49 protein-coding genes (2 of these 49 only partly in view) are annotated in these 57,034 nt (G+C 70.6%); 28 read left to right on the top strand and 21 right to left on the bottom strand.

Going from position 1 to position 57,034, the window contains the following annotated elements; genetic code table 11:
* The 5 genes in view from ACWZJV_RS07015 to ACWZJV_RS06995 are tightly spaced (at most 25 nt apart) and all read left to right on the top strand, a layout consistent with a single transcriptional unit that may run on beyond the window.
* Positions 1-1,313, top strand: the 3' portion of a protein-coding gene (locus tag ACWZJV_RS07015; protein WP_457180718.1) for an L-serine ammonia-lyase. It extends 61 nt beyond the left edge of the window; the window shows 1,313 of its 1,374 coding nt (coding positions 62-1,374); its start codon lies beyond the left edge, outside the window; it ends in the stop codon at positions 1,311-1,313.
* Positions 1,314-1,338: 25 nt separating this feature from the next.
* On the top strand, positions 1,339-2,223 hold the full coding sequence (locus ACWZJV_RS07010; RefSeq protein ID WP_457180717.1) for a bifunctional methylenetetrahydrofolate dehydrogenase/methenyltetrahydrofolate cyclohydrolase: 885 nt from the start codon (positions 1,339-1,341) through the stop codon (positions 2,221-2,223).
* Positions 2,220-3,104 carry a dihydropteroate synthase gene (gene folP, locus ACWZJV_RS07005; protein ID WP_457180716.1) on the top strand — a complete coding sequence of 295 codons (885 nt, stop codon included), beginning with the start codon at positions 2,220-2,222 and terminating at the stop codon, positions 3,102-3,104. The genes ACWZJV_RS07010 and folP overlap by 4 nt, the downstream gene beginning before the upstream one ends.
* Complete coding sequence (locus ACWZJV_RS07000; RefSeq protein WP_196873221.1) at positions 3,101-3,955, top strand: methylenetetrahydrofolate reductase; 855 nt, start codon at positions 3,101-3,103, stop codon at positions 3,953-3,955. Before folP ends, ACWZJV_RS07000 begins: the two co-directional genes overlap by 4 nt.
* Positions 3,952-5,274 carry a bifunctional folylpolyglutamate synthase/dihydrofolate synthase gene (locus tag ACWZJV_RS06995; protein ID WP_196873222.1) on the top strand — a complete coding sequence of 441 codons (1,323 nt, stop codon included), beginning with the start codon at positions 3,952-3,954 and terminating at the stop codon, positions 5,272-5,274. Before ACWZJV_RS07000 ends, ACWZJV_RS06995 begins: the two co-directional genes overlap by 4 nt.
* 77 nt (positions 5,275-5,351) lie before the next feature.
* On the opposite strand, the gene fdhA is transcribed toward ACWZJV_RS06995, so the two are convergent.
* Complete coding sequence (gene fdhA / locus ACWZJV_RS06990; RefSeq protein ID WP_008362252.1) at positions 5,352-6,563, bottom strand: formaldehyde dehydrogenase, glutathione-independent; 1,212 nt, start codon at positions 6,561-6,563, stop codon at positions 5,352-5,354.
* A 282-nt stretch (positions 6,564-6,845) separates the two neighbouring features.
* Between fdhA and ACWZJV_RS06985 the strand changes: the two genes are divergently transcribed.
* From ACWZJV_RS06985 to ACWZJV_RS06975, 3 genes are all read left to right on the top strand, one after another.
* Complete coding sequence (locus ACWZJV_RS06985; RefSeq protein WP_008362253.1) at positions 6,846-7,586, top strand: IclR family transcriptional regulator; 741 nt, start codon at positions 6,846-6,848, stop codon at positions 7,584-7,586.
* Positions 7,587-7,851: 265 nt separating this feature from the next.
* Entirely contained in the window at positions 7,852-9,102 is a 1,251-nt protein-coding gene (locus tag ACWZJV_RS06980; RefSeq protein ID WP_196873223.1) for an aromatic ring-hydroxylating oxygenase subunit alpha, read from the top strand.
* Between the two features lie 19 nt (positions 9,103-9,121).
* Positions 9,122-10,288, top strand: a complete 1,167-nt coding sequence (locus tag ACWZJV_RS06975; RefSeq protein WP_457180715.1) for an FAD-binding oxidoreductase — start codon at positions 9,122-9,124, stop codon at positions 10,286-10,288.
* A 77-nt stretch (positions 10,289-10,365) separates the two neighbouring features.
* Here ACWZJV_RS06975 and ACWZJV_RS06970 read toward each other — a convergent pair whose 3' ends face one another.
* The gene (locus tag ACWZJV_RS06970) at positions 10,366-11,040 is read right to left on the bottom strand and encodes a GntR family transcriptional regulator (protein WP_008362256.1); all 675 of its coding nucleotides are present in this window, start codon (positions 11,038-11,040) and stop codon (positions 10,366-10,368) included.
* A 58-nt stretch (positions 11,041-11,098) separates the two neighbouring features.
* On the bottom strand, positions 11,099-12,367 hold the full coding sequence (locus tag ACWZJV_RS06965) for an anthranilate synthase component I family protein (RefSeq protein WP_457180714.1): 1,269 nt from the start codon (positions 12,365-12,367) through the stop codon (positions 11,099-11,101).
* 121 nt (positions 12,368-12,488) lie between these two features.
* Between ACWZJV_RS06965 and ACWZJV_RS06960 the strand changes: the two genes are divergently transcribed.
* The 4 genes from ACWZJV_RS06960 (at position 12,489) to ACWZJV_RS06945 (ending at position 18,641) form a co-directional block, all read left to right on the top strand.
* Positions 12,489-12,947 carry a RidA family protein gene (locus ACWZJV_RS06960; protein WP_457181938.1) on the top strand — a complete coding sequence of 153 codons (459 nt, stop codon included), beginning with the start codon at positions 12,489-12,491 and terminating at the stop codon, positions 12,945-12,947.
* Between the two features lie 182 nt (positions 12,948-13,129).
* On the top strand, positions 13,130-14,923 hold the full coding sequence (locus tag ACWZJV_RS06955) for a BCCT family transporter (protein ID WP_457180713.1): 1,794 nt from the start codon (positions 13,130-13,132) through the stop codon (positions 14,921-14,923).
* A 25-nt stretch (positions 14,924-14,948) separates the two neighbouring features.
* Complete coding sequence (locus ACWZJV_RS06950; protein ID WP_457180712.1) at positions 14,949-17,258, top strand: FdhF/YdeP family oxidoreductase; 2,310 nt, start codon at positions 14,949-14,951, stop codon at positions 17,256-17,258.
* A 90-nt stretch (positions 17,259-17,348) separates the two neighbouring features.
* Entirely contained in the window at positions 17,349-18,641 is a 1,293-nt protein-coding gene (locus ACWZJV_RS06945; RefSeq protein ID WP_008362261.1) for a hemolysin family protein, read from the top strand.
* Here the strand turns inward: ACWZJV_RS06945 and ACWZJV_RS06940 are convergent.
* The 3 genes from ACWZJV_RS06940 to ACWZJV_RS06930 form a co-directional block, all read right to left on the bottom strand.
* On the bottom strand, positions 18,592-19,566 hold the full coding sequence (locus ACWZJV_RS06940; RefSeq protein WP_196873228.1) for a 2-hydroxyacid dehydrogenase: 975 nt from the start codon (positions 19,564-19,566) through the stop codon (positions 18,592-18,594). The two genes, ACWZJV_RS06945 and ACWZJV_RS06940, sit on opposite strands and share 50 nt — an antisense overlap.
* Before the next feature lie 120 nt (positions 19,567-19,686).
* On the bottom strand, positions 19,687-20,631 hold the full coding sequence (locus ACWZJV_RS06935; protein ID WP_008362264.1) for an alpha/beta fold hydrolase: 945 nt from the start codon (positions 20,629-20,631) through the stop codon (positions 19,687-19,689).
* Between the two features lie 113 nt (positions 20,632-20,744).
* Positions 20,745-22,436, bottom strand: a complete 1,692-nt coding sequence (locus ACWZJV_RS06930; protein WP_040756618.1) for an MSCRAMM family protein — start codon at positions 22,434-22,436, stop codon at positions 20,745-20,747.
* A 333-nt stretch (positions 22,437-22,769) separates the two neighbouring features.
* Between ACWZJV_RS06930 and ACWZJV_RS06925 the strand changes: the two genes are divergently transcribed.
* Positions 22,770-23,918 (top strand): acyl-CoA dehydrogenase family protein, encoded by a 1,149-nt coding sequence (locus ACWZJV_RS06925; RefSeq protein WP_008362267.1) that lies wholly within the window; start codon positions 22,770-22,772, stop codon positions 23,916-23,918.
* Between the two features lie 105 nt (positions 23,919-24,023).
* The gene (locus tag ACWZJV_RS06920) at positions 24,024-25,343 is read left to right on the top strand and encodes a TIGR01777 family oxidoreductase (protein ID WP_196873229.1); all 1,320 of its coding nucleotides are present in this window, start codon (positions 24,024-24,026) and stop codon (positions 25,341-25,343) included.
* A 63-nt stretch (positions 25,344-25,406) separates the two neighbouring features.
* On the opposite strand, the gene ACWZJV_RS06915 is transcribed toward ACWZJV_RS06920, so the two are convergent.
* Positions 25,407-26,351: an SDR family oxidoreductase gene (locus ACWZJV_RS06915; RefSeq protein ID WP_196873230.1), complete on the bottom strand. Its 945-nt coding sequence runs from the start codon at positions 26,349-26,351 to the stop codon at positions 25,407-25,409.
* Between the two features lie 132 nt (positions 26,352-26,483).
* On the opposite strand from ACWZJV_RS06915, the gene ACWZJV_RS06910 reads away from it, so the two are divergent.
* From ACWZJV_RS06910 to araA, 5 genes are all read left to right on the top strand, one after another.
* The gene (locus tag ACWZJV_RS06910; RefSeq protein WP_231380194.1) at positions 26,484-27,119 is read left to right on the top strand and encodes an endonuclease; all 636 of its coding nucleotides are present in this window, start codon (positions 26,484-26,486) and stop codon (positions 27,117-27,119) included.
* A 43-nt stretch (positions 27,120-27,162) separates the two neighbouring features.
* Entirely contained in the window at positions 27,163-28,179 is a 1,017-nt protein-coding gene (locus ACWZJV_RS06905) for a LacI family DNA-binding transcriptional regulator (RefSeq protein ID WP_008362271.1), read from the top strand.
* Positions 28,180-28,461: 282 nt separating this feature from the next.
* Complete coding sequence (locus ACWZJV_RS06900; RefSeq protein WP_457180711.1) at positions 28,462-30,096, top strand: xylulokinase; 1,635 nt, start codon at positions 28,462-28,464, stop codon at positions 30,094-30,096.
* Positions 30,096-30,785, top strand: coding sequence for an L-ribulose-5-phosphate 4-epimerase (locus tag ACWZJV_RS06895; RefSeq protein ID WP_457180710.1), 690 nt, complete (start codon positions 30,096-30,098; stop codon positions 30,783-30,785). The genes ACWZJV_RS06900 and ACWZJV_RS06895 overlap by 1 nt, the downstream gene beginning before the upstream one ends.
* Positions 30,786-30,830: 45 nt before the next feature.
* Complete coding sequence (gene araA, locus ACWZJV_RS06890) at positions 30,831-32,357, top strand: L-arabinose isomerase (RefSeq protein ID WP_457180709.1); 1,527 nt, start codon at positions 30,831-30,833, stop codon at positions 32,355-32,357.
* Here araA and ACWZJV_RS06885 read toward each other — a convergent pair.
* The 3 genes from ACWZJV_RS06885 to ACWZJV_RS06875 all read right to left on the bottom strand — a co-directional run bounded on the left by ACWZJV_RS06885 (position 32,333) and on the right by ACWZJV_RS06875 (position 36,105).
* Positions 32,333-33,325 carry an NAD-dependent epimerase/dehydratase family protein gene (locus ACWZJV_RS06885; RefSeq protein ID WP_457180708.1) on the bottom strand — a complete coding sequence of 331 codons (993 nt, stop codon included), beginning with the start codon at positions 33,323-33,325 and terminating at the stop codon, positions 32,333-32,335. The genes araA and ACWZJV_RS06885 overlap by 25 nt on opposite strands.
* 102 nt (positions 33,326-33,427) lie before the next feature.
* Positions 33,428-34,825: an FAD-binding oxidoreductase gene (locus ACWZJV_RS06880; protein ID WP_457180707.1), complete on the bottom strand. Its 1,398-nt coding sequence runs from the start codon at positions 34,823-34,825 to the stop codon at positions 33,428-33,430.
* Between the two features lie 32 nt (positions 34,826-34,857).
* The gene (locus ACWZJV_RS06875) at positions 34,858-36,105 is read right to left on the bottom strand and encodes an alpha-hydroxy acid oxidase (protein WP_457180706.1); all 1,248 of its coding nucleotides are present in this window, start codon (positions 36,103-36,105) and stop codon (positions 34,858-34,860) included.
* 76 nt (positions 36,106-36,181) lie between these two features.
* Between ACWZJV_RS06875 and ACWZJV_RS06870 the strand changes: the two genes are divergently transcribed.
* Together ACWZJV_RS06870 and ACWZJV_RS06865 are read left to right on the top strand one after the other, a co-directional pair.
* The gene (locus tag ACWZJV_RS06870) at positions 36,182-37,303 is read left to right on the top strand and encodes an L-talarate/galactarate dehydratase (RefSeq protein WP_196873236.1); all 1,122 of its coding nucleotides are present in this window, start codon (positions 36,182-36,184) and stop codon (positions 37,301-37,303) included.
* Positions 37,300-37,986, top strand: coding sequence for a FadR/GntR family transcriptional regulator (locus ACWZJV_RS06865; RefSeq protein ID WP_196873237.1), 687 nt, complete (start codon positions 37,300-37,302; stop codon positions 37,984-37,986). The genes ACWZJV_RS06870 and ACWZJV_RS06865 overlap by 4 nt, the downstream gene beginning before the upstream one ends.
* Positions 37,987-37,990: 4 nt before the next feature.
* Here ACWZJV_RS06865 and ACWZJV_RS06860 read toward each other — a convergent pair whose 3' ends face one another.
* From ACWZJV_RS06860 to ACWZJV_RS06815, 10 genes are all read right to left on the bottom strand, one after another.
* The gene (locus ACWZJV_RS06860; RefSeq protein ID WP_457180705.1) at positions 37,991-38,809 is read right to left on the bottom strand and encodes an NAD-dependent epimerase/dehydratase family protein; all 819 of its coding nucleotides are present in this window, start codon (positions 38,807-38,809) and stop codon (positions 37,991-37,993) included.
* Positions 38,806-39,855 (bottom strand): TRAP transporter substrate-binding protein, encoded by a 1,050-nt coding sequence (locus ACWZJV_RS06855; RefSeq protein WP_457180704.1) that lies wholly within the window; start codon positions 39,853-39,855, stop codon positions 38,806-38,808. Before ACWZJV_RS06855 ends, ACWZJV_RS06860 begins: the two co-directional genes overlap by 4 nt.
* A gap of 48 nt (positions 39,856-39,903) precedes the next feature.
* Positions 39,904-41,199, bottom strand: coding sequence for a TRAP transporter large permease (locus ACWZJV_RS06850; protein WP_457180703.1), 1,296 nt, complete (start codon positions 41,197-41,199; stop codon positions 39,904-39,906).
* A 26-nt stretch (positions 41,200-41,225) separates the two neighbouring features.
* Positions 41,226-41,750, bottom strand: coding sequence for a TRAP transporter small permease (locus tag ACWZJV_RS06845; protein ID WP_457180702.1), 525 nt, complete (start codon positions 41,748-41,750; stop codon positions 41,226-41,228).
* Positions 41,747-42,943, bottom strand: a complete 1,197-nt coding sequence (locus tag ACWZJV_RS06840) for a hypothetical protein (protein ID WP_457180701.1) — start codon at positions 42,941-42,943, stop codon at positions 41,747-41,749. The genes ACWZJV_RS06845 and ACWZJV_RS06840 overlap by 4 nt, the downstream gene beginning before the upstream one ends.
* A gap of 138 nt (positions 42,944-43,081) precedes the next feature.
* On the bottom strand, positions 43,082-44,359 hold the full coding sequence (locus ACWZJV_RS06835; RefSeq protein WP_457180700.1) for a glucarate dehydratase family protein: 1,278 nt from the start codon (positions 44,357-44,359) through the stop codon (positions 43,082-43,084).
* Positions 44,356-44,751: a universal stress protein gene (locus tag ACWZJV_RS06830; protein WP_457180699.1), complete on the bottom strand. Its 396-nt coding sequence runs from the start codon at positions 44,749-44,751 to the stop codon at positions 44,356-44,358. The genes ACWZJV_RS06835 and ACWZJV_RS06830 overlap by 4 nt, the downstream gene beginning before the upstream one ends.
* Before the next feature lie 30 nt (positions 44,752-44,781).
* Positions 44,782-46,317, bottom strand: coding sequence for a tripartite tricarboxylate transporter permease (locus ACWZJV_RS06825; RefSeq protein ID WP_008362288.1), 1,536 nt, complete (start codon positions 46,315-46,317; stop codon positions 44,782-44,784).
* Between the two features lie 12 nt (positions 46,318-46,329).
* Positions 46,330-46,860 carry a tripartite tricarboxylate transporter TctB family protein gene (locus ACWZJV_RS06820; RefSeq protein WP_457180698.1) on the bottom strand — a complete coding sequence of 177 codons (531 nt, stop codon included), beginning with the start codon at positions 46,858-46,860 and terminating at the stop codon, positions 46,330-46,332.
* A 28-nt stretch (positions 46,861-46,888) separates the two neighbouring features.
* Positions 46,889-47,884, bottom strand: coding sequence for a tripartite tricarboxylate transporter substrate binding protein (locus ACWZJV_RS06815; protein ID WP_008362290.1), 996 nt, complete (start codon positions 47,882-47,884; stop codon positions 46,889-46,891).
* A gap of 115 nt (positions 47,885-47,999) precedes the next feature.
* Between ACWZJV_RS06815 and ACWZJV_RS06810 the strand changes: the two genes are divergently transcribed.
* On the top strand, positions 48,000-48,911 hold the full coding sequence (locus ACWZJV_RS06810; RefSeq protein ID WP_457180697.1) for a LysR substrate-binding domain-containing protein: 912 nt from the start codon (positions 48,000-48,002) through the stop codon (positions 48,909-48,911).
* A 331-nt stretch (positions 48,912-49,242) separates the two neighbouring features.
* Here the strand turns inward: ACWZJV_RS06810 and ACWZJV_RS06805 are convergent, their stop codons facing one another.
* Positions 49,243-50,505, bottom strand: a complete 1,263-nt coding sequence (locus ACWZJV_RS06805) for a DUF222 domain-containing protein (protein ID WP_457180696.1) — start codon at positions 50,503-50,505, stop codon at positions 49,243-49,245.
* 683 nt (positions 50,506-51,188) lie between these two features.
* On the opposite strand from ACWZJV_RS06805, the gene kdgD reads away from it, so the two are divergent.
* The 6 genes from kdgD to ACWZJV_RS06775 form a co-directional block, all read left to right on the top strand.
* Positions 51,189-52,103, top strand: coding sequence for a 5-dehydro-4-deoxyglucarate dehydratase (gene kdgD, locus ACWZJV_RS06800; protein ID WP_196873248.1), 915 nt, complete (start codon positions 51,189-51,191; stop codon positions 52,101-52,103).
* A gap of 49 nt (positions 52,104-52,152) precedes the next feature.
* Positions 52,153-53,646: an aldehyde dehydrogenase (NADP(+)) gene (locus tag ACWZJV_RS06795; protein WP_457180695.1), complete on the top strand. Its 1,494-nt coding sequence runs from the start codon at positions 52,153-52,155 to the stop codon at positions 53,644-53,646.
* Entirely contained in the window at positions 53,643-54,971 is a 1,329-nt protein-coding gene (locus ACWZJV_RS06790; RefSeq protein WP_457180694.1) for an enolase C-terminal domain-like protein, read from the top strand. Before ACWZJV_RS06795 ends, ACWZJV_RS06790 begins: the two co-directional genes overlap by 4 nt.
* The gene (locus ACWZJV_RS06785) at positions 54,961-55,752 is read left to right on the top strand and encodes a sulfite exporter TauE/SafE family protein (protein ID WP_457180693.1); all 792 of its coding nucleotides are present in this window, start codon (positions 54,961-54,963) and stop codon (positions 55,750-55,752) included. Before ACWZJV_RS06790 ends, ACWZJV_RS06785 begins: the two co-directional genes overlap by 11 nt.
* 51 nt (positions 55,753-55,803) lie before the next feature.
* The gene (locus ACWZJV_RS06780; RefSeq protein WP_457180692.1) at positions 55,804-56,628 is read left to right on the top strand and encodes an ion transporter; all 825 of its coding nucleotides are present in this window, start codon (positions 55,804-55,806) and stop codon (positions 56,626-56,628) included.
* Positions 56,629-56,766: 138 nt separating this feature from the next.
* A protein-coding gene (locus tag ACWZJV_RS06775; RefSeq protein ID WP_196873253.1) for a Bug family tripartite tricarboxylate transporter substrate binding protein crosses the window boundary here: on the top strand, positions 56,767-57,034 show its 5' portion. It continues 740 nt past the right edge of the window; the window shows 268 of its 1,008 coding nt (coding positions 1-268); its start codon is at positions 56,767-56,769; its stop codon lies beyond the right edge, outside the window.

Raw genomic sequence — 57,034 nt, 5'->3', positions numbered from 1 at the left:
TCGGCCCGATGCGCGCGGCGGTGCAGTTCACCGACGCCCTGAAGGCGGGGTCGCTGCTCGACGCCGTCACCCGGGTGCAGGTGGAGCTGTTCGGCTCCCTCGGCGCCACCGGCCACGGGCACGGCTCCGACAAGGCGGTCGTCCTCGGTCTCGAGGGCAACCGTCCCGAGACCGTCGACACCGACAACGCCGACGCCCGGGTCGCCGAGGTCCGCGCCACCCGGCGGCTGAGGCTCGCCGGTGCCCGGGAGATCGAGTTCGACGCCGACGACGTCGTGATGCACCGCACCCGCACCCTGCCCGCACACCCCAACGGGATGACCTTTCGCGGGTTCGGTGACACCGGGGAGGTGCTCCAGGAGAGCACCTACTACTCGGTCGGCGGCGGGTTCGTCGTCGACGAGGACGCGGCCGGCGCCGACCGGATCGTCGAGGACGCGACCCCGATCCCGTACCCGTTCACCACCGGGGCCGAGCTGCTCGCGGTCTGCGCCGAGTCGGGCAAGCGGATCAGCGACGTCATGCTGGCCAACGAGCTGGCGTGGCGTACGGAGGAGGAGGTGCGGGGCGAGCTGCTGCACATCTGGTCGGTGATGCAGGAGTGCGTGCACAACGGCTGCACCCGGGTCGAGCCCACCCTGCCCGGCGGGCTGAAGGTCCCGCGGCGCGCCCCCGGCCTGTACGCCCACCTGCACGCCTCCACCGACGAGACCGACCCGCTCCGGGCGATGGACTGGGTCAACCTCTTCGCCCTGGCCGTCAACGAGGAGAACGCCTCGGGCGGCCGGATCGTGACCGCCCCGACCAACGGCGCCGCGGGCATCGTCCCGGCCGTGCTCCACTACTACGAGAAGTTCGTGCCCACCGCCGACGAGGACGGGATCGTGAGGTTCCTGCTCGCCGCCGCGGCGATCGGGATCCTGTTCAAGATCAACGCGTCGATCTCCGGCGCCGAGGTCGGCTGCCAGGGCGAGGTCGGGTCCGCCTGCGCGATGGCCGCCGGCGCGCTGTGCGAGGTGCTCGGCGGCACCCCGGAGCAGGTGGAGAACGCCGCCGAGATCGGCATCGAGCACAACCTCGGTCTCACCTGCGACCCGGTCGGCGGCCTCGTACAGATCCCGTGCATCGAGCGCAACGCCATCGCCAGCAACAAGGCCATCAACGCCGCCCGGATCGCCGCGCGGGGTGACGGCAGCCACCGGGTCTCCCTCGACGCCGCGATCAAGACCATGCGCGAGACCGGGGCCGACATGAAGATCAAGTACAAGGAGACCTCCCGCGGAGGCCTCGCCGTCAACGTCATCGAGTGCTGACGGGCCTCGCGAGAAGGAGAAGCGCATGACGACCGCAGCAAAGATCGACGGCAAGCGCGTCGCTGCCGAGCTGAAGGCCGGGCTCGCCGAGCGGGTGAAGGCCCTGCACGAGGCCGGGATCGAGCCGGGTCTCGGCACCATCCTCGTCGGGGACGACCCCGGCTCCCGCTCCTACATCGCGGGCAAGCACCGCGACTGCGCCGAGGTGGGCATCGCCTCGCTCCGGATCGAGCTGCCCGCCAGCGCGACGCAGGCCGAGATCGAGGCCGCGGTGCGGCAGCTCAACGACGACCCGAGCTGCACCGGCTTCATCGTCCAGCTGCCGCTGCCTCCGCACGTCGACACCCACCGGGTCCTGGAGCTCATCGACCCGGACAAGGACGCCGACGGGCTCCACCCCACCAACCTCGGCAAGCTGGTGCTCGGCACCCCGGCCCCGTTGCCGTGCACGCCGCGCGGGATCATCGAGCTGCTGCGGCAGCACGACGTGCCGATCACCGGCCAGCGCTTCTGCGTCATCGGCTGCGGTCTGACCGTCGGCAGGCCCCTCGGGCTCATGCTCACCCGCCCCACCGAGCACGCCACCGTCACCTTGTGCAACATCGAGACACGTGACGTCGCCGCCCACGCCCGCGCCTCGGACGTCATCGTCGCGGCGGCGGGCGTGGCTCACCTGGTCAAGCCCGACTGGGTCAGTCCCGGCGCCACGGTCCTGTCCGTCGGGATCACCCGCACCATCGAGGGCATCCTCGGCGACGTGGACCCGAACGTCGACGTCGTCGCCGGCAAGATGACCGGCGCCACCGGCGGAGTCGGGCCCATGACCCGCGCCATGCTGCTGACCAACATCGTCGAGATCGCCGAGCAGCAGCTGGCTGCCAGGGAGGCGACCGTCGGGGCGCTGACATGATCGCCACCCAGCTGCCCACCGACGCCGCGCGACGTTGTCAGGTGATGGGCATCATCAACGTCACCCCCGACTCCTTCTCCGACGGCGGCCGGTTCCTCGACATCGACGCGGCCGTACGCCGGGGCCTCGAGCTCATCCGTGACGGCGCTGACATCCTCGACGTCGGTGGTGAGTCCACCCGGCCGGGCGCCCAGCGCGTCAGCGAGGCCGAGGAGCTCGCCCGGGTGATCCCGGTGATCGAGGGCCTGGCCCGGAGCGGGTTCCCGGTCTCGGTCGACACCATGCGCGCCTCGGTCGCCCGGCAGGCGGTCGCGGCCGGAGCGGTCATCGTCAACGACGTCTCCGGCGGGCTCGCCGACCCCGAGATGCTGCCCTTCCTCGCGGAGGCGGACGTCACCTGCGTACTCATGCACTGGCGGGCGCACTCCACCCGGATGGACGACTACAGCTTCTACGACTCGGTCGTCGACGACGTCTGCGCGGAGCTCCGCGGCCGGGTCGAGTCGGCGCTCGCCGCCGGCGTACGCGCCGAGCGGATCGTCCTCGACCCCGGTCTGGGGTTCGCGAAGAACGCCACCCAGTCCTGGGAGCTGCTCGCGTCCCTCGGGAGACTGCGCGACCTCGGCTTCCCCGTCCTCGTCGGGGCCTCCCGCAAGCGGTTCCTCGCCGAGGTCACGACGTACGGACGTCGCGAGCCGGACGTCCCGGCCGACCGTGACGAGGCCTCGGACGCCGTCGCCACGATCGCGGCCGCCGGAGGGGCCTGGGGCGTACGCGTGCACTCGGTCTCCGGCGCGGCGGCCGCCTCCCGGGTGGCCGCGCGCCTCCGTGGTGCCCCGGTCGACGCCGGCCCGGCCGGCGCGTGGGCGGGCCGGCGGTGAGTCGCCGCTCGGCCGCCGCCGTCGTACGTCGCCTCCTGCTCGACGCGCGCTACGAGGTCCTGCCCACCGCCGCGATCGAGGAGGTCGTCACCACCGCTCTCCCCGTCGGCCGGACGGTCACCGTGACCGCCTCCCCGGCCAAGGGTCTGGAGCGGACCGTGGACCTCTCGATCCGCCTCGCCGGACACGGCTACGACGTCGTGCCCCACCTCGCCGCGCGCATGGTCTCGAGCCGGGCCGAGCTCGCCGACATCACCGGTCGCCTGAAGGCGGCCGGCATCGAGAAGGTCTTCGTGCCCGCCGGTGACGCGGAGCAGCCCGGGCCGTTCCCCGGCGCGCTGGAGCTGCTCGAGGCCCTCGTCGATCTGGGCGACCCGTTCCGCCATGTCGGCGTCGCCGGCTACCCCGAGGATCACCCGACGATCATCCACGACCGCCTGGTGCAGGCGATGTGGGACAAGCGCCACCACGCCACCGAGATCGTCAGCAACCTCACCTTCGACCCCGATGCCCTCACCGACTGGGTACGCCGCGTCCGCGCCCGAGGCGTCACGACACCGATCGTCGTGGGGCTGCCCGGCCCGGTCGAGCGTGCCAAGCTCCTCGCGATGGCCACCAAGATCGGGGTGGGGGAGTCGACGAGGTTCCTCGCCAAGAACAAGGGGATGTTCGCGCGCATCGCCGCGCCCGGCGGCTACTCGCCGGAGCGGTTCCTCAGGCGCGCCGCTCCGGGCTTGGACGGCCCTGAGGCCGCGGTCTCGGGCCTGCACCTGTTCACGTTCAACCAGGTCGCCGAGACCGAGGCCTGGCGCCGCGACCTGCTGGCACGCCTGGGTGGTGACCACCGATGACCGACACCGCCCTCGAGCACCTCGCCGAGGTGGAGCGCCGGCTCCTCGCCCGCTGGCCGGAGACCAGGATCGCCCCGTCCCTGGAGCGCATCCGGGCGGTGACCGACCGGCTCGGCCGTCCGCAGCGCGGCTACCGGTCGATCCACATCACCGGCACCAACGGCAAGACGAGCACCGCGCGGATGGTGGAGGCGATCCTGCTCGAGCTGGGCTCGACGGTCGGCAGGTTCACCAGTCCTCATCTCGCCGACATCCGGGAGCGGATCAGCATCGACGGCCGGCCGATCTCCCGCGAGGGCTTCGTCCGGGCCTATCAGGACGTCCTGCCCGCGGCCGACGCCGTGGACCGCGAGAGCCCCACGCCGCTGTCGTTCTTCGAGATGACGGTCGCCATGGCCTACCAGGCGTTCTCGACCGCCGGCATCGACGTCGCCGCGGTCGAGGTCGGCATGGGTGGCATGTGGGATGCCACCAACGTCATCGACGCCGAGGTCGCGGCGATCCTCCCGATCGGCCTCGACCACGTCGACCACCTCGGGCCGACCAGGCTCGACATCGCGGCCGAGAAGGCCGGGATCATCAAACCCGGTGCCCTGGCCGTGACGGCCCGGCAGACGCCCGAGGTCGAGCAGCTCCTGCGCGCTCACGCCGACGCGTATCTCGCGCGGCTCATGGTCGAGGGGCGCGACTTCCGCCTGCGCGGCCGACGAGTGCTCGACGAGGGCCAGATCATCTCGGTCGCCGGCCTCGCGGGTGACTATCCCGAGCTCCCGCTCTCCCTCCACGGGCGCCACCAGGCGCACAACGCCGTGCTCGCGATCGCGAGCGTCGAAGCCCTTCTGGGGGACGCGATCCCGCTGGACCCGCTGCGGCGAGCGCTGGGTTTGACCAGGTCGCCCGGGCGGCTGGAGGTGCTGCCCGGGAACCCGGCCGTGATCCTCGACGCCGCCCACAATCCCGACGGCGCCCGCGCCCTCGCGGCCGGCCTCTCCGACCTGGGTCGGCGCCCGACCGTCGCGGTCGTCGCCGCGATGGGCGACAAGGACCTGGCCGGCATGCTCGCCGAGCTCGAGCCCGTCGTGACCACGATGATCTGCACCCGGAACAGCAGCCCGCGGTCGCTGTCGGCCGGAGACACCGCGGCCGAGGCTCGAGGCGTCCTGGGCCCGGACCGGGTCGTGGAGATCGGGCATCTCGGCCATGCCCTCCTCGAGGCGGTCCGGACAGCCTCGGCGCTGTCCGGGGAGGGTGGGGCTCAGGTGCTGGTCACCGGCTCCGTCGTCACCGTCGGGGAAGCACGCCGCTTGCTGGGACTGTGACCCTGGCGGACATGTGAAACGGTCCTGCCCCCGGCCGATCTGGCCGGGGGCAGGACCGTCGTGCAGTCCGGTCGGGGTCAGCTCACCATGCCGTGCGGGTCGATGACGTACTTGGTCGCGGCGCCCTGGTCGAACGCGGCGTAGCCCGCCGGGGCCTCGTCGAGGCTGATCGTCTTCGCGTTGACGGCGTCGGCGATGTGGGCCTTGTCCGCGAGGATCAGGTTCATCAGCTGGCGGTTGTACTGCTTCACCGGGCACTGGCCGGTCACGAACGTGTGCGACTTCGCCCAGCCGAGACCGAGCCGGACGCCGATCTGGCCCTGCTTGGCCGCGTCGTCGACGGCGCCCGGGTCGCCCGTGACGTACAGGCCGGGGATGCCGAGCGAGGCGCCGGCACGCGCGACGTCCATGATGTCGTTGAGGACGGTGGCCGGCTGCTCGGCGGCATCGCGGCCGTGGCCGCGCGCCTCGAAGCCGACCGCGTCGACGGCGGCGTCCACGACCGGCTCGCCGACGATGTCCGCGATGATGTCGGCCAGGGCGTCACCGGAGGAGAGGTCCGCGGTCTCGCAGCCGAAGCTGGCCGCCTGCTTGAGCCGGTCGGCGTTCATGTCGCCGACGATGACGGTGGCGGCACCGAGCAGCTGCGCCGAGTACGCCGCGGCGAGCCCGACCGGGCCCGCGCCCGCCACATAGACCGTCGACCCGGTCGTGACACCGGCGGTGTAGGCGCCGTGGTAGCCGGTCGGGAAGATGTCGGAGAGCATCGTCAGGTCGAGGATCTTCTCCAGGGCCTGGTCGCGGTCGGGGAACTTGAGCAGGTTGAAGTCGGCGAACGGGACCATCACGTACTCCGCCTGGCCACCGAGCCAGCCGCCCATGTCCACATAGCCGTACGCCGCACCGGCCCGTGCCGGGTTCACGTTGAGGCAGATGCCGGTCTTGCCCTCGTTGCACATGCGACAACGACCGCACGCGATGTTGAACGGGACCGAGCAGATGTCACCCACCTCGTGGAAGAGGACGTCGTCGCCGATCTCGACGATCTCGCCGGTGATCTCGTGGCCGAGGGTCTGACCGACCGGGGCGGTCGTCCGGCCGCGGACCATGTGCTGGTCGCTGCCGCAGATGTTGCTGGTCACGAGCTTGAGGATCACTGCATGCGGTGCCGCACGCTTGATGCCGAGGCCGCTGACGACATCCTGGGGGAGCTCCAGCTTCGGGTAGTCGATGGTCTCGACGGCCACCTCGCCCGGCCCCTTGTAGACGACGACTCTGTTGTCTGCCATGGCGTCTCTTCTTCCTGCCCCCGGATGGGGGCGTCCGGCGTTCTCAGGTTGCAGAAGATGTTTCTTATAGCGAAACAGCAGCGCTATATGAAACAAACTAGACCGTCGAACGCGTCGGCATCAAGACCCTCGTTCGACCGATTTCGCGGCTCGCGCGGCGGCGTCTGATCGCTCGCGCCGCGCCTACCCGGCAGTAGGGGGTGACCAGGGCGATCTGGCAAGGAGGCATACTGTTTCAGCATGAGCAACACGAGCGAAACACGGAGCACGACCGTTCACTCAGTGGACCGAGCCATCTCCATCCTCCAGGTGCTCGCCCGTCGGGGGGCTGTCGGAGTCACGCCGATCTCCGAGGAGCTGGGGGTGCACAAGTCCACCGTCTTCCGGTTGCTGGCCACTCTCGAGGCCCGCGGGCTGGTGGAGCAGAGCGCGAGTCGAGGCGACTATCAGCTCGGCTACGGCGTCATCCAGCTGGCCGCCGGCGCCACCCGCAAGCACGACATCTCGGTCACCAGTCGACCGATCTGCATGGCCCTGGCCGACGCGGTCGGCGAGACCGTCAACATCGTCATCAACGACGGTGAGGAGGCCATCACGATCGACCAGGTGATCGGGAGTGCGGAGATCACCTCGGTCAACTGGGTCGGGCAGCGGAGCCCCCTGCACACGACCGCGTCCGGCAAGGTCTTCCTCGCCGCGATGTCGCCGGAGGACCGCCGGCGGATCATCGAGGGTGGGCTCGAGCGCTACACGGAGCAGACGGTGGTCGACCCGGTGCTCCTGGAGGAGCAGCTCACCGAGTTCAGGAAGCTCGGCTATGCCTACTCGGCCGACGAGCACGAGATCGGTCTCACCGGGGTGGCTGCGCCGATCCGTTCCCTGGGGGGCGGCGTGATCGCCGCCGTGGTGGCCTCGGGTCCGTCGTTCCGGATCACGTCCGAGAAGGTGCCCGAGCTGGCCGAGCACGTGCTCGCCGCGGCGGCCGCGATCTCCGAGCGGAACGGCTTCCCCAAGGCCGAGTGACCTGCCCAGGCCGAGGCGAGGATCGGCCCCCGAAGTGGCCCGCATGCCTGCTGCATGCGGGCCACTTCGCGTCGGCAGTAAAGCCCGTGTAAATCCTGCTGGCGAATCCAGATCGACCCGTTGACAGCGTCTTCTCACGCGCGGCAGAATCGTTTCGCGCTACGCAGTAGTTGTGCAGAGTGAAACACCCGCCGTCTGGCGGACCGCCGTATCTGAACCCGGAAACCTGCCCGGTTTGAGCGTGGGAGACATCAACGTGACGCGAATGAGCATCGAATCGACGCCTGTGGATCTGGCGTCCTTGGCGGACGAGCGTGCAGCCGGTTTCGGGCTGGAGGCGCCTTTCTACACGAGCCCGGAGGTCTACGAGCAGGATCTCGATCTCATCTTCGGTCAGCACTGGATCTTCGCTGTCGCCGAGGCGGAGATCCCGGACCCGGGTGACTACGTGACCGTCGACCTGGGACCCCACTCCGTGATCGTCGTCCGCGACGACGACGAGAACGTCCGCGCCTTCCGCAACGTCTGCCGTCACCGCGGGTCTCGACTGCTCCAGTCGGGCTGCGGCTCGATCGGCAACATCGTGTGCCCCTATCACCAGTGGACCTACCGCGTCGACGGCAGCCTGATCTTCGCCGAGTCGCAGGCCGGCACCTTCGAGTACGACAAGTTCGGGCTCAAGCCGGTGAACGTGCGTGCGGTCGGCGGGCTGGTCTTCCTCTGCCTGGCCGACGAGCCGCCGGCCGACTTCGACGACGTCAGCAAGGTCATCGAGCCCTACCTGAAGCCCTACGACCTGGCCTCGGCGAAGATCGCCCACCAGACCGACATCGTGGAGGAGGGCAACTGGAAGCTGGTGATGGAGAACAACCGCGAGTGCCACCACTGCGACGCCTCCCACCCCGAGCTGCTCACGGCGTACTTTCCGATCAGCCGCTACGAGGCCGAGGACGTGCCGCCGCGTCTGCAGCAGGTCTTCGAGCGCTACCAGGAGGCGCAGGCCGAGCTGGAGAAGGCCCGCGAGGTAATCGGCTTCCCGAACGGGGATCTGTGCCAGCTGGAAGGCAAACCGACGGGGTTCCAGATCTCCCACCTTCCGCTGGACGGCGCCGGTGCCTCCTTCGGCCCCGACGGTCAGCAGCTCTGCGCGAAGCTGATGGGGTCCATCGAGGACCCGAGGTTCGGCGACCTGTCGCTGCACATGCAGCCCAACTCGTGGTTCCACTTCCTCGCCGACCACGCCGTCGTCTTCTCGGTGATCCCGCTCGCGGTCGACCGGACGCTGGTCCGCACGACCTGGCTGGTCAACCCGGAGGCCGTCGAGGGCGTCGACTACTCGGTCGAGTCGCTCACCTCCGTCTGGCGTGCCACCAACGACCAGGACCGGGTCCTGGTCGAGGGCACCCAGCGAGGCGTGACGGACCCGGGCTACGTACCTGGTCCGTACTCAGAGGTCGAGGGTGAGGTCGATGCATTCGTCACCTGGTACGTCCAGCGCATCCAAGCCAACGCCTAGCCGGAGACCGGGAGGAGACATGACCATCATGGAGACCGACATCCCCGAGGTGTCGGAGCCCAACTCGTTCGGTCTGCAGAACGGCCGCCCGGCGGCCGTCCGCAGCCGGCGGAACCTGGAGCCCTGCTGGGCCGAGAGCGACGTGATGGACCTGGTGTGCAGCCAGGTGCTCGCGGTCACCCATGATGTGAAGACCTTCGTCTTCACGACCCCCGACCGGCGTCCCTTCGACTTCGAGGCGGGCCAGTTCATCACCATCCGCGTCGAGATCGACGGCGAGCTGATGACCCGCTGTTACACGATCGCCTCGCCACCGACCCGGCCCGACCGGTTGGCCATCACGGTCAAGCGGGTCCCCGACGGTGTGGTGTCGAACTGGCTCCACGACAACCTCGAGCCCGGCAACTGGATCTCGATGCACGCCCCGGCGGGTGCGTTCGTCCTGCCGGAGGAGGACGCCCCGAAGTACCTCTTCCTCTCGGCGGGCAGCGGCATCACCCCGGTGCTGTCGATGACGAGGACGCTCTACGACCTCGGGTCCGAGGCGGACATCCTCTTCGTCCACAGCGCGCGCACGCCGGCGGACATCATCTACCGCGGTGAGCTCGAGGCGATGGCTCGTCTGATGCCCAACCTGCGAGTGGCCGAGATCTGTGAGGGCGACGCCCCCACGGAGCGCTGGATGGGGCTGCAGGGACGCATCTCCAAGCCGGTGCTCGAGATCCTGGCGCCCGACCTCGAGGAGCGCGAGACCTACATCTGCGGTCCGGCGGGCTACATGGCGGCCGCGAAGTCGCTGCTCGAAGAGCTCGGCTACGACATGGACAAGTACCACGAGGAGAGCTTCGACTTCGGCGCTCCCGAGGTGCCTGCCCCGACGGCCGCGCCGCCGATGGAGCAGGACGCCGAGGGGGAGGCCGCTGCCGGCTTCTCGATCGAGTTCGCGCGCAGCGGGAAGATGATCACCTGTGGTCCGGACGAGACCATCCTGGAGGCAGCGATCGCCGCCGGTATGCGTCCGATGTCCGCCTGCGGCCAGGGCATGTGCGGCACCTGCAAGGTGTCGATGCTCTCCGGCGAGGTCGACATGAAGCACAACGGCGGCATCCGGCCGAAGGAGATCGCCAACCAGAAGGTGCTGATCTGCTGCTCGAAGCCGCTGGGCGACGTCCAGCTGGACTGCTGAGACCGGCCTGCTGAGGCAGACGTACGCAGCGACGGTGGCTGTCGGGTCGGCGACCCGGCCCGGCAGCCACCGGGTGGTCAGAGGACCTGGCGGATCTCGCGCTCGAAGTCACCGATGTGCTCGAGGGTGAGCTTCTCGGCCCGGTCGGCGTCGCCGTCGGCCACGACGTTGAGGAGCTGAGCCTGCTCGATGACGTGGTGGGCCAGATCGGGAAGTCGGTCGATCACCATCCACCAGATCCTGATGGCGAGGTTGTCGTACCTGATCAGGATGTCCTCGAGGTGAGGGTTGCCGCTGGACCGGTAGATCAGGCTGTGGGCCGCCTTGTCGACCTGCATCAGCGCGGTGCGGTCGCCGTCGCCCAGCTTGCCCTTGCCGATCTGGGCCGCGAGGTCGCGCATCTGCTCCCGCTGCTGCGGCGTGGCGCGCTCTGCGGCGGCACGGGACGCGTAGGGAGCGAGCTGACGCCGGATCTCGGCGATGGCGGTGAGCTCGGTCGCGTCGATGGTCGTCGCGAAGGTGCCGCGACGGGGGAAGGAGTGGACCAGGTGGTCGGCCTCGAGGCGCTTGATCGCCTCGCGGACAGGCGTGCGGCCCATGCCGATGGCCGCCGCGATCTGGCCGTCGTTGATCGGCGCCCCCGGACGGATGTCGAGCATCACCAGGCGATCGCGGATGTAGAGATAGGCCTGCTCGGCGAGTGAGGTGGCGGGCGGGTTCGCCGTCGTTGCCAGGATCTCGTCAACCGTCATTGAGTCGTGCCCCATTTGTCCGTTCCGGCCTGCGTCTTAACCATCCTAGTCTGATACATCAGTCGCCGGGTAGCGGCGTGCCGAACACCCGGAGCAGCCGCTCGGCCTTCCAGCCGGTCTCGGCGTACTCGTCCTCGGCGGTCGAGTGGATGGTGATCCCGCCTCCGGTACCGAGCTCCCAGGAGCCGTCCCCGGTGGTGGTGAGACTCCGGATCACGACGCCGAGATCGGCCCGGCCGTCGGGCGCGATCCAGCCGAAGGCGCCGGAGTACACGCCGCGGGCGGTGGTCTCGACGCGCCCGATGATCTCCATGGTGCGCAGCTTCGGCGCACCCGTCATCGAGCCTGCCGGGAAGAGCGCGCGCAGCGCTCCGACGCCGGTGACGTCGTCGCGCAGCCGGCCGCGCACGGTCGTCACGAGCTGGTGGACCGACGCGTACGACTCGACCGCCATCAGCGAGGGGACCGTCACCGAGCCGGGTTCGCACACCATCGCCAGGTCGTTGCGCAGGAGGTCGACGATCATCAGGTTCTCGGCGCGGAACCGGGGGTTCGAGGCCAGGTCGCGGCGCAGCTCGTCGTCCTCGACGGCACTCCTCCCGCGTGGCGTGGTGCCCTTGATCGGCCGGGTCTCGATCATCCGGTCGCGGTCGATCGTGGCGTAGCGCTCGGGAGAGGAGCTGAGCAGCCGGAAGCCGTGGTGCTGGATGAAGCCCGCGTAGGGGGCGGGGTTGAGGTCGCGGAGCCGCAGGTACGCGACGACCGGGTCGACATCGTCCTGCACCTCGATCCGGTGGGTCAGGTTCACCTCGTACGTGTTGCCGGCCCGCAGCTCTCGCTGCACCTCGTCGAAGGCTCGCGCGTAGGCGTCCGGGGTCCCGCCGGCGGGCCGCGTCGGCCGGTGTCGCGCCGGACCGGCGGCGGGTGACGCCGGCGGGTCGACCGGGGTCGTGTGCCGCGTACGCATCCAGATCGCGTCGGGCATCGCGGGCTGTTCGGACCGGCGTGCCCTGGCCGGGAGATCCGGGCGGCAGGCGTAGCCGAGGTAGCCCACCCAGATCTCGTCGGGTGGCGTGCGAGCGAGCTCGGCCTCGAGGACGGTGAAGATGTCCGTGCCGACCAGACGGATCTCTCCGCCGGCATGTCGGTGCACCTCACGCCGAGCGGCGTCGTAGGTGAGCGAGACGTCGTCGTCGCGCAGGGCACCCATGATCGGCCGGCTGGTGGTCCCGTCGCCGGGGCCGGCGTCCAGCCAGAAGCAGCGTGGACGGGTGCTCGCCATCTCGGCGAACCGGTCCGCGGTGGTCGCTGCCATCGCCTGGGTCATGCGTCCGCTTCCTGAAAGTCAACGTATCGACAACTAGTATATCAGTGCTAGGGTTCCGGCCATGTCGGATCGCGGGAGCAGGGTTCTGCGGCTGTTGAGCCCCCGGAGGTCGAGTGCTGCGGTGCTCGGCCCGGACGCCGCGCTGCTCGACCTCGGTCTGACTGTCGCCGAGACCGCGCCGCCCGTCGTGACCCATGTCCCGGCGGTCCGCGCCGGGGCGCTCGTCTTCACCTCGGGGCAGCTGCCGATCCGCGACGGCGAGCTGATCGCCCGCGGCCGGGTGGGCGACACCCTCGGTCTCGCCGACGGCCAGGCGTGTGCGCAATGGTGCGCGCTCAACGCGCTGGCCGCGATCAAGTCCGAGATCGGCGATCTCGGGCAGGTGAAGCGCATCGTCAAGGTCGTGGCGTACGTCGCCTCCGGCCCGCTCTTCACCGACCAGGCTCTGGTGGCCAACGGCGCCTCGGGGCTTATCGGCAAGGTGTTCGGCGACGCCGGGCGACATGCGCGCTCCGCGGTCGGGGTCTCGGTGCTGCCCCTGGACGCGCCGGTCGAGCTCGAGCTCGTCGTCGAGATCTGACCCTTGCCCAGTGTGATGCATCACATATAAGGTGACTAGTATATCAGCGTCTGACCGCGTAGCGCCCCACTGAAGTGCCGCCACCCGGAGCCTCAATGGCACCGACAGATGCTGCTCATCCCAAGAGCTCTCGATCGGAGTGCGTCATGAGATCATCTGCAGGTAGCGGAGACCTTTCCGCGGTGGCATCCTCGCGCCACAAGGCCCTCGGCCAGAACGGGGCGACCCATCCGGCCCTCGACTGTCCTCCCGAGGAGGCGGCCAAGAACGCCGGGGGGCTCGACCGCGTCGTCTTCGGCGTGACCGCCGTCATCGCGGTCGGCTTCCTGGCCTGGGGCTTCGTCAGCACCGATTCGCTGGCCGCGGTGTCGGGGAAGTCGCTGTCCTGGGTGATGGCCAACCTCGGATGGCTCTTCGTCACCGCGGCCTCGACCTTCGTCGGGTTCGTGCTGTGGCTGGCGTTCGGCAAGTTCGGCAACATCCCGCTCGGCCGTGACGGCGAGGAGCCCGAGTTCCGTACGGTCTCGTGGGTCACGATGATGTTCAGCGCCGGTATGGGGATCGGCCTGATCTTCTACGGCGTCAGCGAGCCGATCAGCCACTACGTCTCGCCTCCGCCGGGCGCCGTCGGCGACGGTCAGTCCGAGAAGATCCAGACGGCCATGGCCACGACCCTCTTCCACTGGGGCATCCACCCCTGGGCGATCTACGCCCTGGTCGGGCTGGCGATCGCCTACAGCGTCTTCCGCAAGGGCCGCGGTCTGCTCATCAGCTCGGTGTTCGAGCCGATCCTCGGGCGTCACGCGCACGGCGCCGGCGGGAAGGTCATCGACATGCTCGCGATCTTCGCGACCCTCTTCGGGTCGGCCGCGTCGCTGGGCCTGGGCGCGCTCCAGATCCGCAGCGGGCTCGAGATCGTCGGCGGTCTCGGCAGGACCGGCAACGGCATCCTGGTCGCGATCATCGCCGTGCTCACGGTCGGGTTCGTCTTCTCGGCGGTCTCGGGTGTGGCCAAGGGGATCCAGTGGCTCTCCAACATCAACATGGTGCTCGCCGTCGGGCTCGCCCTGTTCGTCTTCGTGGCCGGTCCGACCGTGTTCATCCTCAGCCTGGTGCCGACCACGGTCGGCAGCTACTTCCAGGAGGTGGCGATGATGTCGGCGCGTACGTCGGCCGAGGGTTCCGAGACCGCCTCCTGGCTGTCGAGCTGGACGGTCTTCTACTGGGCCTGGTGGCTCTCCTGGACGCCGTTCGTCGGCATGTTCATCGCGCGGATCTCGCGGGGCCGGACCATCCGTCAGTTCGTGACCGGCGTGCTGCTGGTGCCGTCGCTGGTGAGTCTGGCCTGGTTCGCGATCTTCGGCGGTGCGGCCATCGACCTCCAGCAGGGCGGCGTGGACATCGCCGGCGCGGGCGGCGTCGAGACCCAGCTGTTCACCACCCTCGAGTCCTTCCCCCTCGCCACGGTGGCCAGCGTGGTGGTCATGATCCTGGTCGCTCTCTTCTTCGTCTCGGGCGCCGACGCGGCCTCGATCGTCATGGCGACGCTCTCCGAGCGCGGTTCCATCGAGCCGGGGAAGCCGACCGTCATCTTCTGGGGCGTCGCCACCGGTGCGGTCGCCGCGGTGATGCTCCTGGTCGGTGGCTCCGACGCGCTGAGCGGGCTGCAGACCATCACGATCGTCGCGGCCGTGCCGTTCGTGCTGGTCATGATCGCGCTGTGCGTGTCCCTGGTGAAGGACCTGCGGGAGGACCCGCTGGTCGTGCGTGCCGAGTACGCCTCCAGAGCCGTCGAGCAGGCCGTCGTCTACGGCGTCTCGGAGCACGGCGACGACTTCGTCATCAGGGTCTCCCGCGATCCCGACGCGCCCGCCGGCGAATCGGCCGACGAATCGGCCGACGGGCCGGCCGGCGGGCTCGACGACGAGCTCGACGAGCTGGTCGAGGAGGCCGAGCTGCCCAGGTCGGCCGGCTAGCACGAGTCCAGAAGGAGCGGTTGTGGTGAAGCGAGACGCGGACGGCGCGTACTCCGTGGAGGATCCGGTGGACGCGCTCAGCGTCACCGAGCCGAAGACCTGGGCCGCCGGTGTGCCGGCGGTGCGGAAGGCGATCGAGTACTCGCTGACGCAGACCTCGGTGCGGCGTACGGCGTTGACGTTGCTGAACCTCAACCAGGCCGGCGGGATCGACTGCCCGGGCTGCGCCTGGCCGGAGCCCGGGCACCGGCACCGGAACGAGTACTGCGAGAACGGTGCCAAGCACATCGCCGACGAGGCGACCTCGCGCCGGGTGACGCGGGAGTTCTTCTCGCAGCACTCGGTCGCCGAACTGGACGAGAAGTCGGACTACTGGCTCAACCAGCAGGGCCGGCTGACCGAGCCGATGGTGAAGCGGGCCGGGGCGACCCACTACGAGCCGATCACCTGGGAGGACGCGTTCCGGACCATCGGCGAGGAGCTCAACGGCCTGGACTCTCCGGACGAGGCGATGTTCTACGTCTCGGGCAGGCTCAACAACGAGGCCGCCTTCCTGCTCCAGCTCTTCGCCCGGGCGTACGGCACCAACAACCTGCCGGACTGCTCGAACATGTGCCACGAGTCGAGCGGCTCGGCGCTGAACGAGACGCTCGGGATCGGCAAGGGCAGCGTGCAGCTCGAGGACATCTACAACGCTGACCTGGTGTTCGTGGTCGGGCAGAACCCGGGCACGAACCACCCGCGGATGCTCTCGGCGCTGGAGGAGACCAAGCAGCGCGGTGGCAGGGTGATCGCGGTGAACACGCTGCCCGAGGCGGGCCTGATGCGGTTCAAGAACCCGCAGAAGGCCCGCGGCGTGGTGGGCCGGGGCACCGAGATCGCCGACCAGTTCCTGCAGATCCGCCCCGGCGGTGACCTCGCGCTGTTCCAGATGCTCAACCGCCGTCTGCTCGAGGCCGACCAGGAGGCCGGCGGCGGCGTGCTCGACTGGGAGTACATCGCCGAGTACACGACCGGGTTCTACGCTTTCGCCGAGCACGCCCGCACCATCACCTGGAAGGAAGCGCTCGAGGCCACCGGGCTGACCCGGGAGGAGATCGAGGCGGTCCACGAGCAGGTGCTGGCCAGCCGCTCGGTCATCGTCTGCTGGGCGATGGGGCTGACCCAGCACAAGCACGGGGTGCCGACGATCCGCGAGGTGGTCAACTTCCTGATGCTGCGCGGCAACATCGGCAAGCCCGGCGCGGGGGTCTGCCCGGTCCGCGGCCACTCCAACGTGCAGGGCGACCGGACGATGGGCATCTGGGAGAAGATGCCCGACTCCTTCCTCGACGCGCTCGGCGCCGAGTTCGGGTTCGACCCGCCGCGCAGGCACGGGTACGACTCGGTCGACGGCGTCCGGGCGATGCGGGACGGGCGGGCGAAGGTCTTCATGGGCGTCGCCGGCAACTTCGTCCGGGCCATCTCGGACAGCGACGTCGCCGAGGCCGCACTGAGAAAGTGCCGGCTGACGGTCCAGGTCTCGACCAAGCTCAACCGCTCCCACACGGTGGTCGGCGAGACGGCTCTGATCCTGCCGACGCTGGGCCGCAGCGACATCGACGTCCAGGCGAGCGGCGAGCAGTTCGTCACCGTCGAGGACTCGATGAGCGCCGTGCACGCGACGCGTGGCAAGCTCCCGCCGGCATCGGAGAGCCTGCTGAGCGAGGTCGCGATCGTCTCGCGTCTGGCGAAGGCCACGATCGGTGACCGCCACGGCATCCGCTGGGCGGACTTCGAGGCCGACTACGCCCGGGTCCGCGACCGGATCGCCCGGGTGGTGCCGGGGTTCGAGGACTTCAACGAGCGGATCAAGGACCCGAAGGGCTTCGTGCTCCCGAACCCGGTCAACTCCGGTGTCTACCGCACCCCGAGCGGCAAGGCGGTCTTCACCCGCAACGACCTGACCTGGCTGGAGGCCCCGCCGGGGCATCTGATCCTGCAGACGCTGCGCTCCCACGACCAGTGGAACACCATCCCGTACGCCATGGACGACCGCTACCGCGGCATCCACCACGCGCGTCGCATCGTCATGGTCAACCCGGCCGACATCGCCGAGCTCGGGCTGGCCGACGGTGACCGCGTCGACATCGTCGGGGTCTGGGAGGACGGCGTGGAGCGGCGGGCGCCCGGGTTCACCCTGGTCGCCTATCCGGCGAGCCGGGGGTCGGCGGCTGCGTACTATCCGGAGACGAACGTCGTGGTGCCGCTCGACAGCGTCGCCGAGGGGAGCAACACCCCGACGTCGAAGGGGGTCGTGGTTCGGCTTGAGCGCGCCGGAGCGGAGTCCGGCTGACGCGCAGCATGGCTGTAGATTCGTACTCGTGAAGAGGCCTCGAAGTTCCTACCGCTCACCTGCGTTCGACACGAGGGGTGAGCGGGCCTGATGGACAGCCAGACATTCCTCGCGCTCGGGCTGGTGCTGGTCTTCGTGCTGGTCGGCGGCGTCTTCGCCGCGACCGAGCTGGCGCTCGTGTCTCTGCGGGAGAGCCAGCTGGCGGCCATGGAGAGGCAGGGGTCTCGTGGAGCGCGGGTGGCCGAGGTGGCGCGCAACCCCAACCGCTTCCTGGCCGCGGTGCAGATCGGGGTCACCGTCGCGGGTTTCCTCTCCGCTGCCTACGGCGGCTCGACGATCGCTCCGGACGTCGCGCCCTACCTCGAGCGCCTCGGCATGGGGGAGGCGCTCGCCGAGACCACGGCGCTGATCGTGCTGACCCTGTTCATCGCCTACCTCTCCCTGGTGCTGGGCGAGCTGGTGCCCAAGCGGCTGGCGCTGCAGAAGGCCGCCGGCATCTCGCTGGCCGTGGCGCCCGTGCTGGACCGGTTCGCCAGCGTGATGCGGCCGGTGATCTGGCTGCTGTCGGTCTCCACCGACGCCGTCGTACGCCTGCTCGGGGGTGACCCCAAGGCCTCGGCCGAGGAGGTCTCGGAGGAGGAGCTGCGCGAGATGGTCTCGACCAACCGGGACCTCGAGGAGGACGAGCGCCGGATCCTCCGCGACGTCTTCGCCACCACCGAGACGACGCTGAAGGAGGTGATGCGCCCGCGCGGCGACGTCACCTTCATGCCGGCCTCGATGCCGCTTCCCGAGGCGGCCGAGACGGTCCGCGACCTGCCCTACTCCCGCTACCCGGTCACCGGTGAGGGCTTCGACGACATCCTCGGGTTCCTGCACGTACGCGACCTGCTCGGTGTCGCCGCGACCGACCAGCGCACGATCCGCGACATCTGCCGTCCGGTGCTGGCGCTGCCCGGGAGCAAGCGGGTGATCCCGTCGGTCGCCACGATGCGCGAGGGCGGCACCCACCTGGCGATGGTCGTGGACGAGTACGGCGGCACCGACGGCATCGTGACCCTGGAGGACCTCGTCGAAGAGATGATCGGCGACATCCAGGACGAGTACGACCACGGCGAGGCGCGCATCCGTGACTACGGCGACCTGTCCCGGGTCGACGGAGCGATGACCATCGAGGACTTCGCGGACACCACCGGTATCGAGCTCGAGGACGGTGGCTACGAGACCGTCGCGGGCTACCTCATCTCGCGGCTGGGCCACATCCCGCAGGTCGGTGAGGTGCTGGCTCTTCCGGGCGTCACCTTGGAGGTGGCCGCCCGGAACGGCAACCGGGTCACCGAGATCGCGCTGCACCCCGAGGCGACACCTCCGGCACCGGAGTGAGGACGGTCCCGTCGGCGAGCCACCGGTCGAGGTTGTCCAGGGTCAGCTGCTCCATGGCCGCGCGGGTCTCGACGGTCCCGCTGGCCAGGTGGGGGAGGAGCACCACGTTGTCGAGGTGCATCAGCTCTTCGGGGACCTCGGGCTCATCGGTGTAGACGTCGAGGCCGGCGCCGGCGAGTCGGCGCTCGAGCAGCAGCTCGACCAGCGCGTCCTGGTCCACCACGGAGCCGCGCGCGATGTTGACGAGGTAGCCCTCGGGCCCGAGGGCCTCGAGGACCGTGCGGTCGACGAGGTGCTGCGTACCGCTGCCGCCGGAGGTGGCGAGCACCAGGATGTCGACGTCGGCGGCGAGCTCGGCGGGGGAGGCGGCGTAGGCGTAGCGGGAGCCGGGCACCTCGCGACGGGAGTGGTAGGAGACCGGGCAGCCGAACGCCTCGAAGCGGGTCGCGATCGCCCGGCCGATCCGGCCCAGGCCGAGGATGCCGACCCGCTTGCCCGAGACCCTGCGGGTCAGCGGATAGGCGCCGACCCGCGGCCAGTCGCCGCGGCGTACGAACCGGTCGGCGGCGCTGAGCCCGCGCAGGGTGTCGATGGCGAGGCCGATCGCGGTGTCGGCCACGCAGTCGGTCAGCACGTCGGGGGTGTTGGCGACCAGCACCCCGCGCGCGGCCGCGGCCCCGACGTCGGTGGTGTCGTAGCCGACCCCGAAGTTGATGACGGCACCGAGCGCGGGCAGCTGCGCCATCAGGTCGGCCGGTACGCCGGTGCGTCCCGTCGTCACCACGGCACCGATCGAGGCGCCGTGCTCGGCGAGGAACGCGGCCCGGGTGTCGTCGTCGGGGAGAGCCAGGGCGTCGTACGTCTCGGTGAGGGTCGCGGCCAGCGACGGCTTGAGCGGTCCCACCTGGAGGATGCGGCGGTTCACGGATTTCTCCTCGAGGCTTCGACGACATCGGGATCCCGAGGCTAGGTCGGGACCGTGATGCGCGTCCAACATCAGGACGGCATCGACCGATGCGGCAGGGGCATGGCGTCGGCCGGCCTGCTACTCGCTCACGACCTGGGTGGCGGGGGCATCGGGTTCCGGTCCGGGACCGGTACGCAGCCGCTTCTGCCATGCCTGCTGGTCCCAGGTCGCGGGCTCGGTGTCGTGGATGAACTGCTCGACGACCTTCGTGAACCGTTCGGGGTCGGACCGGAAGGGGAAGTGGCCCGCGCCGTGGAACACCTCGAGCGCGGCCAGGGGAAGTGCCGCCTGCGCCTGCGCGGCGTGGCGGTAGGGGATGACACCGTCGCGGTCGCCCCAGATCATCAGCATCGGGACGTCCGAGGCCAGATAGCTGCGGTCGAGCATCGTGACGACCTGGCCGTGCCAGTCGACGACGGCGCGCAGGGTCCGGGCGAACGCCTGGCGGGAGGGGCCGTCGGGCAGCGCGTCGACGATCCTGGTCAGGTCCGGGGCGTCGACGCCGAGGTCGTGGTCGACGCGGCGCAGCAGGGCGAGGGCGGTGGACACCGCGGGCCGCGAGATCGGCAGCCGCAGCAGCTTGAGCAGCTCCGGGGCCAACGGCAGGGTCGCGAGTCGCAGCCAGGTCGAGACACTCCGTCCGGAGCCGCCGTTGGAGACCAGCACGATCCGCTCGACCAGCTGCGGGTACTGGTAGGCGAGCTGCATCGCGATGCCGCCGCCGAGCGAGTGCCCGACCAGGGTGACCCGCTCCACGTCCAGCACCGCCAGCAGGTCGCGCATGCCGTTGGCGAACCCGCCGATCGAGTAGTCGGCGCGTGGCTTGTCGGAGTCGCCGTGCCCGAGGAGGTCCGGAGCGATGACGAGATGGTTCTCGGCGAACAGGGGAAGCACCTCGTCCCACGTGCGCGAGCTGTCGCCGATCCCGTGGATGAACATGATCGCGGAGCCCTCTCCGCCGATGCGGTACGCACGTCGGTAACCGTGGACCACCCGGGACTGCTGCTCTATCGCCCGCGTCATGATCGCACGCTAGTCGCCACGGATTTCGAGCATGTTGCAGCCACGCCGGTGGCCGGACGTGACGGGGCCGCCCGGTGAACCGGACGGCCCCGCGGTGGGGTGGGAGTGGGGGATCAGGGATCGATCACGATGGTGCAGGTGATCGTCCGCGGCGACGGGTCGATCGCGATGCCCTCGTGGGTCACCGTGTCGTCCCAGCCGCTCGCCGTGCCGGTGTCCGGCGTGGTGCCGGTGTTCTCGCAGGTCAGCGACGTCAGGCTGGTCTCGCCGGAGCCGCCGTCACGGAAGTTGACCTGGATGTCGGCGAGCGGCGCGTTGGTGAACGTCGCGACCGCCGCACCGGTCGGCTGGTTGTCGGTGCAGTTGGTGCCGGTGACCACGGTGACGGTCTGTGCACCTCCGGGGGCGTCGGCGTATCCGGGCGGCGGCGACGTCTCGGTGACGTCGTAGTCGCCCAGCGAGAGGCCGGAGACGCAGACCTCGCCGACGTCGGGATCCTCGTCACCGGTGCCGTTGTCGGTCACGCTGGTGCCGTCGTAGGAGAAGACCGCTCCGGCGTTGGCGACCGCTCCGCCCTTGGTGCTGTTCTTCAGGATCTTCAGTGCTCCGAGCTGGAGCTGGTTGGTGTAGGTGCAGTCGAGCACGTCGGTGTCACTGTCGATCGCGAAGGTCACGGTCGCGCCGTTGATGCTCGGCGTGACCCCCGTGCTGGCATTGCAGTTCACACTGACGAACGCCCAGTTCGTCGGGATCACGTCCTCGACGACCGTGTAGCCGCTGCCGAAGAGGACGGTCTTGCCGTAGTCCTTGACCCCGTCGTCCTTGAGCGTGAACGTGTTCGCCGAGCTGGGGTCGGTGCCGAACGACTTCGTGTAGCCGAAGTCGGTCGAGTTCGGGTCCTCGTCGGGCTGCGTCTGCTTGCGGATGATGACCTGGCCGCAGTTCTGCAGGTTGATCCCGACCGGTGCCACGAAGTCCTTCAGCTGCGAGGTGAAGGAGTCCGAGGAACGGCTCTTCAGCATCGCGCTGCCGAACGAGGTGCACTTGTTGGGCTGGAACAGGAGCCGCAGGTCGATCTGCGCCTCACCGAAGGTCCGTGCCTGCTTCGACCCGGAGGCGATCAGCCCGTCGGACTCCGCGGCCGGGATGGTCGAGGAGTTGATCGTGCCGGCCGCGCACGGGGCGCCGCCACAGGTGGCGGAGGGGACGTCCAGGTCGGTGGTCGGACCCCAGGCGGAGCCGGTCCACCGGCGTGCGGTGATGTCGGCGCGGGAGCCACCTTGGTCGATGGCGTACTCGATGAGCAGGTCACCGACGGTGCGGACGACGTTGGGGCCGGTGGCGCACTTGGTGCTGGACTGGTTGAACTCGAAGTCCATCAGCGTGGTGCCGCTCGGGTCGCTGACCCGGCTCCAGGCGAGGTTCAGGAACCCGGGGTGGGACCCGGTGCCGGCCTCCCGGTAGACGTGGAAGCTCAGCAGGTCGCTCTTGTTCGGCGGGATCGAGTCGGTCACCTCGCTCGGACAGGAGGTGTCCTCCTTGACGCCGCCGGCGTAGGAGTTGTCGCCGGTGCCGTTGACCTTGTCGGTCGCGCGGATCTCGTTGACGCCCGCCCAGTCGGTGGACGGTGATGGGTCGTCGACCTTGAGGTTGGCGTCGACGTCGATCTCGAAGTTGCTGCCGGCGAGGCTGGCCTCGGGGTGGGACGCCGAGGCGCCGGAGGAGACGAGTGTGGTGACGACGAGGGCGGTGGCGCTGAGCGCCGCCAGCTTCTTGATGAACCTCGGCTTTCGGGCGCGAGGCATGAGTGGGCTCGGTATCGAGCGCATGGCGTGTCCCCTTTCAGAGACCTCGCGGTCGCTGTCTACGTGGGATGGTGGGTCCGCTCCCAGATGCGGGCTCCCGTCGGCGCGTGCGGCTGCGGCCTGGACGGATCGATTTCTTCAGAGGCTCAGGGCATCGGCTGGGGGCTCGATGCTCGGTCCTCGTGATTCGATCGTTATCCCGCCCGGGGTATCAGCGCATGCCGAAGATCGGGTAACTGCTGTAGGCGCCCGGGCTGAGGCCCACCGTCGCGTGGTCGGCCGGTTCGCCGACATACTCGTCCTACGCCCCGACCCCCGCACGAAGGAGCACCCATGGAGCCCGACGAGTTCGACGCGATCCTCGACGCCGTCCGCGCGTTCGTCCGCAAGGAGGTCGTCACGGCCGAGGACGAGATCGAGGAGACCGATCAGATCCCCGACCGGCTCCGGCAGCAGGCCGCGGCGATGGGGCTGTTCGGCTACGCCATCCCGGAGGAGTACGGCGGTCTCGGCTTCACCATGTCGGAGGAGGTGCGGCTGGCGATGGAGCTCGGCTGGACGACGCCGGCGTTCCGGTCGATGTTCGGCACCAACAACGGCATCGCCGGCCAGGTGCTGGTCAACTGCGGCACCGAGCGGCAGAAGCAGCAGTACCTGCCGGGGCTGGCCAGCGGCGAGCTGGTGGCCTCGTTCGCGCTGACCGAGCCGGAGGCCGGCTCCGACCCGAGCGGGCTGCGCACGCGCGCGGTGCGTGCGGGTGATGCGTACGTCATCAACGGGCAGAAGCGCTTCATCACCAATGCGATCTGGGCCGATCTGCTGATGGTCTTCGCCCGCACGGGCGACCTCGCCGAGGGCGCGAAGAACATCTCGGTGTTCGTGGTGCCGACCGACACCCCGGGCGTCACCATCGGCCCGCGCGACCACAAGATGGGCCAGCGCGGCTCGGTGACCTCGGAGATCTTCCTCGACGGCGTCCGGGTGCCCGCCGAGAACCTGGTCGGCGAGGTCGAGGGCGAGGGCTTCTCCGCGGCGATGCGGTCGCTGGCCAAGGGCCGGCTGCACATCGCCGCGCTCACCGTCGGCCTGGCCGACCGGCTGATCGAGGAGAGCCTGCGCCACGCCACGACCAACAGCCAGGGCGGCCAGAAGCTCGCGGAGTTCCAGCTGATCCAGGCCATGCTCGCGGAGAGCCGGACCGAGGCGTACGCCGGTCGCGCGATGGTGCTCGAGGCCGCCCGCAGCTGGGACGACGGCAGCGACCGCCGCACGGCGCCGTCGCTGTGCAAGCTGTTCTGTACCGAGGCGGTCGACCGGATCGCCGACCGTGCGGTCCAGATCCACGGCGGCCTGGGCTACATGCGAGAGGTGCCGGTCGAGCGGTTCTACCGCGACGCGCGGCTGTTCCGGCTCTACGAGGGCACCAGCGAGATCCAGAAGCTGATCATCGCCAAGCAGATGGTCAAGGAGTTCCAGGGGTGACCTCTGGGCGCTCCGGGCTGCCTCCCCGGAGCGCCGGCGCCACGACTTCACCGACACCTGACCAGGGAGGTTGTCCGGCGGCCCCATCCGCGCAAGGCTTCAGGCATGACGTCGCCGCTGGTCCGGGTCCACTCGCTGACGACACGTGTCGAGGCGCCGCTCGAGGAGGTTTTCGAGTGGCATCGGCGTCCGGGAGCGATCCACCGGCTGATGCCGCCGTGGACGCCCGGGAAGGTGCGGGTCGAGGCGACCGACCTGGCCGACGGCACCGCGGTGCTCTCGCTCGGCCGCGGCGTCGACTGGGTGGCTCGCCACGACCCCGATTCCTATGACCCGCCGCTGCTGTTCACCGACCGGCTCGCCTCGCTGCGCCCGCTGTCGTGGACCCATCGGCACGAGTTCGCCGCCTCCGGCGACGCCACGCTGGTCACCGACCGGATCGAGACCAACGTGCTCGGGAAGATGGTGGACCGGATGCTCGGCTACCGCCACGCCCAGCTGACCGCCGACCTGGCCGCCCACCACCGGACGTACGCAGCGGGCAAGAGCCTCACCGTCGCGGTCACCGGATCGAGCGGGACCGTCGGGCGCGCCCTGGTCCCGTTTCTCACCACCGGCGGGCATCGGGTGATCAGGCTGGTCCGGCATGCGCCGGAAGGTGAGGACGAGCGTCGCTGGGACCCGTCCGCGCCCGCACCGGATCTCCTCGACGGCGTCGACGCGGTCGTCCATCTGGCGGGGGCGTCCATCGCCGGCCGCTTCACCCAGGCGCACAAGGCGGCCATCCGCGACTCCCGGATCGAGCCGACCCGACGGCTGGCGGAGGTGGCGGCCCGCAGCGGCGTACCGACCTTCGTGAGCGCCTCCGCGATCGGGATCTACGGCGCCGACCGGGGTGACGAGGTCCTCACCGAGACCTCGGCGCCGGGCGCGGGATTCCTCGCCGACGTGGTCGCCGACTGGGAGGACGCGAGCCGGGTCGACGGGCCGCGGGTGGTGAACGTGCGGACCGGGATCGTGCAGACGCCCGCCGGCGGAGCGCTGCGGCTGCAGCGACCGCTCTTCGCGGCCGGTCTGGGCGGGCGGCTCGGGAGCGGCGAGCAGTGGCTGAGCTGGATCGGCATCGACGACCTGGTCGACATCTACCACCGCGCGCTCCTCGACGAGACGCTGGACGGTCCGGTCAACGCGGTCGCGCCCGAGCCGGTCACCGGCCGGGTCTACGCGCAGACCCTCGCGCACGTCCTCCACCGGCCCGCGCTCCTGCCCACGCCGGCCCTCGGTCCGCGGCTCCTGCTCGGCAAGGAGGGGGCCGAGGAGATGGCGCTGGCCAGCCAGCGGGTCGAGCCGGCCGCGCTCGGGAGCGACCACGAGTTCCGCCACCCCACGCTGGAGGCGGCGCTGCGTCACGTGCTCGGGCGATGAGGCGCGGGCCCCGCCGTCGAGCAGCAGCCCCGCCCGATGGCCCGCATGCAGCTCCGGGGCCGCTCAGGGCGTCGGCAGCGCAACCCGGGTGAGGCGCTCGGAGACCTCCCACAGCCGTGCGGCGTCCTCGGCGCTGACCATCGGCCGGTAGAGCGTCTGCTCAGCGGGCGCGCCGCCGAGGTTCCCCGGCCCGCTCGGGCCGTACATCCGGCCGCCAGTGGCCTCGGGCGACGTCGCGGCCAGCAGCGCGGGAAGGGCGGCGGTCTCGGGGGTGCCCAGCAGGATCCCGCGGGCCGAGAGCCAGCGGATCATGCGTACGGAGAAGGTGTCGGTCGTACGTCCGATCTCGGGTCGCGCGGCCAGCAGGTTGGTCGGGGCGACGCCGGGGTGGGAGAGATTGCTGGTGATGCCCCAGCCGCCCGCCCGGCTGCGCCGGTCCAGCTCCAGGCCGAAGAGGCCGACGGCGACCTTGGACTGGCTGTAGGCCCTCATGACGTTGTAGCTCTGCTCCCAGTTGGGGTCGTCCCAGTTGATCGCGCCCCGCCTCGCGGCGATGCTGACCTGGGACGTCACCCGAGCCTGCCCGGCCCGCAGCAGGGGCAGGATCTTGGCGACGAGGGCGAAGTGGCCGAGGTGGTTGGTGCCGAGCTGGAGCTCGAACCCGTCGGCGGTCGTCTGCCGCTCCGGCGGGGTCATCACGCCGGCGTTGTTGATCATCACGTGGAACGGCTGGTCCTCGCCCAGCAGCATCTCGGAGAGCGCCGCCACCGACGCCAGCGAGGACAGGTCGAGGTCGCGCAGCGATACGCTCGCCTCCGGGACCTGCTCGCGGATCGTGGCCAGCGCCTTCTTGCCCTTGGCGGCGTTGCGTACGGGCATGACGACCTCGGCCCCGGCTGCCGCCAGCCGGGTGGCCATCACCAGCCCCATGCCGTCACTGGCTCCGGTGACCAGGGCTCGTCGGCCGGACAGGTCCGGGATCGTGATGTCGATGGGTCGGCGTGGCATCGGGCTGCTCCTTCAGAAGGGCTCTGGGGTCGAATCCATCCTCGGTCGCCCCTCGGCATCTATCCAGGGTCTGCCGATCCCAGCCTCCGGAGACCGCGCATGGGACCGGCGCCGGGCGGGTACGTCGGCAGGGTGAGCAGACGGGAGCTCGACCTGGTGCGGCGGCTGCTGGACGCCGCCGGCACCACGTACTCCGAGGAGGCCGGCATCCGGCTCCGGGACAAGCCGTCGCCGCTCTACCGGCTGCTCGTCCTGGCGATGCTCTCCTCGACCCGGATCACGGCCGACATCGCGGTCGCCGCGGCGCGCGAGCTCTCGGCCGCCGGTTGGCGTACGCCGCACCGGCTGCTCGACTCCACCTGGCAGCAGCGCGTGGACGCCCTCGGGCGGGCGCACTACCGCCGTTACGACGAGAGCACCGCGACCAAGCTCGAGGAGCAGGCGCAGTGGCTGCTCGACACCCACCGCGGTGACCTCCGCCGGCTCCGTCCCACGTCCCGCGACGACGCCGACGCGTTGATCGACGCGCTCACCTCGTCACCCCGCATCGGCCCGGTCGGAGCCCGGATCTTCTGTCGCGAGGTGCAGGACGTGTGGCCCGCGCTGTCACCCTTCCTCGACGGTCCGCTCCTGGAGCAGGCCGGGGAGCTCGGCCTGCCCGAGGACCCGGACGAGCTCGCCTCGCTGGTCCCCGACGGGCGCTGCGCCCCGCTCGCGGCAGCGCTCACCCGAGCGCGTCACGGGCTTCCCGATCTCGAGGTGAGCTGAGGGCCTCCCACCCGTCCTGGGTGATCCCGCTTAGGATCACCGCATGGTTCACGGGGAGTCGAAGAACGCGCCGAGCATGGCGGATGTGGCGGCCCGGGCAGGGGTCTCGCACCAGACCGTGTCCCGGGTGGTCAACGGCTCCGATGCCGTACGCGGCGACACCCGCGACCGGGTGCTGGCGGCGATCGAGGAGCTGGGCTACCGGCGCAACAAGTCGGCGCGGGCTCTGGTGACGCGGCGGTCCGGTCGACTGGGCCTGCTCTACTCCCAGCCGCACCTGTACGGGCCGGGCACGTTGGCCGCCTCGGTGCACCAGGCCGGCCAGCGGGCCGGCTACGACATCATCCTGAGCCCGGTGCCGCACCTGGACGCCACCTCGGCGGAGGGGGCGATCGAGGCGCTGCTCGACGACGCGGTCGAGGCCGTGCTCCTCGGCGTCTCCCACCAGTCGCTGGAGGACCTGGTCGCCCAGATCGCGTCCACCGTCGAGGTCGTGATGATCCACAGCGACCCGCCGGAGGGGGTGCGCTCGGTGGGGATCGACCAGCGCGCCGGAGCCGTGCTGGCCACGCAGTATCTGCTGGACCTCGGCCACCGCACCATCGCCCACGTGGCCGGTCCGGTCGGCTGGATCGACGCAGGACAGCGCCGGGAGGGCTGGCTGGCCGCGCTCCGCGACGCCGACGCCCGACCGGGCCCGGAGATCTTCGGTGACTGGTCGAGCCGCAGCGGCTACGAGGCCGGTGCCGCGATCGCCCGGGATCCGTCGGTCACCGCGGTCTTCGCGGCCAACGACTCGATGGCGCTCGGGGTGATCCGGGCGCTCCACGAGGCCGGCCGCCGGGTCCCGCAGGACGTGAGCGTCGTCGGCTTCGACGACGTCCCGGACGCGGCGTACCTGTGGCCGCCGCTGACCACCGTCCGGCAGGACTTCGCGTCGCTGGGCGAGCTCGCCGTCGAGGTGGCCACGAAGGCCATCGCCGAGGGCACCGTCGAGGTGCCGCCGCTGTTGCAGCCCGAGCTGGTCGTGCGGTCCTCGGCTGCCCACAGGCCGAGCTGATCGATACCGCCGAGGCGTCACGAACGTCGGCCGAGACGTCACCCAGGTCGGGCGAGGAGTCACTCAGGTCGGGCGAGGTGGCACTCAGGTCGGGCGAGGTGGCACTCAGGTCGGGCGAGGTGGCACTGCGACGCCAACTCGGTCGACGGGGCTGACGTCTCGGTCGACGGGGCTGACGTCTCGGCAGGCTTCGGGGAACCACGCGGTAACTCCCGCGTAATATGTTAGCGTTCACATCGCCTCGAACCCCACCCCGAGCCGTCGGGCAGAAACGGAGCCGTGATGACGCAGCGAGCTGGCCAGCTGCCTGACCCCGAAGAGACCGCGCTCGGCATCGAGCTGGGCTCCACCAACATCAAGGCGTGCCTGATCGGGCCTGACCACACGCCCATCGCGACCGGGTCCCACCTGTGGGAGAACGAGCTCGCCGACGGCCTGTGGACCTACTCGCTCGAGGCGGTCTGGGCGGGCGTCCAGGGTGCGGTCGCCGCCCTCGGGGACGAGGTCGAGCGCCGCTACGGCTCCCGGCCGACGACGTTCGGGGCGATCGGGGTGTCGGCGATGATGCACGGCTACCTCGCCTTCGACGAGGCCGGCGAGCTGCTGGTGCCGTTCCGCACCTGGCGCAACACCAACACCGCCGTGGCCGCCGCCGAGCTGTCGCAGACCTTCGGCACCAACATCCCGCTGCGCTGGTCGGTCGCCCATCTCTACCAGGCGGTCCTCGACAACGAGCCCCACCTGTCCCGGATCGCCTCGCTGACCACCCTCGCGGGCTACGTCCACCGGGCGCTGACCGGCGAGCACGTGCTCGGCGTCGGCGACGCGTCGGGGATGTTCCCCATCGACCCGGCGACCGGGACCTACGACGAGCGGATGCTCGAGCAGGCCGGTCACCTGGCCGCCGCCAAGCACCCGGGCCTGCGGCTCGAGGGGCTGCTCCCGCGGGTCCTCCCGGCGGGCGCCGAGGCCGGTCGGCTCACCCCCGAGGGCGCGGCGCTGCTCGACCCCACCGGCACGCTCCGGCCGGGCATCCCGCTGTGCCCGCCCGAGGGCGATGCCGGCACCGGGATGGTCGCCACCAACTCGGTGGCCCAGCGCACCGGCAACGTCAGCGCCGGCACCTCGATCTTCGCGATGGTCGTCCTCGAGGAGCCGCTCGCCACCGTCCACCACGCCATCGACATCGTCACCACCCCGGCCGGTGACCCGGTCGCGATGGTGCACTGCAACAACGGCGCCAGCGAGCTCGACGCCTGGGCCGGCGTCTTCGGCGAGTTCGCCGCCGCGCTCGGTCACCCCTGCGAGCCCGACGCCGTCTTCGGCGCCCTGCTCACCGCCGCCCTGAAGGGCTCGCCCGACGGCGGCGGGCTGCTGGCCTACAACTACCTGGCCGGCGAGCCGATCACCGGTCTCGACGAGGGCCGCCCGCTGTTCGTACGCACCCCCGGCAGCCGCCTCGACCTCGCCGGGTTCGCCCGCGCCCAGGTCTACGGCGTCTTCGGCACCCTCGCCCTCGGCATGCGCGTGCTCGCCGACCAGGGCGTCGAGATCGACGCGATGTTCGCCCACGGCGGCCTGTTCCGCACCGCGGGCGTCGCGCAGCGGCTGCTCGCCGCGGCCACCGGTGCCCCGGTCGCGGTCGGCCGCACCGCCGGCGAGGGCGGTGCCTGGGGGATCGCGGTCCTGGCGGCGTACGCCCGGGCGGCCTCAGCCGGGAGCGACCTCGCCCTGAGCGCCTACCTCGCCGAGCGCGTCTTCGGCGACATCGACCTCGAGGTCGTCGAGCCGGACGCCGCCGACCTCGCCGGGTTCCGGACCTACCTCGAGCGCTACGAGACCGGCCTGGACATCGAGCGTGCCGCCGTGGCCGCGCTCGCCGCCAAGCCAGAGAACACAGTAGAAGGAGACCAGTGATGTCGGGCGTCCCCACCGCTCTTCGCGCCGCCGTCGACGAAGCCAAGGAGCGCGTCGCCGCACTGCACGCCGAGCTGCCCCGCTGGGAGCTGGTCGTGTGGACCGCCGGGAACGTCTCCGAGCGGGTGCCGAACCCCGACGGTGAGGACCTGCTGGTCATCAAGCCCTCCGGTGTCGCCTACGAGGACATCACCGCCGAGGCGATGGTCGTGTGCGACCTGGCCGGCAACCTCGTCGAGGGCGACCGGTCGCCGTCCTCGGACACCGCCGCCCATGCGTACGTCTATGCCAACATGCCCGAGGTCGGGGGAGTGGTCCACACCCACTCCACCTACGCCACCGCCTGGGCGGCCCGCGGGGAGGAGATCCCCTGCGTGCTCACGATGATGGCCGACGAGTTCGGCGGGCCGATCCCGGTCGGCCCGTTCGCGATCATCGGCGACGACTCGATCGGCCGCGGCATCGTGGAGACCCTGCGCGAGTCGCGGAGCCCGGCGGTGCTGATGCGGAACCACGGCCCGTTCACCATCGGCAAGGACGCCCGCGCCGCCGTCAAGGCCGCGGTGATGTGCGAGGAGGTCGCCCGCACGGTGCACATCGCGCGCCAGCTCGGCCAGCCGCTGCCGATCGACCAGCGCCACATCGACTCCCTCTACGACCGCTACCAGAACGTCTACGGCCAGCACTGAGCTGCGCCGTCCCCGAACCACACCCAGCACTGGAAGGACCCCCACATGAGCATGCCCACAGCGCCGAAACCCTATGGCGACCGCGAGGTCTGGTTCTTCACCGGCAGCCAGGACCTCTACGGCGAGGAGACCCTTCGCCAGGTGGCCGAGCAGTCCCAGGAGGTCGCCCGCGCACTGGACGCCTCCTCGGACGTACCGGCGAAGGTCGTGTGGAAGCCCGTCCTGAAGGACTCCGCGGCCATCCGCCGCGCGATGCTCGAGGCCAACTCCGACGACAACGTCCTCGGTGTCATCACCTGGATGCACACCTTCAGCCCGGCCAAGATGTGGATCGCCGGTCTCGACACCCTGCAGAAGCCGCTGCTGCACCTGCACACCCAGGCCAACGTCGAGCTCCCCTGGTCGGAGATCGACATGGACTTCATGAACCTCAACCAGGCCGCCCACGGCGACCGCGAGTACGCCTACATCGCCACCCGCCTCGGCGTCGCCCGCACCACCGTCGTCGGCCACGTGTCCAACCCGGCGGTCACCCGCCGCGTCGGGACCTGGGTCCGCGGCGCCGCCGGCTGGGACGCCACCCATGGGCTCAACCTGGTCCGCTTCGGCGACAACATGCGCAACGTCGCGGTCACCGAGGGTGACAAGACCGAGGCAGAGCTGCGCTTCGGCGTCTCGGTCAACACCTGGGGCGTCAACGACCTGGTGGCCGCCGTCGAAGCCGTCGACGAGGCCGCCGTGGACGCGCTCGTCGCCGAGTACGAGGACCTCTACGACGTGGTCCCCGAGCTCTGCAAGGGCGCCGAGCGCCACGACTCGCTGCGCTACGCCGCGCGCCAGGAGATCGCCATGGAGGCGTTCCTGGTGGAGCGGGACGCGAAGGCGTTCACCACCAACTTCGAGGACCTCGGCGGCCTGCGCCAGCTCCCCGGCATCGCCGTGCAGCGGCTGATGAGCAAGGGCTACGGCTTCGGCGCCGAGGGCGACTGGAAGACCGCGGTGCTGGTGCGTGCCGCCAAGGTCATGGGGGAGGGGCTGCCCGGCGGCGCGTCCCTGATGGAGGACTACACCTACGACCTCACTCCCGGCGCGGAGGTCATCCTGGGCGCCCACATGCTCGAGATCTGCCCCTCGCTGACCACCTCCACCCCGCGCGTCGAGATCCACCCGCTCGGGATCGGCGACCGCGAGGACCCGGTCCGGATGGTCTTCGACGCCGACTCGGTCGAGGGTGCTGTGGTCGTCTCCCTGGCCGACATGCGCGACCGCTTCCGGCTGACCGCCAACGTCGTCGACGTGGTTCCGCCGACCGAGGCCCTGCCGAACCTCCCGGTCGCCCGGGCCGTGTGGACCCCTCGCCCCGACTTCGCCACCTCGGCCGAGGCCTGGCTGACCGCCGGCGGCGCGCACCACACGGTGATGTCGACCGCCGCCGGGATCGAGGCCTTCGAGGTCTTCGCGAACATCGCCCGCACCGAGCTGCTGGTCATCGACGAGTCCACCACCCGGCGCGGCTTCGCCGACCAGGTCCGCTGGAACCAGGTGTTCTACCGGGTCGCCCAGGGGCTCTGACGCCATCCGTCGAGGAGCTCGGCCTCGCGGGTCGGCGAGATGCCGGTGACGTACGCATCGGGGGTGGCCTGCAGCCAGGCGAGGGCGTCGCGCGCGGTCTCGGCGATCGGGCGGGTGGTGAGGCCGGCTGCCATGGCCGAGGTGGTGTCGTGGGCGAGCATCCCGTCGTACTCGGGGCGAGGGAGCCACAACGGGATCGAGCCGGGGCCTGACCAGGGGTCGACGTCGTTCGCCTGGAGGAAGTCCTGGGGGAGCCAGCTCCAGGTCGGGGCGGCGCCGACGCCGCTCGCGGTCTCGGTCAGCAGGGTGCTGATCGGCATCGACGGACCGGTGGCGTCAAAGGTGCCGTCCACCCGGTTGGTGGCGCAGTGGAGGATCCAGTCCGCCAGGTCGCGTACGTCGATGACCTGCGTGCTGTCGTCGGGCGAGCCGGGAGCGAGGACCTCGCCGCCGGCTTCCAGGCGCCGCGGCCAGTAGGAGAACCGGCCGCTGGGGTCTCCTGGGCCCACGATCAGGCCGGGGCGGACGATGGTGGCTGAGGCCGCACCCGCGCGGACGAGCTCCTCGCAGGCGACCTTCATCGAGCCGTACGCATCGGGGTCGTCATCCTCGATGTCGTCCGTCGCCGGAGCGAGGACAGGGAGCGAGTCCGGGGTGCCGCCGGGGATGCTGTGGTCGGCGTACACGCTGATGGTCGAGACGAAGACCCAGTGGGCCTCGCTGAAGGCGCCGACGGCAGAGCGAACCCACGAGGGGATCCGGGCCACGTCGACGACCGCGTCGAACTTCGCAGTCGTCAGGGTGGAGGGAGGTGTCTCGGTGCGGTCCCACGGCACCAGCTCCGCGCCCTCCGGGACGGTCCCCGACCGGCCGCGCGCTGCGCAGACCACCTCGTGACCGCTGCGTACTGCCGACTCCGCCACTGCGCGGGAGAGGAAGACCGTGCCGCCGAGCACCAGTATTCGCATGAGGACACGCAATCACCGCGAACACCACGCGGCAAGCGGTTCTGCTGCAGGCAGATCGTCGAGACCGGAAGACCGATCACAGCCCGCACCGCGCTGTCCGACTCACAGCATCGTGCGAGGGTTCATCACCCCGTCGGGGTCGATCGCCTGCTTCACGGCGCGCAGGAGGTCGACCTCGACACCCGTCTTGTACGCAGCCGCAGCATCCCGCTTGAGCGCGCCGATGCCGTGCTCGGCGGAGATGCTGCCACCGAGCGCGGTGACGGCGTCGTAGACGATCCGGGTCAGGGCGGCGGCCTCCCGCCTCAGCGCCGGGTCGTCGCCGACGGGCGCGGAGATGTTGTAGTGCAGGTTGCCGTCCCCGATGTGGCCGTACGTCACCAGCCGCAGCCCCGGCAGCGCGGCGAGGAGCGCGGGGCCGGCCTCGGCGACGAACCGGGGCAGGGCCGTGATCGGCAGGGTGACGTCGTGCTTGAGGGTCGCACCCTCGCTCTTCTGGGCCTCCGAGACCCCTTCGCGCAGCGCCCACAGCGACTCGCGCTGGGCGGGACTGCCGGCGACGACCGCATCGAGAAGAAGCCCGTGCGAGGCCGCGGCCTCGAGCGCCGACTCGAGGCGCTCGTCGACGTCGGCGGAGGTGCCGGCGAGCTCGACGAGGCCGTACCACTCGTGCCGGTCCGTGAACGGGTCACGGGCTCCGGGCAGGTGGGTCAGGACCAGGTCGAGCGCCTGGCGCCCGAGCAGCTCCCAGGTGGTCAGCTGGCCGCCACCGTGCTCGCGGAGCAGCGGAAGCAGTGCGGTGGCGGCCTCGACCGACTCGAGCGCCACGAACGCGGTCGCCCGGCGCGGTGTCGCGGGCGACAGACGCAGCACCGCCGCGGTGACGACCCCGAGCGTGCCCTCGGAGCCGATGAAGAGCTGCTTGAGGTCGTAGCCGGTGTTGTCCTTGCGCAGCGGGCGCAGCCCGTCCCAGACCCGGCCGTCGGGGAGCACGACCTCGAGGCCGAGCACCAGGTCGCGCATCATCCCGTAGCGCAGCACCGCGGTGCCGCCGGCGTTGGTGGCGATCGTGCCACCGATGGTGCACGAGCCCTCCGAGCCGAGCGAGAGCGGGAAGAGCCGTCCGGCGGCCGAGGCTGCCTCCTGCACGGTCGCCAGCGGGGCGCCGGCCTCGACGACGAGCGTGTCGGCGACCGGATCGACCTCCCGGACGCGCCGCATCCGGCCGAGCGAGAGCACGACCTGGTCACCGGCGGAGTCGGGTACGCCGCCGCCGACGAGTCCGGTGTTGCCGCCCTGCGGGACGACCCCGACGCCCGCCTTCGCGCACAGCCTGACGACCGTCGCCACCTCCGCGGTCGAGGCCGGGCGCACCACCGCGAGGGCGGTGCCGGTGAAGACGCCGGTCCAGTCGGTGACGTACGCCGCCATGTCGGCCGGATCGGTCAGCACGGCGCTCTCGCCCAGGGCGGTGCGCAGGTCGTGGACGAGGTCGGTCATCGGGTTCTCCTCGGGTCGGGTGGGGGAGACGGTCATGCCGACCGCAGGCGTACGTGCTCGGGGCCGATCGCGGCGATGTCGGGGGTGCCGAGCAGGCACATCGCCCGCCGCAGCTCCTCGACCAGCAGCGTCAGAGTGGCGTCGACCCCTTGCCGGCCACCGACCATCAGGCCGTAGAGATAGGGGCGGCCGATCAGCACGCCGCGGGCGCCGAGCCCGAGCGCCGCCGCGATGTCACCGCCGGAGCGGACGCCGGAGTCGACGTACACCTCGGTCCGGTCGCCGACCGCGTCGACCACCGCCGGCAGCAGCTCGAGCGGCACCGGTGCCCGGTCGAGCTGGCGGCCGCCGTGGTTGGAGAGCACCAGCGCGTCGGCCCCGGCCTCGACGCAGGCGACCGCGTCGGCGACCGAGAGCACGCCCTTGACGACCACCGGGCCGTCCCAGTACTCCTTGAGCCAGCCGATGTCGGAGGGCCGGATCGCCTGCTCGCGCAGCTCGTTGGACATGCCCCACCGGCCGTAGTGGGACCCCTCGGGGAAGGTCGCGAACCGCAGCGGCTCGGTGGTCAGGATGTTCGCGACCCAGCCGGGGTGGCGGGCCATGCCCGCGAACGTACGCAGGCTCAGCTGCGGCGGGATCGCGAACCCGTTGAGCTTGTCCTTGCGCTTCATCCCGGTCACGGTCGTGTCGATGGTCAGCATCAGTGCCTCGTAGCCCTGCGCGGCCGCCTCGGAAAGGTGCTCGAGCGTCACCGAGCGGTCCTTCATCAGGTACACCTGGAACCAGTTGCGTCCCTGCGGGGCGGCGCGGGCGACGTCGGTGATCGAGGTCGTCGCGTACGTCGAGAGCGTGTAGGGCAGCCCGGCGGCGGCCGCCGCCGCGGCGACCGCCCGCTCGCCGGTGTGGTGGCTGAGCCGGGTGTAGCCGGTCGGCGCCAGCACGATGGGCGCCGCCGCGGGCCGTCCGAGGATCGTCGTACGCACCTCCGGCTCGCCCACCTGACCGAAGGCGGTGGGCCGCAGCTCCACGCGGTCGAAGGCCTCCCGGTTGCGGCGCATCGCGTGCTCGCCGTCCGAGCCGCCGTAGACGTAGTCCCAGACCGCCGCCGGCACCCGCCGGCGGGCGGCGCGCTCCAGGTCGTCGATGCCGAGGCAGCGGGCCAGCCGGCGGTCGGCCGCGCGCCAGCGGAACGGACGCGGGCGCAGGAAGGGCGCGAGGTCGCGCCATCGGGGGACCTGCCGGACGACTTGCCGGACAACGTGGGGATCGGCGGCCACGCTCTGGACTCCTCATCACTCATCGGATAAGTTCTTCACTTGTCATACAACTTAGCCCATCGAGGAGCATCCCGCCATGGCCGCCGACCGCATCACGTCACTGACGCTCTCCCACGTCGTCCTCCCGCTCGAGAACCCGGTCAGCGACGCCAAGGTGCTCACCGGGCGGCAGAAGCCGCTCACCGAGACCGTCCTGCTCTTCGTCGAGGTGAGGACCGAGCAGGGGTTCGAGGGCATGGGCTTCAGCTACTCCAAGCGGGCCGGTGGCCCGGCGCAGTACGCCCACCTCAAGGAGATCGCCGAGGTCGCCATCGGTCAGGACCCCTCCGACATCGCCAAGATCTACGAGTCGCTGATGTGGGCCGGCGCCTCGGTCGGCCGCAGCGGCGTGGCGACCCAGGCCGTGGCCGCTCTCGACGTGGCGCTCTACGACCTCAAGGCACGTCGCGCGGGCCTGCCGCTGGCCAAGCTCCTCGGCGCCCACCGCGACTCCTGCCGCGTCTACAACACCTCCGGCGGCTTCCTCCAGGCGAGCGTCGAGGAGATCAAGGAGAAGGCCACCGCCTCGCTCGAGGCCGGCATCGGCGGCATCAAGATCAAGGTCGGCCAGCCCGACTGGGCCGAGGACCTGCGTCGCGTCGCCGCGCTGCGCGAGCACCTCGGCGACACCCCGTTCATGGTCGACGCCAACCAGCAGTGGGACCGTGCCCGCGCCCGCCGGATGTGCCGTGAGCTCGAGCAGTTCGACCTGATCTGGATCGAGGAGCCGCTCGACGCCTGGGACGCGGTCGGCCACGCCGACCTGTCGCGTACGTTCGACACCCCGATCGCCACCGGCGAGATGCTGACCTCGGTGCCGGAGCATATGGCGCTGATCGACGCCGGCTACCGCGGCATCGTGCAGCCCGACGCGCCGCGCATCGGCGGCATCACCCCGTTCCTGAAGTTCGCCACGCTCGCCGCCCACGCCGGCCTCGCGCTCGCGCCGCACTACGCGATGGAGATCCACCTGCACCTCGCCGCGGCCTACCCGACCGAGCCGTGGGTCGAGCACTTCGAGTGGCTCAACCCGCTCTTCGAGGAGCGCATCGACATCCACGACGGCCGGATGTGGGTCCCGGACCGCCCGGGACTCGGCTTCACGCTCAGCGACCAGATGCGCAAGCTCACCGTGGAGATGGCTAAGTTCTCGGCATGACTCTCAGCGCCGGGCTCGCCGACCGCGTCGTCTCCGGGATCAAGGACCAGATCCTCGCCGGGGACCTCGCCCCGGGGGCGAAGCTGCCCTCGGAGTCCGACCTGGTCGCGACGTACGGGGTGTCGCGGACCGTGGCGCGCGAGGCGGTGACCCGCCTGCGTGCCGAGGGCCTGGTCGAGACCTTCCAGGGCCGCGGGTCGTTCGTCCTGGCGGTCCCGGCGCCCTCGCCGTTCGCGCTGGAGTCCTCCGCGATCCGTACGCAGCACGACGTGCTCGACATGGTCGACTTCCGGCTCGGCGTGGAGTGCGAGGCGGCGGCCCTGGCGGCCGCCCACCTCGACGAGCAGGGCTCGCGCACCATCGAGGAGGCGCTCGCCGCGCTGGCCACCGCGCATCCCGACGGCGCGGTGGAGGCCGACTTCGCCTTCCACCGCGCCGTCGCGGCCGCCACCGGAAACCGCTTCTACCTCGACCTGATGGACTCGCTGGGCCCGATGATGATCATGCTGCCGCGCACCCGGCTCGGCGACGCCTACTCGCCCAGCGACGCGCTCCACGTCGAGCGGGTGCAGCGCGAGCACGACAACATCGCCACCGCCATCCTCGCCGGTGACGCCGACACCGCCCGGGCAGCGATGCGGGTGCATCTGGGCAGCACCCGCCGGCGGCTGCTGAGCAGCTGAGCCGCTACATGTGCTCCCCGAGTGGGGTGAAGCAGAACTTCCCACCCGCCAGACGCTCCTCGGGCCCCTGCGGGCCGTCGTCGACCGCGTCGCCGAGCAGCTCCGCGGCGTACATCTCGGAGTCGTCCTGCGGGTGGTAGCCGATCGACTCGCCCGCCTCCAGCGACCACCAGCGCCGGGTGTTGCGGGAGATGCCCCACACCACCCGAAAGCCGGGTTCGGGAGTGGCCAGGCACGCCTCGAGGAGCCGGGCACCGTCGTCGGGCGACATCCACGTCCACAGCGAGCGGCGGTCCCACGGCCTCTCGAAGCACGAGCCGATCCGTAGCGCGGTCACGTCGATGCCGTAGCGGTCGTGGAAGAGGCTGCCGAGCGCCTCCATCGCAACTTTGCTGACCCCGTAGTAGGTGTCGGGTCGGGGGAAGGCGTCCGCGGGGAGCCCACCCTCGGGGGCGTCGTCGAGGTCGTAGAAGCCGGCCGCGTGGTTGCTGGAGGCGAGCACGACCCGCGCCACCCCGGCGTCCCGGGCGGCCTCCAGGACCACCCGGGTGCCGTCGATGTTGGCCGACAGGATGCCGTCCCAGGGCGCCTCGACGCTGATGCCACCCAGATGGATGACCGCCTCGACGCCCTCGCACGCGGCGCGCATCGCGGCCGCGTCGGTCACCGACGCCTCGATGATCTCGACGGCCTCGCCCTCGGCGGGGTCCTCGGGACGTACGACGTCGAGGAGGCGAAGCACCCGGCCCTCACGGGCGAGCCGGGTGCGCATCATCCGGCCCACGCCGCCACTGGCCCCTGTGATCAGAACGACCTGGCTCATGCGCTGCGCAGCTCCTCGACGGCGTCGATGTAGGTGCCGAGGTCGGCGCCGTGCTTCTCGATGACCGACCTGGTCGCCTCGCGCCAGGGGGTGAGGTCGGTGATCTCGTTGATCGTGACACCCTCGCCGCGCAGCTTCTCCAGGTCGGCCTCGACCTGGGCGTCCCACTTCTCGCGCTGGAACGGTGCGGCCTCGTCGGCGGCCTTCTGGAGGGCCTCCTGGTCCGCGGGGTCGAGCCCGTCCCACACGTCCTTGTTGATGAGCAGCACCTCGGCGACGCGCATGTGCCGGTCGAGGGTGTAGTTCTTCGCGACCTCGTAGTGGGAGGCGGAGTAGTAGGACGGCTCGTTGTTCTCGGCACCGTCGAGCAGCCCGCTCTGCAGCGAGCTGTAGACCTCGCCGTAGTCCATCGGGGTCGGGGAGCCGCCCAGGGCCTTGACGAAGTCGATCTGCACCTGCGACTCCTGCACCCGGATCTTGAGCCCCTTGACGTCGGCCGGTGCCTTGATGGCCTTCTGGGAGGTGTAGAAGCTGCGTGCGCCGGGGTCGAAGTAGCCCAGGCCCTTGAAGCCGGCGCCCTCGGCCTCGCCGAGCAGCTTCTTGCCGTTTTCGCTGTCCAGGAAGCGCCACAGGTGGTCGGCGTCGTCGAAGAGGTACGGCAGGCTGAACAGCCCCATCGCGGGCACGAACTCGCCCATCGGGGCCGAGCTGATCCGGGTCATCTCGATCGAGCCCATCTGCACCTGCTCGATCGCATCCGACTCCTCGCCCAGCTGGGCGTTGGGGTAGACCTGGATCTTGATCCGGCCGTCGCTGTACTTCTCGGCCAGCTCGGCGAACTTCTTGTCGCCCAGGGTGGTCGGGTAGTCGTCGGGGTGGGTCTCGGCCAGCTTGAAGGTCGTCGAGCCGCCGCCTCCGCCGCTGCCGCGCAGCGACTCGCCGCCGCAGGCGTTGAGCGCGAGGCCACCGGCGACCGCCGCGGCACCGAAGGCGCCGGCCTTGAACAGGGACCGCCGGGCGACCGGCGTGGGGGATGAGGTGTTCATGGTTGGTTCCTTTCGATGGTGACTACTTGGCCGAGCTCACAGCCGGGCTCACTGGCCCAGCGCATCGGGAAGGGCGAGGGAGAAGAACGGGACGTACGTGATCAGCAGCAGGACCACGAGCATCGGGATGAGGAAGAGGCCGACCGTCTTGATGACCTTCTCGATGGACGTACGTCCGATGGCGCAGCCGACGAAGAGGACGTTGCCGACCGGCGGGGTGATCAGGCCGATGGCCAGGTTGAAGACGAGCATGATCCCGAACTGGACCGGGTCCATGCCGAGACCGGTGGCCACCGGCAGCAGGATCGGCGTCATGATCACGATCAGCGGCGCCATGTCCATGATCGCGCCGAGCACGAGCAGCAGCAGGTTGATCAGCAGCAGGACCACGACGATGTTGTCGGAGATGCCGAGCAGGGCGTCGGTGGCCAGCGCCGGCACCTGCAGGAACGCCAGGAAGTAGCCGAAGGCTCCCGCCGCCGCGATGATGAACAGCACCATGCCCAGGGTGCGCAGAGCGCTCTGCAGGATCGGGATCATCGCCCTGAGCGGCAGGTCGCGGTAGACGAAGAAGGTCAGCACGAAGGCGTACAGGCAGGCGATCGCCGCCGACTCGGTCGCGGTGAAGATGCCGCTGAGGATGCCGCCCAGGATGATCACCGGCATCAGCAGGCTGAGCAGCCCCTCGCCGATGATCTTCGGTACGTCCGCGAGCGGGACCAGCTCCTCCTTCGGGTAGCCGCGCCTGACCGCCAGGATGTAGGCCATCACCATCAGCGAGGCACCGAGCAGGAGCCCCGGGACGACGCCAGCGGTGAACAGCGCGCCGATGGAGACGCCGCCGGCGGCCATCGAGTAGATGATCAGGTTGTGGCTCGGCGGGATCATGACCGCCTGGGTGGCGCCGGAGACGGTGACCGCGACGGCGTAGTCGGTGTCGTAGCCGCGCCGCTTCATCATCGGGATGGTCACCGACCCGATCGCGGAGACGTCCGCGACCGAGGAGCCGGACAGCGCCCCGAAGAAGGTGCTGGCGCCGATGTTGACCATCCCGAGACCGCCGCGGACCCAGCCGACGAGCAGTCCGGCGAGAGCGATCAGGCGGCGGGAGATGCCGCCGGCACCCATGATCTCGCCGCCGAGGATGAAGAACGGGATGGCCAGCAGGGCGAAGGTGTCGAGACCGGCGACCATCCGCTGGCCCACGACGGTCAGCGGGAGGCCGATGTAGAGGGCCTCGAAGAGGGCGGCCAGGGCGAGGGCCAGGGCGACGGGGATGCGGAGCAGGATCAGGACGACGAAGCTGCCCAGCAGGATGGCGATGGCGAGGGGATCGATAGGCATGGGGGACTCCTCCGGCTCTCGGCGGCTCAGTCGATCGCGGCTGTGTCGTCAGGTTCGGCGTAGCGCTGGGTGCTGATGCCGAAGGCCTGGAGGACGGTGTAGAGGACGAGCATGGCGCCGGCGACCGGCATCGCGAGGTAGAGGACGCTGCGCGGGAGCCCGGTCCCGGGCAGGGTCGCGGCCTGAGCGTCGACGACGAACTGGCTGCCCTGGACGATCAGGAAGAGCCCGAAGCCGAGCAGCAGCACCTGGACGACGCGGTCGATCACCGACCGGAGCGCCGCGGGGAACCTGTCCACCAGGAAGGTCACTGCGATGTGGGCGCCCTCGCGGAAGCCGATCGTGGCGCCGAGGAACCCGACCCAGACCAGCAGGATCCGGGCGCTCTCCTCGCTCCAGCTGGGGGAGCTGCTCAGCACCTCGCGGCTGAACACCTGCCACAGCACGATCAGCAGCGTGGCGACGAGGCAGAGGATGCAGAGGGCCTCGAAGACCGTGTCGACCGCGCGCCAGGCGCGCCTGAGCGTTCGGTTCTCAGGGGATGTGTTCATGCCTTCGCTCCGTCTTCGTCTCGGCGGTGGGGAACCTCGGTCGCCGCGGCGAGCAGGTGCTGTCTGTCCGCACCCGCGAGCCCGAGGTGGTAGAGGTGGATCTGGTCGATCCCGGTGTCGACCAGCGCCCGCAGGTGGTCACCGAAGGCGTCCTCGGTCGTGGGCGGGAGCACGGTGACGTACGCAGCGGCCGCTGCCCTGCCGTCGACCGCCTCCACGAGCCGGCGCCCGGTCTCCACCGACGCCTCGGTCGTCGGCCAGCAGAAGGAGACGACCAGGTCGACGTCGTCGGCCGTGGTCGGAGTGAGTCCGGGGCTGGCGCCGGTGGCCCAGGGGTCGGGCTGGGCGTGCAGGGCGATCTCGGCGATGCCGGGGGCGGCCTCGCGGACGGCCGCGATCACCCGGTGGCGGAGCTCGTCGGCCGCGGCGTGGCGGGACTCGAGGATGACCTCCAGTGCTCTCGGGTCCACGGGCTCGCCGGAGGGGTTCGCGCCGGTCGCGGCGCGCAGGACCGCGACCGTGGCCTCGGCGTCCAGCCCGCGGCCGGTCCAGTCCTCGCGGCAGGCCGGGCAGCAGCAGATGGAGAGCAGCTCCTGGGTGGCGTCGTCGTAGGCCCCGTCGGTCTTCTCGTGGTGGCCGCCGTGGCCGAGCCCGAGCTGGCCGCACGCCTCCAGGACGGCCGTGGTGGTGGGGGTGTCGCGGACGGCCTCGGCGGCGAGGGTCTCCGCGTAGCGGCGGACCTCCTCGTGGCGGGGGCACAGGGCGTAGGGGTAGGGCTCGTCCCAGCAGTTGACGACCGCGAGGTCCGGGTGGGCCTCACCGAGCCGCGTCGAGTGGGTCAGCACGATCCAGGCGGCGACCTCGAACCCGGCCTCGGTCAGGATCGCGGCGGCCTCCCCGAACGGGTCCTCCGCGGCCACCCAGGTCGCCGCCGGCGGCACCAGCCGGGCGCCGTCCCAGGCCTCGGGGCGGACCGGGCGATAGAGCGCCGCGCTGCGGGCCTCGACGATCCGGTGCTCCGGGTGGAGCGGGGTCGCGGCGCGGGTGGTGTGGTACGCCGCCGCGAGGGCGACCTTCGTGACCCCGAGGCCCCGGGCGCGATCGGCGAACGAAGGATCGCCGATCACGTCCCAGGGGTAGGCATAGCCGACGACCGGAACGGTGCCGGTCCTTCCCGAGTCGGTCTCTGTCACCGGTGTCTGCTCCTGCCAGGCGATGTTCCGTGGGCGGAGCCGAGTGTGGCCCCGGTCACAGGAGACTGTCAGGATGTGCGATTCGTGTCCAAGCCACTTATCGCATCAGGCGATACCCCGAAGGCATCGACCGATCGGTCACCAGCGCGAGGTGTTCGGCGTGAAGTCCGGCTCGAGCGACCGCATGTAGACCGTGTCCTCACGGCGGCGCACCCCGCAGGTGAGGTACTGCTCGTGCAGCACGCCCAGCAGGTCACGGTCGAGCTCGACGCCCAGTCCCGGACCCGTCGGCACGGCGACGGAGCCGTCGGCGAAGTCGAGCACCCCGGGACGTACGACGTCCTGGGTCTTCCACGGATAGTGGGTGTCGCAGGCGTAGGTCAGGTTCGGGGTCGCGGCGGCCAGGTGGACCATCGCGGCCAGCGAGACGCCGAGGTGGGAGTTGCTGTGCATCGACAGGCCCATCCCGAAGGTGTCGGTGATGCCGCCCAGCAGCGCCGACCGGCGCAGCCCGCCCCACAGGTGGTGGTCGGAGAGCACGATCTGGACCGCGTCCACCGCGATCGCGGGTTTGAGGTGCTCGAAGGCGATGACGCACATGTTCGTGGCCAGGGGTACGTCGGTGCGGGCCGCGACCTGGGCCATCCCCTCGATCCCGGGGGTGGGGTCCTCGAGATACTCCACGACACCGGCGAGCCGCTCGGCGACCTTGACGGAGGTCTCCGGCGTCCAGGCGCCGTTCGGGTCGAGCCGGAGCGGCAGGTCGGGGAAGGCGTCGCGGAGCGCCTCGATCGCGGCGCACTCCTCGTCGGGATGGAACACCCCGCCCTTCAGCTTGAGCGAGCCGAAGCCCCAGCCGTCGACCATCCGCCTCGCCTGCGCGACGATCTGGTCGGGGTTCAGCGCCTCGCCCCACGTGTCGCTGGGCTGCCCCGGGTGGCCGGCCCACTTGTAGAACAGGTAGCCGCTGAACGGCACCCGGTCGCGTACCGCGCCACCGAGCAGGTCGCTGACCGGTCGGCCCGCCTCGCGGGCGACCAGGTCGAGGCAGGCGACCTCGAAGGGGGAGTAGACCGTGTCGACCGCCGAGGAGACGTCGAGCATGCCGCCGAAGGAGGCACCCGCCCCGCCGGTCTCCTTGCCGAGCACGTCGACGACGAGCCGGCGCAGGCCGTGGGTGTCGTAGGGGTCGTGCCCGGGCAGGGCGGCGGCGACGGCGTCGAGGCGAGCGAGGTGGGTCTCGTCGGCGTACGTCTCGCCGAGGCCGACCAGGCCGGTGTCGGTGTGGAGCTCGACGATCGCGCGCAGCGCCCAGGGCTGGTGGACGCCGACCACGTTGAGCAGCGGCGGGTCGGCGAACGCGACCGGTGTGACGACGACCTTCGAGATCCGGCTTCGGTTGGGCCCCGCGCTCATGCGGTCGGCTTCACGGCGAGGACGGGCACGCCGGCGTCGAGCAGGATGCGCTGGGCGTCGCTGCCCAGCAGGGCCTTGCCGACCGGGGAGCGGCGGCGCAGCCCGATCACGATCAGCCGGGCACCGGTCTCCGCGGCCAGCGCGTCGAAGGTCTCCACGACGTCGGCGCCGTGCGTGGTGTGGTCGACGCGGGCGCTCACCCCGGCCTCGGTGGCCCGGGCGACGAGCTTCGCGGCCGCCGCCTCGTCGACCAGGTCGGCGTCCACGGTGGCCCCGCGGCGCGGGCTGTTGACGATGACGACGTCGTCGCCGCGCGCCGCCGCCTCGGCCAGGCCGGCCTCGAGGGCCGCCTCGCCTACCGGTGTCGGTACGTAGCCGATCAGGATGGTCATGGTGTGCCTCTCTCAGCGGGCCCAGCGGGCTCAGCGGGACGGGGTGTCGACGTGGTCGCGGTCGGCCGGGGCGGCGACGGTGGCGGTCTTGCGGCGGGCCAGGATCGCCTTGGCCGCGGGCCAGAGGGCGACCAGGACGAAGGCGGCCAGGATGGTGCCCGAGATCGGCCGGGTGAAGAACCCGGTCGGGTCGCCGTCGAAGATCAGCATCGAGCGGCGTACGCCGTCCTCGACGATGGAGCCGAGGACGAAGGCGAGCACCATCGGGCCGGGCTCGAAGCCGACCTTCTTCATCAGGTAGCCGATCAGGCCGAAGACGATCATCACGAAGATGTCGAAGGTGGAGTTGTTGATCGTGTAGACGCCCAGGATCGTGATCAGCGCCGTGATCGGGGCCAGGATCGCCGGGCGCACCCGCAGGATGCGCACGAAGATGCCGACCAGCGGGATGCTCAGGACCAGCAGGATCAGGTTGCCGATGTACATCGAGTTGATGACACCCCAGAACAGGTCGGGGCGCTCCTCGACCAGCTGCGGCCCGGGGGAGATGCCGAGGATGAGCAGGGCGCCGAAGAGCATCGCCATCGACGCGTTGGCCGGGATGCCGAGGGTCAGCAGCGGGATGAACGAGGAGGTCGCGGCGGCGTTGTTGGCGGTCTCGGGGGCCGCGACGCCCTCGATGGCACCGCGCCCGAAGCGCTCGGGGTTCTTCGAGATCCGCTTCTCCGTGGCGTACGCCGCGAGGGAGGACATCACCGCGCCACCACCGGGCAGCACGCCCAGGACGAAGCCGATCAGCGAGCCGCGGCCGATCGCGCCGGAGGACTGCTTGAGGTCCTTGCGCGAGGGCCAGATGTTCGCGACGGCGGCGGGGACGTGGGGCTTCCCGTGGCGCTCCTCGAGGTTGTAGAGGATCTCGCCGACGCCGAAGAGGCCCATCGCGACGACCACGAAGTCGATGCCCTCGGTCAGCTGCAGGCTGCCGAAGGTGAAGCGCTCGGCGCCGCTGAAGCTGTCGCGGCCGATCGTGGCCAGCAGCAGGCCGAAGGCGGCGGCGAGCATGGCCTTGAGCTTGTTGCCGTTGCCGATGGTGGCGACCAGCAGCACGCCCAGCAAGGCCAGGGCGGCGTACTCCGGGTCACCGAAGCTGAGCGCCCATCCGGCGATCAGCGGGGCCACCAGGGTCAGGCCGAGGATGGAGACGGTCGCGCCGATGAAGGAGCCGATCGCAGCGATGCCGAGGGCGGTGCCGGCCTTACCCTGCTTGGCCAGGGCGAAGCCGTCGAAGACCGTGACGACCGAGGAGGCCTCACCCGGTAGCCGGAGCAGCACCGAGGTGATCGTGCCGCCGTACTGGGCGCCGTAGTAGATGCCGGCCAGCATGATGATCGCGGAGACCGGGTCGATGCTGTAGGTGATCGGCAGCAGGATGGCGATCGTGGCCGCCGGCCCGAGGCCGGGGAGCACGCCGATCAGCATGCCGATGAGCACGCCGATCAGGCAGTAGAGCAGGTTCTGCGGTTCGGTGACGAGCCCGAAGCCGTCGAGGAATGCGTTGACGTCCACTGGGGGCTCCGCTCAGAACAGGTGGGGCAGCGGGATGCGCAGCCCGTAGAGGAAGAGGAAGTAGAAGGCGGCGACCGTCGCGACCGAGGTGATGACCGTGCTGCGCCAGGACTCGCCGCCGAGGAACCTCAGCCAGACGACGCACAGCAGCAGCGAGGGGATCTCGAAGCCGATCACCGGCATCAGCAGGGCCAGGCCGATGAAGGTGACCAGGCCGACCGCGGGGAGCACGCTGGAGCGGGTGAACTTCTCGCTGTCGGTCAGCTGGCGACCGACGACGAGCAGTGCCGCGGCCATCAGGGCGATCGCGATGCTGACCACGAAGGGCCACAGACCCGGCCCCGGCTGGCGCAGCGACCCCAGGCCGTAGCCGTAGGAGAGGACCGCACCGCCGATGCCGACGACGAGGGCGACGAGCGCACCCACCACCTGGTAGACCGGTCCGCCCGCCGGAGGCCGTTCCTCCTCCAGGTCGTGGGCCACCTCGGCCTGGATCTCGGCCAGGATGTCCTGCTCAGGAGAGGGGGTACGTTCGTCGCTCATCGTCATGCTTTCGTCGTGTGGGGCGGGGTCAGCTCGCGCCGAGGTTGAGACCGTACTGCTCGACCAGGTCGGCGAACCGCTTCTTGTCCTCCTCGAGCTGGGTCACCACCTCGTCGCCGGAGATCTCCATCGGCGTGAGGCTGTTCTGCTTGTTGAAGGCCTGGTACTCCTCGGTCTTGAACGTCGCCTGCATCGCCTCGGCGATGGCGTCCTTGACGTCGTCCGGGGTGCCCTTCGGGACCGTCATGAAGCGGTACTGCGCGACCTCGACGTCGAGACCCTGCTCCTTCGCGGTCGGGACGTCCGGCAGGTAGTCGACCCGCTCGGGGCCGAAGACGCTCAGCGGGGTCAGCTTGCCGGACTCGATGTTCTCGATCGCCTCGCCGACCTGGATGCACGCGGTGTCGACCTGGTTGCCGAGCACGGCGGTCAGGGCCGGCGCGCCGCCGTCGAACGGAACCGCCTCGGCGTCGACGCCGGCCGAGGCGTACGTCAGGCCGCAGGAGAGCTGGGCGCCGGTGCCGACGCCGGTGGTGCCGTAGGTGACCTTCTTCTTCGCCGCCTTGATGTCGTCGAGGGTCTTGAAGCCGCTCTTCGGGCCGGTGACCATGACGTAGTCGTCGCGGGAGACGCCCTGGACGACGTCGAAGTCGTCGAGGCTGGTGGCCTCGTCCTCGCTGACGGCCAGGGGAGTGATCGCGAACAGGGAGGCGTTCTGGATGGCGATGGTCTGACCGTCGGCCTTGGCCTTGGCGACCTTGTTCGCGGCGAGGGCGCCGTTGGCGCCCTCCTGGTTGATCACCGGGAAGGAGGCGCCGAGCTCGTCGGAGAGGCCCTTGGAGACAGCCCGGCTGATCAGGTCGCTGGAGCCACCGGCCGAGGCGCCGACGTACATCTCGACGTTGCCGGAGGGGTACTCCTCGCCGCCGCTGCCGCCGCCGGTGGTGTTGGAGACACCGCAGGCGGAGAGGGCCAGTGCCGCGACGCCGGCGGTCGCGGCGAGAAGGTGGGTGGTCGTACGCATCGTTGCTCCTAGTTCCGTCGTGTGACCACCGACACTAAGAGTCTTGGCGATACCGGTCCAAGCCCGTTTCAGCATGGAGTGTTCCACCTGGTGCATCGTGGTCTACGCTGACCGAATGATCACGCTCGACCAGGTGCGTTCGTTCGTGGCGGTTGCCGAGGAGCTCCACTTCGGCCGGGCGGCGGAACGCCTGCGGATGACCCAGCCTCCGCTGTCGCGACAGATCCAGAAGCTGGAGAAGGCCGTCGGCGCACGGCTGCTCGAACGGGACAACCGCCGGGTCGCGCTCACCGGTGCCGGAGCCGCCTTCCTCGACGAGGCCTACCGGATGCTCAACCTGGTCGAGAGCGCCGGTGACCTCGCCCGTCGCGTCGATGCCGGTGCCGCCGGTGTCGTCCGTCTCGGCTTCACCGCCGTCTCGGCCATCTCGATCCTCGGGCCGCTGCTGCGCCGGCTCACCGTCGAGCTCCCCGACGTCGAGGTGCGGCTCTCCGAGCGGGTCACCCTGGCCCAGGTCGACGGCATCCGCCACGGCGAGATCGACATCGGTCTGGCCCGCCCACCCTTCGACACCGAGCTGCTCTCCTCCCGGGTGATCTCCCGCGAGCCGCTGATGGCCGTGCTCCCGAAGGGCCATCCCCTGGCGGACGTCGACCGCCCGCTGACGCCCCAGGACTTCGAGGGCCAGCCCGTGATCGGCTACCACCCGCAGCAGTCGCGCTACTTCCACGAGCTCTCCGTACGCTTCCTCGCCAACGCCCACCCCCGCATCGAGCAGCGCGTACACCAGGTCCTCACCGCCATGCTCCTCGTCTCCGCCGAGCGTGGCGTCGGCTTCGTCCCCGTCTCCGCCAGCTCCCTGCACGTCGAAGGCGTCGTCTTCCGCCCCATCGAGCACGGCGGCGGAGACACCCGGCTCGACAAGGACCCCGAGCGGCCGGTCGAGCTGCATGCGATCTGGGCAAGGGGGTCTGTCAGTCCGGTCGTACGCCGGGTTCTCGACGTGATCGTCGAGGTGAGTCGGTAGGCGGGTTTGCCCCGGCGGGCGGTTGGGCGCTGGAGTGTCTCGAGAGGCTGATGGCCGCGGACCCGTTACGGAGGGTGTTCTCGCCGGTTCCCGGAGTCAAGGACGGCCTGCGGCCGCCGGCTTCGCCGGTCGCCTTCGGCGATCCTTGACACCGGGCTCCGCCGAGAATTTGGCTGGCTATCGGGTCGGCGGCGGGGTTTGGCGCGGATTCCATTGGTTGCGTACGTGCTCGGCGATCCGGGCTGGGGAATTCTGTCGGGCGAGGGGCTGCTCGCGCTTTTACTAGACGATGACGCCTTGCGAAGGCTTCACAAGGACGAGCAGGACTCATTCAGGTGCGTCGGGTGAATCGGATGCGTCGGTCCGGGAGTCGCTCGTAGGTGTAGTTGGGGTCGTGGATGCGGCGATGGTCACTGGCACACAACAAGACCAGGTTGGCCATGTCGGTCTTGCCGCCTTGGGACCAGGGTTTGAGGTGGTGGGCTTCGGTCCACGCGGCGGGTGCGTCGCAGTCTTCGGCTTGGCAGCACTTGTCGCGTAGGCGGAGTGCCCGGTGTTGGACGGGGTGGGCTAGGCGGGTGGTGCGGCCCAGGTCGAGGATTTCGGAGTCGGTGCCTAGGACGACGGGGATGAGGTCGGCGTTGCAGGCCATCCGGCGGGCTTCGGCGGCGGTGATCTGGTCGCCGTGGAACCCGAGGGCCGCGGTGCCGAGGTCCTTGCGGAGGTCCTCCACGCGCATGGTGATGAACACCGTGGTCGCATGCCCACCGTGGCGGGGGAGCTGGTCGACGTCGTAGGTCTCGATCACGCGGGCGAAGGCCTGGCCGAGCAGCCGGTCGTAGGGCATCTTGATGCCCTTGTCCTGGGCCGAGAGCTTTCGGGGCTGGGCCAGCGAGTCCAGGATCGTGCGCAACCGGGCCCCGATGGCGCGGGTGACCCGGGCGTGGATGTCGATGGTGCCGTCGCCGTTGTCGCGGGAGGAGAAGAAGGTGCGTCGCTGGGCGTGCTCCTCTTCTCGCTGCAGTGCTTTGGCTTCCGCGGCCTCGAACCGGTCTGGGTTGATCTCGGCGAGGATCCGTTTGCCGACGATCCTCAGCTCGTTGGCGGTCAGCCGGGTGGCGTGGTCGACCAGGAGCTTCTCGGCCAGGATCAGGTCCTCGGCACTCGCGGCCGGGTCGGCCTCGATCGCGTCGAGGGCCTTGGTGATGACGCGGGCCTTGTCCTGCGACACGATGCCCTGGGCCAGGCCCGCACTCACCAAGTCGTACTTCGCGACACTCGCGGCGAGTTTCACCTGGGCTCGCGCGACGGCCTTGTCGACGAGCAGCTCGGTCCGCAACCACCCCGAGGCGTCCTTGGCACCGGTCTTCTCGGCGATGTCACCAGCCGACGCGAGCACCCGGAGCTTCAATGCGGCCTGCTGGGCCTGGAGCTTCTCGAGTCGCTTGAGTAAGTCCTTCTTCTGCCCGGTCTGCCAATACGCCGGATCGGACGCCAGCAGTTCAAGGAGAGAGGTTTCGATGGCGGTCAGGGCGGCGTCGATCGCGTTGCTGGGGTTGGTGCCCCAGTGGTCGATCTCGTGGCCGAGACTCATCGCGTCCCTCCCTTCAGAGGTGTGCTGTGATGGGTCTGATTCTACTCGCAAAGCACCCACTTGAACACCTATTTGTCCAGGTCAGGCTGCTTTTTCGCGGTCAGCGAACGGTCTCGTTCCTGTGGATGGTAAGTGGCCCGGAGGGCCACCATCCCTCCCCCAAAGCAGTCCGGTCCAGTACAAGAATCTCGCTGCGCCACACCCGGGCCGCCGCCCCGATAGCCAGCCAAATCTTTTCTCGATCTGGTCCGGAGTCCAGGACCGCCGAAGGCGGCCGGCGTAGCCGGCGCCCGAAGGGCGTCCTTGACGCCGGAGCAGATCGAGAAGACCCTCAAGAACGGGTCGGCGGCCCACGCCAGCCCTGGGGAACGGTTACGCACCCGGTGGTCTCGACAAGCTCGACCACCGGGTCATCACTGGTCCGTGACACACAAAGTCGCGGCCCATCGAGAAGACCCGCGAGAACGGGTCGGCGGCCACGCCAGCCCCGGGGAACGGTTACGCACGGGGTGGTCTCGACAAGCTCGACCACCGAGGGCGTCGCGGTGCTCCGGCATCACCCTGCAATGCCCCCAAGGCATCAAGAGATTCAAATTCGGGCTTGGACAGGCATCACCGAACGTTCCTAACGTGATGGTCACCACCTTCCCCCTCAGCAACCCAACATCTGAAGGACGTGACTCGTGACCGAGTACAGCCCGACCGACCTGGCCGCCCAGCTCAAGAGCGGGCTCCTCTCGTTCCCGGTCACCCATTTCACCGAGGATCTGCAGTTCGACGAGGAGGGCTACCGCAAGCACCTGAGCTGGCTGGCCGAGTACCCGGTGGCAGGGCTCTTTGCGGCCGGCGGCACGGGGGAGGGCTTCTCGCTGAACCCGGAGGAGACCGACCAGGTCGTACGTGCCGCCGTGGACGAGGTCGCGGGGGCCGTTCCGGTGCTGGCGCCGGCGACGGGCAGCACGGCCACCGCGGTGGCGCAGGCGAAGGCGGCGGAGGCCGCGGGGGCGGACGGGATCCTGCTGATGCCGCCCTACCTCACCGAGGCCGGGCAGGCCGGGCTGGTCGAGCATGCCAGCCGCGTCTGCGAGGCGACCGGTCTCGGCGTGATCGTCTACAGCCGTGCCAACGCGGTGCTGCGCGACGAGGCCGTCGCGCAGCTCGCCGACCGCAACCCCACGCTGATCGGCTTCAAGGACGGTGTCGGCAACATCGAGCAGATGACCCGCACCTACGCCCGGGTCGGTGACCGGCTCACCTACATCGGCGGCCTGCCGACGGCGGAGACCTTCGCGCTGCCGCTGCTGCAGCTCGGCGTGAGCACCTACTCCTCGGCGCTGTTCAACTTCGCGCCGAGGTGGGCGATCGAGTTCTACGATGCCGTACGTGCCCAGGACCGCGACGAGGTCTACCGTCGTCTCAACGAGTTCGTGATCCCCTACCTCGACATCCGGGACCGTACGGCCGGCTACGCCGTGTCGATCGTCAAGGGCGGTCTGGCCGCGATCGGCCGGCCCGCGGGCCCGGTCCGGCCGCCGCTGACCGACCTGCGCGAGGACGAGATCGCCGAGCTGCGCGACCTGATCGCCCGCATCTCCTGACGCCGACCGCCCCGAGACTGCACCGAGACAGACCCGATAGGAAGGGACCATGAGCTACCGCTCGATCATCGCCGGAGCCGACTCCGAGCAGCCCGACGTCACCGCCGCCACCAGCGCCGCGGCGCAGGCCTTCGCCGGCTACCGCGCCACGTCCCCCGAGGCCCGGGCGGACTTCCTCGACGCCGTCGCCGCCGAGATCGAGGCGGCCCGCGCCGAGATCGTCGAGGCCGCCGTCGCCGAGTCGCATCTGCCCGAGGGCCGGATCAGCGGCGAGGTCGGCCGCACCACCGGCCAGCTCCGGATGTTCGCCGGCGTCGTACGCCGCGGCGACCACCTCGGCGTACGCATCGACCCGGCCCTCCCGGACCGGACCCCGCTCCCGCGCGCCGACATCCGGCAGCGCCAGATCCCGCTGGGCCCGGTCGCGGTGTTCGGCGCCAGCAACTTCCCGCTCGCCTTCTCCACCGCCGGCGGCGACACCGCATCCGCGCTCGCGGCCGGCTGCCCGGTGATCGTCAAGGGCCACCCGGCGCACCCGCTCACCGGCTACCTGGTCGCCCAGGCGATCACCCGCGCGGTCGAGAAGGCCGGCCTGCCCGCCGGCACCTTCTCCTTCCTCCTCGACACCGACTTCAAGGGCGGCATCGAGCTCGGCCAGGCCCTGGTCGTCGACCCGCGGATCAAGGCCGTCGGCTTCACCGGCTCCCGCGGTGGCGGGCTCGCGATCGCCGCGGCAGCGGCCGCCCGGCCCGAGCCGATCCCGGTCTACGCCGAGATGTCCTCGATCAACCCGGTCGTCGTCCTCCCGGGCGCCCTCGATGGTGACGTCGACGCGCTCGCCACGGCGTACGTCGGCTCCCTGACCCTCGGCTCCGGCCAGTTCTGCACCAACCCCGGCCTGCTCTTCCTCCCGAGGGGCGAGGCGGGCGACGCCTTCCTCGCCGCCGCCGGCCGAGCCACCGCCGAGGCCGTCGGCGGCACCATGCTGACCCCCGGGATCGCCCAGGCCTACGAGGCAGGCATCGAGAAGCTCCGTGCCACCGACGGCGTCACCGTCGTCGGCGAGGGCACCGCGGGCGACACGGACGCGCCCGCTCCCCAGATCGTCGAGGCCGCCCGCCTGGCCGGCGTGACCGACGAGGTCTTCGGCGCCTCCGGCGTCGTGGTCCGCTTCGACACCGTCGAGGACCTCCTCCCCAGCCTGGACTCCCTCGAGGGCCAGCTCACCGCGACGGTCCACGCCACCGACAGCGACCAGGATGCCGCCGCCCGGGTAGTCGAGGCCCTCGAGCTCAAGGCCGGCCGGATCCTCTTCAACGGCTGGCCCACCGGCGTCGAGGTCGGCCACGCGATGGTCCACGGCGGCCCGTTCCCGGCCACCTCCGACTCCCGCACCACCTCGGTCGGCAGCCTCGCGATCGAGCGCTTCCAGCGCCCGGTCGCCTACCAGGACGTCCCCGCCGCGCTCCTCCCGGAAGCCGTACGCGACGACAACCCGTGGCACCTCGCCCGCCGCATCGACGGGGAGCTGCAGCTGCCATGAGCACCAACCCGACCATCGCGAAGGTCGAGGTCGTCCCGGTCGCCGGCCACGACTCGATGCTGCTCAACCTCAGCGGCGCGCACGCGCCCTTCTTCACCCGCAACATCGCGATCCTCACCGACTCCGAGGGACGTGAGGGCGTCGGCGAGGTGCCGGGCGGCGAGCCGATCCGCCGCACCATCGAGGAGGCCGCCGAGCTGCTCGTGGGGCAGCCGGTCACCCGCTACCGCAGCCTGCTGCGCCAGGTCTCGGACACCTTCGCCGACCGCGACGCCGGCGGCCGCGGAGCCCAGACCTTCGACCTGCGTACGACCGTCCACGCCGTCACCGCGCTGGAGTCCGCGCTCCTCGATCTCGCAGGTCAGGCCCAGGGAGTGCCGGTCGCCGAGCTGCTCGGCGACGGCCAGCAGCGCGACTCCGTACCGATGCTCGGCTACCTCTTCTACGTCGGCGACCCCGATAAGACCGACCTGCCCTACCTGCGCGAGAAAGACGCCGCCGACGACTGGGGCCGCCTCCGCCGAGAGGTCGCGCTGACCCCCGAGGCGGTCGTACGTCTCGCCGAGGCCGCCCAGGCCCGCTACGGCTTCGCCGACTTCAAGCTCAAGGGCGGCGTCCTCGCCGGTGAGGAGGAGGTCGCCGCGGTGACCGCCCTCCACGAGCGCTTCCCCGACGCCCGGATCACGCTCGACCCCAACGGCGGCTGGCTGCTCGCCGACGCGGTCCGGCTGCTGAAGGGCACGGACGACGTGCTCGCGTACGCCGAGGACCCCTGCGGCGCCGAGGGCGGCTACTCCGGGCGCGAGATCATGGCCGAGTTCAAGCGCGCCACCGGGCTGCGTACGGCGACCAACATGATCGCCACCGACTGGCGCCAGATGTCCCACGCGATCCGCACCAACGCCGTCGACATCCCGCTCGCGGACCCGCACTTCTGGACCATGTCGGGCTCCGTCCGCGTCGCGCAGCTGTGCCACGAGTTCGGGCTGACCTGGGGCTCCCACTCCAACAACCACTTCGACGTCTCGCTGGCCATGTTCACCCACGTCGGTGCCGCCGCGCCGGGGGAGATCACCGCCCTGGACACCCACTGGATCTGGCAGGACGGCCAGGGGCTGACCGAGTCGCCGCTGGAGATCCGCGACGGCGCGATCGCGGTGCCGACCGCGCCGGGGCTCGGGATCCGGCTCGACCGCGACCGGGTCGCGGCCGCGCACGAGCTCTACCTCGAGCACGGGCTCGGCGTACGCAACGACGGTGTCGCCATGCAGTACCTGGTGCCGGGGTGGACCTTCGACCCCAAGCGCCCGTGCCTTGTCCGCTGAGCTCGTCTGGCTCCTGCTCGCCGGCATCGGAGCGGGACTGACCGGCTCCGTGGCCGGTCTGGCCTCGCTGGTCAGCTACCCCTCCCTGCTGGCCGCGGGGCTGCCGCCGGTGGTCGCCAACGTCACCAACACGGTGGCCATGTTCGGCGTCACCGGCGGCACCGTCGCCGGCTCACGGCGCGAGCTGCGCGGTCAGGGCAGGAGGATCGCCTGGCTGGCCCTGGCGTCCTTCCTCGGCGGCGCGGTCGGCGCGGCGCTGCTGCTCACCACGCCGGCCGAGGCGTTCGAGGCGGTCGTGCCCTGGCTCGTCGGCGGCGGCGCGATCCTGCTGCTGCTCCGCGACCGGATCCGCCTCTGGGCCGCGGCGCTCGCCACCAGGAGAACGCCACGGCAGGATCCGGTCGGCCACGAGGGGCGGCGTACGGTCGCCCGCGGCCTCGCCTGGGGAGCGGCCGTGTTCGTGCTCGGCATCTACGGCGGCTACTTCGGCGCCGGCGTCGGCATCATCGCGCTCGCGGTCCTCGTCCTCGAGCGCACCGAGGCCCTGGCCGTCACCAACGCGGTCAAGAACGTCGCGACCGGCGTCGCCAACGGCACCGCCGCGGTCGCGTACGTCTTCTTCGCCCCCGTCGACTGGCCCGCCGCGGTCGCGCTCGGCGTGGGTGCCGTGCTCGGCGGCTTCCTGGGGCCCGCGATCGTCCGGGTCGCCCCCGAGCGACCGCTGCGTTGGCTGGTCGGCCTTGCCGGCCTGGGCCTGGCCGTGCACCTCGCCACCAGCTGACCCCGGTAGGCTCCGGCCGTTGTCACGGGTCGACAGAAGGACGAAGCGAACATGGGTTCGAGCATCACCGCAGCGCGTGGCCGGGCGCGTGCGCTGGTAGACAACGACACGTTCCAGAAGATCATCATCGGCGTGATCATCCTCAACGCGGTGGTCCTCGGTGTCGAGACGATGGTGCCCGAGCACCTCGCCCACGAGCTGGCGATGCTCGACAGCGTGCTGCTCGGCGTCTTCGTCGTCGAGCTGGTGCTGCGGCTGGTGGCGTACGGCCCGAGGTTCTTCCTCGACCCGTGGAACATCTTCGACACCGCGATCGTGGCGATCGCCCTGGTGCCCGCCACCGGCCCGATGTCGGTGCTGCGGGCGCTGCGGATCCTGCGGGTGCTGCGCCTGGTCAACTCGGTCCCGTCGATGCGTCGCGTCGTCGACGGCCTGATCAACGCGGTGCCGGGGATGGGCGCGGTCGCGGGGCTGCTGGGGCTGATGATGTACGTCGCGGTGGTCATCTCGACCAACCTCTACGGGGAGATCGCGCCGGAGTACTTCGGCGACCTCGGCACCAGCGCGTTCACGCTCTTCCAGACCATGACCGGCGAGGCCTGGCCCGACATCGCCCGCGAGGTGATGGCCGAGGACCCCTCGGCGTGGATCTTCTTCGTCGTCTTCATCCTGGTGATGACCTTCGCGGTCCTCAACCTCTTCCTCGCCGTCGTCGTCTCCGGCATGGAGAGCGTCGAGAGCCTCGCCCGGCACGAGGAGGAGTCCGACGCCGAGATGATGGCTGTGCTGACCTCGCTGCGTGAGGACCTCACCGCCGTACGCGAGGAGCTGGCCGCCACCCGCGCCGACCTGCAGAGCACCCGCTCGGAGGTCTGACCCGCAGTCGGTCACGGGCCATCGCCCGTGACCACAACGACCACAAGATCCAATACGTCCAGATGCTTCCTGGCATCTCCTCGCCGCCCATAACTTCGCGGCCATGAAGTGACGAGCGTCACTTTCGAAGGAGATCCCATGAACCCCCTCATCCGTACCGCCGCGATCGCCGTCGCCACAGCCCTGGCCGGCACCTCGCTCGCCGCCTGCAGCTCGGTCAACAGCTCCGACTCGTCCGCCGGCGAAGCGCCGACGAAGGTGAACATCGTCGCCCCTGCCGACCCGGGCGGTGGCTGGGACCAGACCGCACGGGCTCTCTCCGAGGTGATGACCGGCGAGAAGATCGTCGAGAGCGCCTCGGTGTCCAACGTCCCGGGGGCCGGCGGCACCGTCGGTCTGGCGCAGC

It is taken from the genome of Nocardioides sp. WG-D5 (assembly GCF_054031175.1).
The sequence above is the reverse complement of the archived record's forward strand: the minus strand, read 5'-3'. Positions and strand labels throughout refer to the sequence as shown.

Excerpts from the sequence above, each read along its gene's own strand:
- ACWZJV_RS06780 (WP_457180692.1), top strand. The coding sequence starts at position 55,804 with ATGGGTTCGAGCATCACCGCAGCGCGTGGCCGGGCGCGTGCGCTGGTA.
- ACWZJV_RS06820 (WP_457180698.1), bottom strand. The coding sequence starts at position 46,860 with ATGAGCGACGAACGTACCCCCTCTCCTGAGCAGGACATCCTGGCCGAG.
- araA (WP_457180709.1), top strand. The coding sequence starts at position 30,831 with ATGAGCATGCCCACAGCGCCGAAACCCTATGGCGACCGCGAGGTCTGG.
- folP (WP_457180716.1), top strand. The coding sequence starts at position 2,220 with ATGATCGCCACCCAGCTGCCCACCGACGCCGCGCGACGTTGTCAGGTG.
- ACWZJV_RS06970 (WP_008362256.1), bottom strand. The coding sequence starts at position 11,040 with ATGACGGTTGACGAGATCCTGGCAACGACGGCGAACCCGCCCGCCACC.
- ACWZJV_RS06880 (WP_457180707.1), bottom strand. The coding sequence starts at position 34,825 with ATGACCGACCTCGTCCACGACCTGCGCACCGCCCTGGGCGAGAGCGCC.
- ACWZJV_RS06855 (WP_457180704.1), bottom strand. The coding sequence starts at position 39,855 with ATGAACACCTCATCCCCCACGCCGGTCGCCCGGCGGTCCCTGTTCAAG.
- ACWZJV_RS06905 (WP_008362271.1), top strand. The coding sequence starts at position 27,163 with ATGGTTCACGGGGAGTCGAAGAACGCGCCGAGCATGGCGGATGTGGCG.
- ACWZJV_RS06945 (WP_008362261.1), top strand. The coding sequence starts at position 17,349 with ATGGACAGCCAGACATTCCTCGCGCTCGGGCTGGTGCTGGTCTTCGTG.
- ACWZJV_RS06845 (WP_457180702.1), bottom strand. The coding sequence starts at position 41,750 with ATGAACACATCCCCTGAGAACCGAACGCTCAGGCGCGCCTGGCGCGCG.
- ACWZJV_RS06925 (WP_008362267.1), top strand. The coding sequence starts at position 22,770 with ATGGAGCCCGACGAGTTCGACGCGATCCTCGACGCCGTCCGCGCGTTC.
- ACWZJV_RS06975 (WP_457180715.1), top strand. The coding sequence starts at position 9,122 with ATGACCATCATGGAGACCGACATCCCCGAGGTGTCGGAGCCCAACTCG.
- ACWZJV_RS06835 (WP_457180700.1), bottom strand. The coding sequence starts at position 44,359 with ATGAGCGCGGGGCCCAACCGAAGCCGGATCTCGAAGGTCGTCGTCACA.
- ACWZJV_RS06815 (WP_008362290.1), bottom strand. The coding sequence starts at position 47,884 with ATGCGTACGACCACCCACCTTCTCGCCGCGACCGCCGGCGTCGCGGCA.
- fdhA (WP_008362252.1), bottom strand. The coding sequence starts at position 6,563 with ATGGCAGACAACAGAGTCGTCGTCTACAAGGGGCCGGGCGAGGTGGCC.
- ACWZJV_RS06830 (WP_457180699.1), bottom strand. The coding sequence starts at position 44,751 with ATGACCATCCTGATCGGCTACGTACCGACACCGGTAGGCGAGGCGGCC.
- ACWZJV_RS06850 (WP_457180703.1), bottom strand. The coding sequence starts at position 41,199 with ATGCCTATCGATCCCCTCGCCATCGCCATCCTGCTGGGCAGCTTCGTC.
- ACWZJV_RS06865 (WP_196873237.1), top strand. The coding sequence starts at position 37,300 with ATGACTCTCAGCGCCGGGCTCGCCGACCGCGTCGTCTCCGGGATCAAG.
- ACWZJV_RS06965 (WP_457180714.1), bottom strand. The coding sequence starts at position 12,367 with ATGACCCAGGCGATGGCAGCGACCACCGCGGACCGGTTCGCCGAGATG.
- ACWZJV_RS06915 (WP_196873230.1), bottom strand. The coding sequence starts at position 26,351 with ATGCCACGCCGACCCATCGACATCACGATCCCGGACCTGTCCGGCCGA.
- ACWZJV_RS06980 (WP_196873223.1), top strand. The coding sequence starts at position 7,852 with ATGAGCATCGAATCGACGCCTGTGGATCTGGCGTCCTTGGCGGACGAG.
- ACWZJV_RS06810 (WP_457180697.1), top strand. The coding sequence starts at position 48,000 with ATGATCACGCTCGACCAGGTGCGTTCGTTCGTGGCGGTTGCCGAGGAG.
- ACWZJV_RS06930 (WP_040756618.1), bottom strand. The coding sequence starts at position 22,436 with ATGCCTCGCGCCCGAAAGCCGAGGTTCATCAAGAAGCTGGCGGCGCTC.
- ACWZJV_RS06790 (WP_457180694.1), top strand. The coding sequence starts at position 53,643 with ATGAGCACCAACCCGACCATCGCGAAGGTCGAGGTCGTCCCGGTCGCC.
- ACWZJV_RS07010 (WP_457180717.1), top strand. The coding sequence starts at position 1,339 with ATGACGACCGCAGCAAAGATCGACGGCAAGCGCGTCGCTGCCGAGCTG.
- ACWZJV_RS06885 (WP_457180708.1), bottom strand. The coding sequence starts at position 33,325 with ATGCGAATACTGGTGCTCGGCGGCACGGTCTTCCTCTCCCGCGCAGTG.
- ACWZJV_RS06870 (WP_196873236.1), top strand. The coding sequence starts at position 36,182 with ATGGCCGCCGACCGCATCACGTCACTGACGCTCTCCCACGTCGTCCTC.
- ACWZJV_RS06795 (WP_457180695.1), top strand. The coding sequence starts at position 52,153 with ATGAGCTACCGCTCGATCATCGCCGGAGCCGACTCCGAGCAGCCCGAC.
- ACWZJV_RS06805 (WP_457180696.1), bottom strand. The coding sequence starts at position 50,505 with ATGAGTCTCGGCCACGAGATCGACCACTGGGGCACCAACCCCAGCAAC.
- ACWZJV_RS06935 (WP_008362264.1), bottom strand. The coding sequence starts at position 20,631 with ATGACGCGGGCGATAGAGCAGCAGTCCCGGGTGGTCCACGGTTACCGA.
- ACWZJV_RS06895 (WP_457180710.1), top strand. The coding sequence starts at position 30,096 with ATGTCGGGCGTCCCCACCGCTCTTCGCGCCGCCGTCGACGAAGCCAAG.
- ACWZJV_RS06900 (WP_457180711.1), top strand. The coding sequence starts at position 28,462 with ATGACGCAGCGAGCTGGCCAGCTGCCTGACCCCGAAGAGACCGCGCTC.
- ACWZJV_RS06995 (WP_196873222.1), top strand. The coding sequence starts at position 3,952 with ATGACCGACACCGCCCTCGAGCACCTCGCCGAGGTGGAGCGCCGGCTC.
- ACWZJV_RS06920 (WP_196873229.1), top strand. The coding sequence starts at position 24,024 with ATGACGTCGCCGCTGGTCCGGGTCCACTCGCTGACGACACGTGTCGAG.
- ACWZJV_RS06860 (WP_457180705.1), bottom strand. The coding sequence starts at position 38,809 with ATGAGCCAGGTCGTTCTGATCACAGGGGCCAGTGGCGGCGTGGGCCGG.